We start from the raw sequence: 57,100 nt of genomic DNA, 5'->3' as shown, positions 1-57,100 counted from the left end.
TCGCCAAGTCGCAGACCGACTACGACTACTACCGCTCCGACTATGGCTCGCCGCTGCGTGACGGCGCGGCAATGCTGTCACTGGCGGCGGAATCGAAGCCGGTATCGACGATCGTGCCCGAATTGATCAAGCTGGTGACCAGGGAACGCGCCGAAGTCCGCTGGACCAGCACCCAGGACGATTCCTGGATGCTGCTGGCGGCCCGCGCGCTCAAGGAAGGCAATGACTCGATCACGCTGACCGTCAATGGCGCGCCGCATTCGGGCGGCTATTCCAACCAGGTCAACGGCTCCGAGCTGGTCGACAGCCCGCTCGAAATCGCCAACACCGGCAAGACCCCGCTGCAGGCCGTCGTCACCACCGTGGCGTCGCCGATCCAGCCCTTGCCGGCTGGCGGTGACGGCTTCACCATCGACCGCACCTACTACAAGCTCGATGGCACCGAAGCCAATGTGACGGAGGCAACCCAGAACGAACGCTATGTCGTCGTGCTCAAAGTCACCGAGCAGAACAGCTGGCCTTCGCGCCTGCTGGTCACCGACCTGTTGCCAGCCGGCTTCGAGATCGACAATCCGGGCCTAGTCTCCAGCGCCCAATTGACGAATTTCTCCTGGCTGGCACAGACCGATGCCGCGCATCTCGAATTCCGCGACGACCGTTTCGTCGCGGCATTCAACCCCGCCGACGGTGACCACGACCACAATCTGACGATGGCCTATGTCGTGCGCGCCGTGACGCCTGGTACCTATGCGCACCCGGCAGCTACGGTGGAAGACATGTACCGGCCGCAATACTCGGCCCGCACCGCCACCGGCGTGATGGAGATCAAGGCCCCGTAAGGTGCCGATGGTGGCGATCATGCAAATGGCGATTGCGCTCATGACAGCTCTCTTCTCCCCGTCCAAGGACGGGGAGAAGGTGCCGGCAGGCGGATGAGGGGCAGCGCCATGCTCTCCAGAAAATTCCTTCGCCGGGCAGCCATAACGCTAGCCTCCTGCGCCGGCATCCTCGCCGTTTCAGCGGCTTCCCTCTGGGAACTCGATCGTGCCTTCCCGCCCCCACTTCCGGCGGAACTCACGGTCTCCACCGAAGTCCAGGACCGCGATGGCCAGCTGCTGCGTGCCTTCGCCACGCCGGACGGCTACTGGCGGCTCGAAACCCATCTCGACCAGGTCGACAAGCAGTTCGTCGACATGCTGGTGACCTATGAGGACAAGCGTTTCTGGGATCATGAGGGTATCGACGTGCTGGCGCTTGGCCGCGCCGCCGCCCAGCTTATCACCAGCGGCCACATCGTCTCAGGCGGCTCGACCTTGTCGATGCAGCTCGCACGCCTGATCGAGCCGCGCGAAAGCCGCAGCCTCGGCTCCAAGATCAAGCAGATGCTGCGCGCCATCCAGATCGAGCGCCGGCTGTCCAAGCGCGAGATCCTCGAACGCTACCTGACGCTGGCGCCCTATGGCGGCAATCTCGAAGGGGTGCGGGCCGCCTCGCTCGCCTATTTCGGCAAGGAGCCGAAGCGGCTCACCGTCTCGGAAGCCGCCTTGCTCGTCGCCCTGCCCCAATTGCCGGAAAAGCGCCGCCCCGACCGCAACCTGGAGATCGCGCATGCCGCCCGCGACCGGGTGCTGACCCGCATGGTCTCATCAGGCCTGATCGGCGAACGCGAGGCGGCGCGCGCAGCACTTGACGACGTGTCGGGCCTGCGCCGCACCTTGCCGGCACTCGCCGCGCACGCCGCCTATGCGATGCTGCCCAGGGCCGTTCCCGGCCAGCCGCTCAAGCTGACGATCCGCAAAAGTGTCCAGCAAGGGCTGGAACAGGTGGCGCGCGACGCCGCCACCAAGCTTGGACCGCGTCTGTCCGTCGCCATGGTGCTGGCCGATTCCCGCACCGGCGACATTCTTGGCGAAGTCGGCTCCGCCAATTTCTTCGATGCCAGCCGTTCCGGCTGGATCGACATGACCAAGATCGTGCGCTCGCCCGGATCGACGCTGAAGCCGTTCATCTATGGCCTCGCCTTCGAACAGGGACTGGTGGCGCAGGAAACGCTGATCGAGGACAGTCCGGTCGATTTCGGCGGCTACAGGCCCAAGAATTTCGACATGGGTTACCAGGGTGATGTCAGCATCCGCCAGGCGCTGCAACTGTCGCTCAACGTGCCCGCGATCCGCGTGCTCGACGCGGTCGGTCCGGCGCGGCTGACGGCGCGCTTCCGCCAAGCCGGCGTCAACCCGATCCTGCCGGTTAACGAAGCGCCGGGCCTGGCCATCGGCCTCGGCGGCGTTGGCGTCACGCTGCGTGATCTGGTCCAGCTCTATACGGGGCTCGCCAATGGCGGCAAGACGCACACGCTGCATGATGGCACCGAGCCGACCAATGCCGAACGCACCACCGCTACCATCCTCAACGACCAGGCGAACTGGCAAATCATCGACATCCTCTCGGGGGTCAAACCGCCGGAAGGCGCCTTGCAGCGCGGCATCGCCTACAAGACCGGCACCTCCTACGGCTACCGCGACGCTTGGTCGGTCGGCTTCGACGGCCGTTATGTGCTGGGCGTCTGGGTCGGCCGCCCCGATGCCGGCGCGGTGCCGGGCCTTTCCGGCTATGTCTCGGCCGCTCCCATCCTGTTCGAAGGCTTTGTCCGCTCCGGCCTTGCCACCGTGCCGCTGCCGGGCAAGCCGCCCGGCGCCTTCACCCCCAAGCGCGAGGACCTGCCGGTGACGCTCGCCCGCTTCGGCGCCGGCGCCGACGGCCTGGTGCAGGCAACAGCGACCGAACCCGCCCCAACCATCATCTTCCCGCCGGACGGCGCCCGCGTCGACCTCGCCACGAATTCGGCCGATGCCTCGCCGCTGGTGCTCAAACTGCAAGGCGGACGTGCGCCGTTCCGCTGGCTGGCCAATGGCAAGCCGCTCGCTGGTATCGACCGCCGCCGCACCGCGACCTGGCTGCCCGATGGCGCCGGCTACTCGACGCTGACCGTGATCGACGCGGCGGGCCGGGCGGCGAGCGTGAACGTGTTTGTTGAATGAAGGCCTTCCTTGAGAATGAAGGCCTTCCTTGAATAGAATGCGCCAGGCGATTCAACGCATTGGCTTTTGCGCGCTGGCTGTTGCGGCTTTCGTTCTGCCCGCGCGTGCCAGCCCTCTCCCTGCCGGCTTTGTTCGGCTTGCCGATATCGACCCCTCGATCCGCCAGGACATCCGCTACGCCGGATCTGATGATTTCCTGCACCGCAAGGTGAGCGGCTATGACGCGCCGGTCTGCATTCTCACCTTGCAGGCGGCGCAAGCTCTCGCCGGTCTCCAGAAGGCGATCGTCGCCAAGGGTCTGACGCTGGTCGTGTTCGACTGCTATCGCCCTGCCCGTGCGGTGGCAGATATGGGCGAATGGACGCGTGAAGGTGGCCCGCCCGATCCGCAATGGTATCCGAAGGTCAAGCGCGGCGACCTCATTGCCAAAGGCTATGTCGGCGAACTGTCAACCCATTCACGCGGCTCGACAATCGATGTCGCCATAGCGCCTGTCGGCAGCACGGCTGCGCCGAAACCGGCCTGCGGCGCTGTCGATGCCAACACGCTCGATTTCGGCACCGGCTTCGACTGTTTCGACCCGATGAGCGAAACCGCCCACCGCCCGCTCGGCGACGAAGCAGCGGCAAACCGCAAGCTGCTCGTCGATGTCATGCGTGCCGGCGGTTTCAAGAACTATGCGCGCGAATGGTGGCACTTCACGCTGACAAACGAACCGTTCGCCCGGCAGCGCTTCGACTTTCCCATTACTGCGGAGTGATCCCCCCATCAGTCCCCTACGGCCTTGCCCCGACACCTCACATTTCTAGATAGGTCTGATAGCCGCGTGGATTCGCGTCGATCACGCGCAGGGGAAAATATTTCTCCTATATGCAAAATCTCATCGAAGATTTTCTTCAAGAGGGCAAAAAAGGCAACATTCGATGCATCTTATTTCTATCAATTCGGTAGATTTGGCGCGGGTTCAACGGAGGCAGAAATGACCAAACCTCATTTCAGGAAACTGCTCGGCGCACTGGTCGCCACATCTGTCCAGTTCGGGACGCTCGGTTTCGCGTTTGCCGACACCACCATTCTCAACGTGTCCTACGATCCGACACGTGAGCTCTACAAAGCCTATGACGAGGCGTTTGCCGCCCACTGGAAGGCCGAGACCGGCGAGACGGTGACCATCCAGCAGTCACATGGCGGATCGGGCGCCCAGGCCCGCGCCGTGATCGACGGCCTCGACGCCGACGTGGTGACTCTGGCGCTCGAGGGCGACATCAACGCCATCGTCTCCAAGTCGAAGAAAATCAACCCCGACTGGCGCAAGAAATTCGAAAACAATTCAGCGCCTTACACCTCGACCATCATCTTCCTGGTCCGCAAGGGCAACCCCAAGGGCATTCACGACTGGAGCGATCTGGTCAAGGACGGCGTCCAGGTGATCACGCCGAACCCGAAGACTTCGGGCGGCGCGCGCTGGAACTACCTCGCCGCCTGGGCCTACGCCAACGCCCATGATGGCGGCGACGAGACCAAGAACAAGGAATTCGTCGGCAAGCTCTACGCCAATGCTCCGGTGCTCGACACCGGCGCCCGCGGCTCGACCGTGACCTTCGCGCAAAAGGGCATTGGCGACGTGCTGATCGGCTGGGAAAACGATGCCTATCTGGCGCTCGACGAATTCGGCGCCGACAATTTCGAGATCGTCTATCCGCCGACCTCGATCCTGGCCGAGCCGCCGGTGGCGATTGTCGACGCCAATGTCGATGCCAAGGGCACGCGCAAAGTAGCCGAAGCCTATCTCGGCTGGCTCTATTCCAAGGAAGCGCAGACGATCATCGCCAAGAACCACTATCGTCCGGCCAAGCCCGAACTGGTGGCGCCGGCGGATATTCCGAAGACGCCTGATATCAAGCTGATCTCCATCGACGATCCGCTTTTCGGCGGCTGGAAGAAGGCACAGCCTTATCATTTCGGCGACGGTGGTATATTCGACCAGATCTACAAGCCGGCCCAGTGAGCTAAATCTAGATCAGGACGACATGACCACAGCACCCGCGCAGGCGGGGTGGCGTTTCAAGCAGCCGAGCGTCATTCCGGGTTTCGGATTGACGCTCGGCTTCTCGCTTGCCTACCTCACCCTCATCATTCTCATCCCGCTGTCCGGGCTGGTCTGGCGCTCGGCCTCACTCGGCTGGACCGAGTTCTGGGCCATCGCCACCGATCGCCGTACGCTGAATGCGCTTGAAATCAGCTTCGGCACCGCCTTCATCGCGGCGGCCGTCAATGTCGTTTTCGGCACGCTGGTCGCCTGGGTGCTGGTGCGCTACCGCTTCCCTGGCCGCCGCATCGTCGACGCCATGGTCGACCTGCCCTTCGCGCTGCCGACGGCGGTGGCCGGCATCGCGCTCACCACGCTCTACGCACCAAACGGCTGGATCGGCAAATTGCTGCTGCCGCTCGGCATCAAGGTCGCCTATACGCCGCTCGGCATCGTCATCGCGCTGATTTTCATCGGCCTGCCCTTTGTCGTGCGCACCGTGCAGCCTATCATGGAGGAAATCGACAAGGAGGTGGAGGAGGCAGCAGCCACGCTTGGCGCCAGCCGCTTCCAGATCATCACCCGCGTGCTGTTCCCGGGCCTGGCGCCGGCCATCATCACCGGCTTTTCGCTGGCCTTTGCCCGCGGCGTCGGCGAATATGGCTCGGTCATCTTCATCGCCGGCAATCTGCCCTACAAATCCGAGATCGCGCCGCTTCTGATCGTAATCCGGCTTGAGGAATACAATTACCCGGCGGCGACCGCGATCGCGGCGATCATGCTAGCTCTGTCGTTCGTCATGCTTCTGATTGTCAATCTCGTGCAGACATGGAGCCGCAAGCGCTATGGCTGACCCCGAGATCAAATCCTACGAACCCTACCATGAGAGCCGCTCGGCGGCGGTGACCGAAAGCCGTCCGGCGCAAGCCGTGCTGATGGCCATCGCATTTGCCTTCCTCGGCATCTTTCTGCTCTTGCCGCTGATCATCGTCTTCCATGAGGCGCTGGCGAAAGGCATCGGTGCCTATACGCAAGCGCTGGTCGAACCGGACGCACGCTCGGCCATCCACCTGACACTGCTTGTCGCTGCGATCTCGGTGCCGCTCAACGTCGTCTTCGGCATCTCCGCCGCCTGGGCCATCGCCAAATTCGAGTTCAAGGGCAAGGCCTTCCTGACGACGCTGATCGACCTGCCCTTCTCGGTCTCGCCGGTCATTTCAGGCCTGGTCTATGTGCTTTTGTTCGGCGCGCAGGGGCTGCTTGGCGGTTGGCTGAAAATGCACGGCATCCAGATTTTGTTCGCCGTGCCCGGCATCGTGCTCGCCACCGTCTTCGTCACCTTCCCCTTCGTCGCCCGCGAACTGATCCCGCTGATGCAGGAACAGGGCAATGGCGACGAGGAGGCAGCGCTTTCGCTTGGCGCCAATGGCTGGCAGACCTTCTGGTACGTGACGCTGCCCAACATCAAATGGGGGCTGCTCTACGGCGTGCTGTTGTGCAACGCCCGCGCCATGGGCGAGTTCGGCGCGGTGTCGGTGGTATCGGGCCATATCAGGGGCCTGACCAACACCATGCCCCTGCATGTCGAAATCCTCTACAACGAGTACAACGCGGTGGGCGCCTTCGCCGTCGCCTCATTGCTTGCCGGGCTGGCGCTGGTCACGCTGGTCTTGAAAACATTGCTCGAGATGCGCTACGGCGCCGAGCTTGCCGCGACGCGCGGACATTAGCAGAGGGATTTGTATGGAAGTTCGCGTTGCCAATGTGCGCAAGGAGTTCGAGCGGTTTCCGGCACTGCACGACGTGTCGCTCGACATCAAGTCGGGCGAGCTGATCGCGCTGCTGGGACCATCTGGCTCCGGCAAGACGACGCTGCTGCGGCTGATCGCCGGGCTCGAGCGGCCGACGCGCGGCAAGATTTTCTTCGGCGACGAGGATGCTTCGCAGAAGTCGATCCAGGAGCGCAATGTCGGCTTCGTGTTCCAGCATTATGCGCTGTTCCGGCACATGACCGTGGCCGACAATATCGGCTTTGGCCTGAAGGTCCGGCACGGGCCGTCACGGCCGCCGGCGCAGGAAATCCGCCGCCGCGCTTCCGAACTTCTCGACCTCGTCCAGCTTTCAGGGCTCGAAAAACGCTACCCCGCGCAGCTCTCAGGCGGCCAGCGCCAGCGTGTGGCACTTGCCCGCGCCATGGCGATCGAACCCAAGGTGCTGCTGCTCGACGAGCCGTTCGGTGCGCTCGATGCGCAGGTACGCCGGGAATTGCGCCGCTGGCTGCGCGAGATCCATGACCGCACCGGCCACACCACCGTCTTCGTCACCCACGATCAGGAAGAGGCGCTGGAGCTTGCCGACCGCGTCGTGGTGATGAGCCAGGGCCGCATCGAGCAGGTCGGCACCGCCGACGACATCTACGACACCCCGAACTCCCCTTTCGTCTACGGCTTCATCGGCGAATCGAACGCGCTTCCCGTTAAGGTCGAGAATGGCGAGATCTGGCTTGCCGACCGTCCGATCGGACTGGCGGCGCCACATGCGCCCGAGGGCGATGCGACGCTCTATTTCCGTCCGCACGACGTCGAACTGCTCGACGGCTGCAGCGGCTGCATCGCCGGCACGGTCGCCGCCAGCCGTCGCGTTGCCGGCACGCGGCGCGTCGAGCTCGAGATCGGCGGCCAGCGCCAGCGGGTCGAGATCGAACTGCCGGTCGGCCATCCCGCGGCGCAGAAGAGCCGGGTGGCGTTCCGTCCGGGACGTTGGAAGCTGTTTCCGGCCGCTTGATCCTCGGCCAACGGCTATTCCAGCCAGTTCTCGACCTTCAGCTTCTGTATCCGGGTGAACTCCCCCATGTTGGCCGTCACCAAAATGGCACCCAGCACGCAGGCGTGAGCGGCAATAAAAAGGTCATTATGGCCAATGGGTTGGCCAATGGCCTCCAGCTCGGCGCGAAGTGCGCCATACTCTGCATCCACCGGCACATCGAGCGGCAGAACAGGGATTTCGGCCAGCAATTCCTCGACCTTCCTGAGCAGCTTGGCCGAGCCTTTCCTGGCGCAGCCATATCGCAACTCAGAGGCGACGACGATGCTTGTGCAGACGGCTGCGTCTCCCTCGCGCACCATAGTGCCGGCAGCCTTGCCGGCCGGGTTTCGGATCATCTCGCTGATGATGTTCGTATCCAGCATGAACCGCATTAGAAAATATCCTCGGACTGGACCGGCGCATCGTTGATCTCGGGAAAGTCGTCTTCAGGACCAAGCGGCGCCTCTTTCGCCCATTGGGCGAGCAACGCGCTGAGGCCAGGTTTGCGAACCGGCTCGATGACAAGGCGATCACCTTCGCGGCTGATCAGCACCTTGTCACCCGGCAGCTCGAACTCCACAGGAATGCGCACCGCCTGGCTGCGGTTGTTGCGGAAGAGCTTTGCCTCCTTCGGTGGCGTCGTTGGATGACGGTGCTCGGACATGATGGCGCCTCGCTTTGTATATGCCATATGTATATGCCAAATACCGTAAGCATTCAAGGTGCAGAAAGAATCGGGCTCTGGGAGCCGCCCGCTGGAACAGAATTCCAAGCACTCGCTGTTTCGGCGACGTCTTTTCTCGCGACAAAGCGATGATGCTGCGCTGTGTACCTCGCTGCCTATCGTCCCGCACGGCTATGCTTAACCCATAAACGCATTGCATCGGAGCCCTATTTTCATGAAGCGATTTTTCCTTGGCGTTGCCACTGTCGCCGGCCTGTTCCTCGCATCCTCCCAAGCCTGGTCGGCCGACAAGCTGCTCAACGCCTCTTATGACGTCGGCCGCGAGCTGTTCGTCCAGGTCAACAAGGCCTTCATTGCCCAGCATCCGGGCGTGACCATCGACCAGTCGCATGCCGGCACATCCGCTCAGGCGCGTGCCATCGCCGAGGGCCTCGGCGCCGATGTCGTCACCTTCAACCAGGTCACCGACATCGACTTTCTGGTCAAGAAAGGCTTTGTCTCGGCCGATTGGCAGAAGGATTTCGCCAACAACGCCTCGCCCTTCTATTCGCTGCCTTCGTTCCTCGTGCGCGCCGGCAACCCCAAGCACATCAAGGACTGGAACGATCTGGTGCGCGACGACGTGCAGGTGATCTTCCCCAACCCGAAAACCTCCGGCAATGCGCGCTACACCTATCTGGCGGCCACGGCTTACGCCAAGGAAGCCTTCAAGGGCGATGATGCCAAGGTGAAGGAATTCATCACCAAGCTGTTCAACAACGTGCCGGTCTTCGACACGGGCGGGCGCGCCGCGACCACCACTTTCGTGCAGCGCGAGATCGGCGACGTGCTGATCACCTTCGAGTCCGAGACGCGCGGCATCCGCAAGGAGTATGGCGACGACAAGTTCGAGCAGGTCACGCCTTCGGTCAGCCTGCTTGCCGAATTCCCGGTGGCGATCGTCGACAAGGTCGCCGACGAGCACGGCACGCGCGATCTGGCCAAGACCTATCTCGATTTCCTCTACACGCCCGAAGGCCAGGACATCCTCGCCCAGAATGGCAACCGGGTGCGTGACGCAGCGGTCGCCGCCAAATACAAGGCCGACTTCCCGCAGGTGCGCCTGCTGACGGTTGAAGACGTCTTCGGCGGCTGGGACAAGATCCAGAAAGAGCATTTCGCCGCCGGCGGCCTTCTCGACCAGGCCTATGGCAGCCGCTGACGGTTTCAGCGTTTGAACTCACCGAGAAGGCCGGCGCTTTGCCGGCCTTCTTTCGTTTCAGGCCTGTTATCCCTGGATATCAGCGTCATTCCTGCAAAACGTTACAAAGAATCAACGCGTTTGTGCCTAATGTGCCAATCGGCCGGCTTGTTTTGGCGAAACATCATCGTGTGATCAAAACGTCATTATTTGCACACAAACAGTCGCCAGATGCGGTGTGGTTGGGGCTTTAACGGGTTGACTCGGGCATGCTGACGAAAAAAGGCAAATACGGCCTCAAGGCCCTCGTGCATCTCTCCAGTCTGCCGATTGGCCAACTGGCCTTCGTCAACGACATCGCGGTCGCCAACAACATCCCGAAGAAATTTCTCGATGCCATTCTGGGCGAATTGCGCAATGCCGGCTTCGTCCAGAGCCGCAAGGGCAAGGAAGGCGGCTATCGCCTCGCCCGCCCGGCCTCCGAGATCAAGATCGGCCATGTCGTGCGCGTGCTGGACGGGCCGCTGGCGCCGATACCTTGCGCCAGCCGCACGCAGTACCAGCGCTGCGAGGATTGCGACGAAGCCACCTGCCAGGTCCGGCACATGATGCTGGAAGTGCGCCAGGCGATCGCCGAGGTGCTTGATAACAGAAGCCTCGCCGCCATGCGCGATGCCGACAACGACGATTTCCCGGTCGAACTGTCTTCGCAGATCTAGATCGACCACTGGCACCCGGCGTTCATCATCGTAAGATGCGCTCAGGCGCATAAAGCGTTTTGCAACAGGAACGGATGGACGCCCGTCGGATGAGGCTGTCAAGGTTCGCGAAATCCCGCAGGCCGACCGCCACGGCAAGTTTCCGGACCGAAATCATCGCCGACGTCCCTGTACCGGAAAGGGCTGAGCACGTCCGCTTCTTCAGCCGCAAGGTCGTCCACCCCGGCAGGGTGCGCCGGTTCTCGAACCGGGACCTTCGCGAAAGCCTACTCGCCATCTTCTATCTCGCGGTCGCGGCTGCAGTGCCGGTGCGTTGGTGGGCGTCGATTTGCGATCGAATGTCCCAGCTTCGCCTGAAACGCCATGTGCGCAAGCAATTTCCAGCCTATGCCGACGCCACGCGCGCAGTGCTTGGCAGCAGCATCGACGCGCGCAAACTGTTCGAGGCCTTGCTCGCGGCGCGTCACCGCCGCCGGCTGCAGCTTGCCGCGCACGTCGCCGGCTTCCGATGGTCACCGACCATCCTGCTGGAGGGGCAGGAAGGGCTGCAAGCAGCCTTGCGGCGTGGCCACGGCGCCATCATCTGGTGCGATCAGTTCACCTCCCAGACCATCTTCGGCAAGCGCGCCCTGCACGAGGCTGATGTCGAGGCGCATCAGGTCAGCGTCAATTCCCACGGTGTCTCGGAATCGATGTTCGGCCTGCGTTTCCTGAACCCGCCGCTGGTCAAGGTCGAGAACCGCTATCTGAAGAGCCGCATCGTCTTCGAGCGCGACGACGCCTACCAGGTCACCATCCGCATCCAGAAGATCCTCAGAGGCAATGGCGTGGTGCTGATGACCAACACCATCCACGCAGGCTCGACCTTCACCGAGGTCGCGATCGGCGAAAGCGGCTGGACGCATCTTGCTTCGGCGCCGGCGAACTTCGCCGCCAGGGGCAAGGCGGCGCTGTTTTCGATGTCGACCTTCGAGACCATTCCCTTCCGCGAATATCGGGCCGTCATCAGCCCGGAGCTGTTGCCGGCTGCAGCCGGGATCGGACGGGACGGAGCCAAGGACATGATGCTGCAGGCACGCTATATCCTGCTCAAGCGTGACCGGCTGCTCGAAGCGCTGAAACTGTTTCCCGAACAGATGCTGATCTGGTCCGGAAGCCGTCGGATGACGGAAGCCTCGGACGAGGTCATGGCCGGTGACGATACCGGCTCATAATCTGGCCAGCAGCCGCATTGCGTCCGCAACGACATTGGCAACGGGACGCGTCGCATCGATTGTCACGGCCCGCTCATCCCTCCCTGGGGGTTCCAGAATGGCAAACTGACTGTCGACCAGGCTTGCCGGCATGAAATGCCCCTTGCGGCTGGCGACCCGCTGCCTTGCCGTCGCCTGATCGATCTCCAGATAGAGGAAGACGATGTCAGCGCAAAAACCGCGCAGGCGCGCGCGGTAGCAGCGCTTCAGCGCTGAGCAGGCCGCGACCACACCTTGCCCTTTGCCAGCCGAAGCCGCGATGCGCTCGCCGATCGCGTCGAGCCAGCCTTCGCGCAACTGGTCGGTAAGCGGCTCGCCGCTTGCCATGCGAGCGACATTCTCCGGTGGATGCAGTCTGTCGCCTTCGATGAAGGCAGCGCCGAGCGCGGCTGCCAGCGCGATGCCGACCGCCGATTTGCCGCAGCCTGCGACACCCATCACCACGATGGCCGGAGGCACTGAGCCGGGAGCGCTCGTTGGCGCCTGCGCTGCTTCTTCGTCCACGACTAGAGCATGATGCCGAAAAGTGTGAAGCGGTTTTCGGATGACATCATGCTCTATCTCCTTGAATTAGAGGCGGATTCAGATTTCTGGTCGATTCGACCTGAAATCATCCGGCTCTAGCGGCTTGCCGGCGCGCGGCCATAGAGCAACAGCATGGCGACGATGACGACGCCATAAATGATCTGCCGGCCCGCCTCCGGCATCTGCATGACCGAGAGAATGGATTGCAAGAGCGTGATCAGGATGACGCCGGCGACGGTGCCGAGGTAGGAACCGCGCCCACCGAGGATAGAGGTGCCGCCAAGCACCACGGCGGCGATCGACGGCAGCAGGTATGCATCGCCCATCGACTGCGCCGCCTTGGAGGCATAGCCGGCCAGAAGCACGCCCCCGAAAGCCGAGAGTCCGCCGGAGACGGCGAAGGCGATCATCACCACACGCCTTGTGTCGATGCCGGAGAGATAGGCCGCTCGCTCGCGGTTGCCGATGCCGTAGACGGTGCGGCCAAAGCCGGTGCGGGTCAGCACGAACACCATCGCGGCACCGATGACAGCCCAGATGATGACCGCGTTGGGCACGCCCGGAATTGTAAAACCCGTCGCTAGGTAGCGCATTGCGCGGGTTGCCGAATCCTGGGGCGAGAAGCCGCCGGTGTAGACCACCATCAGCCCTTGCGCGACAGCGTTGGTGGCCAGCGTGATGATCATCGAGGGAATGCGCAGATAGGCGACGCCGATGCCGTTGACGATACCGATCAGCACGCCGCAGAAGATGCCGAACGGAATGGCCAGCGCCACGCCGACCGGGCCGTAGGCTGCTGCAGCGCAAGCCATCATTGCGCCGGCCGCCACCGACCATGGCACCGACAGGTCGATCTGGCCGAGCAGCACGACCAGCATCATGCCGGTGGCGATGACGCCGAGGAACGAGGCGACCTTGAGCTGCTGCAGCAGATATTCGGGTGACAGGAAGCTTCTGGAATAGAGGCTGCCGAGGAACAGCAGCAGCACGATACAGGCGAATGCCGTCAGGACCGCCGGGTCGGCGCGGCGGATGAATTTGGGCATGCGGCCGGCAATGCCACCAAGCGTCGTTTCGCTCACAGGAACCACTCCAGCCGGTTACGGACCCGAAACAGGGCGAAGGCGCCGAGGCTGACGGCGATCAGCAGGATAACGCCCTGGAACAGCGGCTGCCAGAGCGGATCGAAATCGAACACGAACAACAAATCGCCGATGGTGCGGAAGGCGAGCGCACCGAAGATGGCGCCGATGGCGCTGCCCTTGCCGCCGAACAGCGAGACGCCGCCAAGCACCACGGCGGCGATCGAGAACAGCGTGTAGGCGTTGCCGCTGGCATAGGCCGCGTCGCCCGTATAGGTGAAGAAGGTCAGGAACAGCCCACCGATCGCGGCCAGCAGCCCGGCCAGCGTGTAGGCGGCGAACTTGCCGCGCCTTATCGGCACGCCGGACATGTAGGCCGCCGTCTCCGACGAACCCGCCGCGTAGGCAGCCCGGCCAAGCACCGAGCGGCTGAACGGCACCCAGATCACCAGCACGATGGCGAGCAGCACGACGAGGCTCGCCGGCACCACATCGAAGACGCGGCCGGTCAGCGCATCGGCCAGATCCTCATTGACCGAACCGCCCGGGAAGGGCCGCAGCAAAAGGCCGATGCCGTAATAGACGGCCCCGGTGGCGATGGTGGCGACGATCGGCTGCAGCCGTCCGTAGATGACGATGGCGCCGTTGATGGCGCCACAGAGAAGGCCAACCGCCAATACGGCTATGACGCCGAGCGTGGTCTGCATCGGCGTGCCCACCACCAGCCAGGAGGCCAGGCAGTTGGTGAGGAGGAAAATCATGCCGACGGACAGGTCGATGCCGGCGGTGATCACCACCAGTGTCTGCGCCATGGCGACGAAGGCGAGCAGCACGCCCTTGTTCGCCGCCGTCTGCACGACATTGGCGGTGAAGCCGGCCGGATGGTTCGATGTGTAGATGACGAACATGACGATGAAGATGCCGAGCGCCAGCAGCGTTCCGCGCTGCTCGGCCAGCCAATAGCGCCAATCTTTCACGCGCTTGCTCCCAGGCCCACCGGGCTCTCCTCGCCATGGATGTTGAGCGCGCTCGCTATCAGCGCCCGTTCGGTAATCTCGGCGCCGACCAGCTCGCGCTTGACGGCGCCGTCATAGAGCACCAGCACCCGGTCGCAGCAGCCGATCAGCTCGTCATAGTCAGTCGAATAGAACAGGATCGCCGCACCCGCGTCGGCAAGCTTGCGCATCAGCTGGTAGAGCTCCTGCTTGGTGCCGACATCGATGCCGCGTGTCGGATCGTTGAGCAGGATGATGCGCGGCTGGCGCATCAGCCATTTGGCGATGACCACCTTTTGCTGGTTGCCGCCCGACAGCGCGCCGACCGGAATGTCGAGGCCCGCTGTCTTGATCGCCAGAAGGCCGACCATGTCGTCGATCAGCCGCTGTTCGGCGGCGCGGTCGATGATGCCGCCCCTGGACAGCCGGTCGAGCGCGGCGAAGGACAGGTTTTCGCGCACTGTCATCGGCAACATCAGTCCTTCGGTCTTGCGGTCCTCCGGGATCAGCGCCATGCCGATACCATCCCGCCGCGCCTTCGCGGGGCTGCCGATCGTCACCGGCTTGCCGTCGATCAGCACCTCGCCGGAAAGACCGCGCAGCACGCCGAAGAAGGCAAGCAGCAATTCGCGCTGGCCCTGGCCGTCGAGACCGCCGAGACCGACCACCTCGCCTGCCCTGACCGTCAGCGAGATGTTGTCCAGCCGGTCGGTCCACGAGAGCTTGCGGGCTTCAAGCCTGGGTGCGGCTGTAGCTGGCACGGTCGCAGGCTTGGGCGGGAAGATGTGACTGTATTCGCGGCCGATCATCAGTTCGACCACCTCATTGTCGCTCTTGGAGCCGGCCTTGTAGCTGGCGACGTTGCGGCCGTTGCGGAACACCGTGCACTGATCGGCGAGTTCCGCGATCTCATTCATGCGGTGCGAGATGTAGAGCAGCGCCAGCCCTTCCCTACGCAATCGCTTCAGCACGCCAAAAATGTTCGAGACATCCGCCGCGGTGAGCGCGGACGTCGCCTCGTCGAGGATCAGGACGCGCGGTTTTCTGGCCAGCGCCTTGGCGATCTCGACCATCTGCCGGCGCGACAAGGGCAAGTCCTTGACCAGCGCCAACGGATGGATGTCGGCAGCACCCGCGCGCGCCAATGCCTCCTCGGCGATGCGGCGCTGCGCCTTGCGGTCGATCATGCCGAAGCGTTTGGGCGGATCCGATATGAGGATGTTGTCGGCGACGCTGAGTTCCGGAACCAGCGACAGTTCCTGGAAGATGCAGACGATGCCTGCCTTGTTGGCGGCAGCCGGCGAAGCGAAGGTCACCTCACGGCCATCCAGCATCATGCGGCCTTCGTCGGCCGCGACGACGCCCGCCATCACCTTGATCAGCGTCGATTTGCCGGCGCCGTTTTCGCCAAGGATGGCGTGGATGTTGCCGGACGTGACGACAAGCTCCGCCTTTTCCAGCGCTCGCACGCCGCCATAGCGTTTGGATATGCCTTCCATCTGGAAGAGCGGAACCGCACCGTCCATCGGCCCTCCCGAGGCACTTTGACGACCAAGGATATCGAGTGGTCGGCGCCGCAGGAGATCCCGCGGCGCCGGGTGTGCAGCCTACTGGTCAGCCTTGGTCTGACCCATGATTTCCTGCGCAGTGAAGTTGATCCCGCAGGTCGGGAAGGAATTACCGACGAAGAAATTGTCGGACTGGTCGGGGAAGAAATCCTGACCGGCCTTGAAGTTGGGATCCTCGACGATCGCCAGCGGCAGCTTGACCGACTGCGGGACGACATTGCCTTCAAGCGCTGCGATCGCGGTCTTGATGGCAACCGCCACCTGCGCCGGGCCGGTACCGGCTGACGAGCATTTCAACCCGTCGGCCGCGTGGGCCGCGCAGAACTTGCGGAAGCCGTTCTCGGTCTCGCCGCCGAACGGCACGAACGGATGCTTGGCATCGATCATCGCCTGCACGATGCCGGTGTCGCCGCCCTGTCCCGTGACGCCGTCGAAGGGGCCGTTGGTGGCGATTGCATCGGCCGAAGCCTTTTGCGCAACGCCGTCATCCCACTTGCCGACGACTTCGGTGACGTCCCACTTCTTGCCAGAGGCATCGAGAACCTCATGGATGCCGGTGTGGCGGTCGGTGTCGACCGATGTGCCGGCAACGCCGCGCACCTCGAGCACCTTGCCGCCGTTCGGCACATGCGAGACCAGCCATTTGCCCCACAGCTCGCCAAGACCCTTCTGGTCGACGTTGACGTTGATGGCATCCTTGGTGTCGAGAATGTTGTCGAAGGCAACCAGCACGACGCCGGCTTCCTTGGCGCGCTTGATCACCGGCCCGAAGGCGGTCGGGTTCTGTGCGTTGACGACGATGGCGTCATAGCCGGAATCGATGAAGTTGTTGATCGCCGAAATCTGCGCCGGCACGTCTTCGCCGGTCGAGACGACTTTGAATTCCTTCAGCTTCGCGGCGACGTCCTTCTGCGCCGCATAGGCCTTCGCGGTCTGCACCATCTGGATACGCCAGGTGTTGGCGATATAGCCGTTGGCGAGCGCAATGCGGTATGGGCCGGCCTTCTTGGGGAACTTGAAGAACAGCGTGTCCGCGGCCCAGGGTGAGAAGCAATCCGGCTCGGCCGCCGGACCCTTGACGATTTCAGGACCCGCGGCAATCGCCGACGAGCTCAACATGACGAATGCAGTGGCGGCAACGATGCCACCAACAAGTGACTTGATCATCGATAATCCTCCCGATTGCAGTTCTGATTTGTCTGTTCAGTTTTATGGAATTTTCGCGCTTCCGGCTGGCCCCTCCGCCTTGCCCAGTCACGCCTACCAAGGTGCCGAAGGCCTCCGCGATCCCTCCCCTTGCCGCCCCCTTCAGCGGGGTGAAATCTATCATATTATACATAATAAACAAGCATGAGCTGTTGCTTATGTATAATAAACAGGCTCAGCATCTAAGTGGTTATACCCGCTCAATAAAAATGGTAGCGCTACCATGACGTTGTGTAAAGCGCCATTTGCGGGCGGTCTCGAAAGCGTATTCAGCGTGCTGTGCTCTCGCGGCGTTTGAGCTCGAAGCCGAGGTCGACGATCCGCTCCTGCGGCCTGTCGCCAGAGATTGCCGCCAGTGCCATGGCGACGGCGCGCCTGCCGATTTCGTAGCGGTAGGTGCGGATGCTTGTGATCGAGGGAAAGGCCACCTGCATCATGTCGAGATCGTTGAAGCCGACGATGCCGATCGTCTTCGGCACGTCGATCGAGGCCCGATGGCACTCGAACAGCACGCCGAGCGCGATGTCGTCATTGTTGCAGAACACGCCATCGAGCGTCGGCATCTTGGCCAGCGCATCGCGGAAGAGTTCGCGGCCGAGTGGCACGCTGGACAGCACCGGCGTGGTGGTGACCAGGCGCGGGTCGAACAGGCCGGCTTTCTCCATCGCCGCGCGATAACCGGCCAACCGCCGCTGCGAACGCGGGTCCATGCGCGCGCCGATGAAGCCGATGCGCCGATATCCCGCCTCGATCAGATGCTCGGTCGCCGCCCTGCCGCCGTCGAGATGCGAGAAGCCGACCATCATGTCGACGGGTTCGGGTCCGGTCTCCATCACCTGCACAACCGGGCAGCCGGCATTTTCCAGCAGTTTTCGCGAGGTCGGCGTCTGGTCGATGCCGGCCACGATCAGCGCCGCCGGCCGCTGCGAGCCGAACACCTGCAAAAGCCGCTCTTCCTCAAGTCCCGAATAGTGCGTGTTGCCGAGTTGGATGCGGAACGGGCTGTCGGACAGGCTGTCATAGATGCCGCGCACCACTTCGGCGAAGACGTTGTTGGTGAGTGACGGCACCAGCACGCCGAACACTTCGGCGCGCGCCGAGGCCAGCGCCCGCGCATTGGGGTCCGGCACATAGCCAAGCTCGTCGACGGCGGCCTGGATCTGCCGGCGCAATTCCTCGGAGACACGCTCCGGCTCGCGCAGCGCACGCGACACGGTGATGGCGCCGACGCCGGCCTTGCGCGCGACATCCGATATGGTCGGGCGACCGCCGCCCCGGCGCGAGCGTGGCTTGATCAAGGCCACGGCCCGCAGCCGCCGAAGCGCGCCCGCAATACAATCATCCCAGCTGTCGCCATCTCACCGGCCCGTTGCCGCACCCCTTGGCCTCTGGCGTCGCGCAGTTGCGTGTCCATTGTCAAGCGGAGGGTGTCCAGGAGCCTTGCCCGCCCCTTGCTTCAGGCAGCCACGACGGCCCTGCTCCTTGCCTTCCACATGAACAGCCCGATGGCCAATATGTTCAGCAGATTCCAGGCGATGCCGTTGAGGAACGCCGCTGCATAGGAACCGGTCAGGTCGTAGATCCAGCCCGACATCCAGCCGCCGATCGCCATGCCGAAAATCGTTGCCATCATGACGATGCCGATACGCTGGCCGGCCTCCTTGGCGGGCAAATATTCGCGCACGATGATCGCGTAGCAAGGCACGATGCCGCCTTGCGACAGGCCGAACACCAGCGACACGACATAGAGCGAGGCGAGCCCGTCGAATGGGATGTAAAACAGCAGCGACAGGCATTGCAGCACGGAACCGATGATCAAGGTTTTCGCCCCGCCGATGCGGTCGGCGATAAACCCCGAAGCAAGCCGGCTGACGACACCTGCCGCCATCATGATCGACAGCATGTCGGCGCCATGCGCGATGCCGTAGCCTAGATCCATGCAATAGGCGACGATGTGCACCTGCGGCATCGACATCGCCACGCAGCAGCCGAGGCCGGCGACGACCAGCAGCCCCTGCAACGCCGCCGGCGACATGGGAATCGGCTGCACCGGCCGGCTTCCGGGCGAGCCGGCCGCCGCCGCATCCGGAGCCCCGCGCCGCAGCAGCAGCACCAGCGGCACCATGGTGACCAGGCAGAAGACGCCGATGGCAGCATAGGTGAAGCGCCAGCCTTCCGCCTTGATCAGGGTCGGCATGATGGTTGGCCAGAGCGCGCCGGCGAGGTAGTTGCCGGCCGCCGCCGCCGTGACCGCGACACCGCGCCGGCGGTTGAACCAGTGCGAAATGTCGGCGATCAGCGGCCCGAAGATCACCGACGTGCCGACACCGATCAGCACGCCTTGCGCAAGGGTGAATTGCAGGATCGAGGTCGACAACGCAGCGAGCAGCAGGCCGGCGGAGAGCGCCACTGAAGAGATCAGCGCCGGGATCCAATAGCCCATGCGATCGATGGCGCGGCCAACCAGCACATTGCCGGCGGCAAAGCCGACCATGGTCGCGGTGTAGGGCATGGATGCCGCGGCGCGGTCGACGCCGAATTCGGCCTGCACAGCGGGCAGCACCACGACGACGGCCCACATGCCGACAGCCCCGATTGTCGCCAGCACCATCGAGATGGCCAGCCGCGTCCAGGCGTAGGAGCTGTCAATGCCGGGGCTTGGCCGGCTCAGATCGGTTCGGGTCAAAGGCGTTTCCTTGCCGGCGGTCTCGAAAATCGGCTACCGTTTGCGCCACTATCAGCGCATTTTCAGCCGGCAGCAGCGCCACGGCGGGCAAATCCGTGGCTCCAGATTGAAAATGCGCATGCGCAATAGCCGTCCAGGCCCCGCGCGAATAGCCGGGGCTACCTTGGCGTGCTGCCGGCGGATCAGCTGTTCAGCGTGACTTGATCACGTGGTCGGTGTTGGCCAGCAATTTCCGCACTGCGGCGCGTGCCGCGTCCGGCCGCTGCAGGCGGATGTTCTTCTCGATCGCCTCATGCAGCTTCTGCGCATGGTTGAGGTCGTCAACCGCCCGCGTCGTATAAGCGAAGAGATGATCGAAGGCGGATTCGATCAGCACGCCAAGCGGCACCAAGAGGTCATTGCCGGAGGCCCGCAGGATGGCGAGGTGAAAGCGCGTGTCGGCGCGGGTGCGCTCCTGCAGGCTGGTCGCTGCCCCCATCTCGCGGCAGGCCTGGCTGATCTCGGCCATCTGCTCGCCGGTGCGCCGCATGGCGGCGAAGGCGGTCGCTTCCGGCTCGATAATGTGGCGGAACTCCTGCACCGTCTTCAGGAACACCTCGCGGTCGGGCGAGGTCGCGTACCAGGCGAGCACGTCGCGATCGAGCAGGTTCCAGCGCTCCTTCGGCTCAACCCAGCTGCCTATCTTGGGGCGTGACGCCAGCAGGCTCTTGGCCATCAGCATCTTGATCGCCTCGCGCACCGCCGAGCGGCTGACGCTGAAGGTCTCCGACCATTTCGCTTCATTGGGCAGGATGGTGCCGGGCGGATAGTCGCCGCGCACGATCCGCAGGCCAATTTCACTGGCCAGCGAGCCGTGCACGCTGGCGCCCGGAATGCGCGCCGCGTCGGGCCGGCGAACACCGGCCGGGCGCTCGGCGGCTGCCGGCTTTTTCGGCGATTTTTCCTTGTTCGGCTTCGCGTCCCGCATACGCTTCAGAAAGGCCGGTTTACGGAAGCTGTCAAGCACCACCGGGCGGTTGGGCCGCAAACCGCTCCGCTATGCACAGCCCATCCCCGTTTGCTCGCTCGCTCAGGTCGTTTTGACGTATTTGCGCCAGCTGTGCTCCGGGCAAAAACCGAGCATGTCGCGCGCCTTGCGGTTCGACAGCAGCGTCTCGTATTCGCCGAGTTCGGCCTTGACCGGCACGTTGGGATAAAACCGCTTCAGGAGTTCGGCCGTCGGCAGGTCGGACGAGGTGTCGTCATTGGCAGCGTTGAACACCTGGTAGCCGAGACCATCCTTTTCGATGGCGCGCAGCGTGATCTGGCCAAGGTCGCGCGCGTCGATGTAGCTCCAGGCGATGCGTTTGCGGAAGCCCGGATCGGCGAACCATTTCGGGAACAGCGAATACTCATGCGGCTCGATGACATTGCCGATACGCAAGGCGTAGATGTCGGTGCCATTGCGCAGCGCAAAGGCACGAGCCGTCTTCTCGTTGACGACCTTCGACAGCGCATAACTATCCATCGGATCGACGTCATACTCCTCGTCGAGCGGGAAATATTTGGGATCGCGTGGCTCGTTGGCGAACACTAGGCCATAGGTCGTCTCGCTGGAGGCGATGATCACCTTGCGGATGCCGAGCTTCACCGCCGCCTCGATAACATTGTAGGTCCCCATCGCGTTGATGCGGAACACCTCATTGTCGGGCGTGATCATGATGCGCGGGATGGCGGCGAAATGCACCACGGCATCCACCGGCTGCGGACGCAGCGACGGGTCGAATTCGTGCAGGCCCATATAGCTCGACAGCGCATTGAACACCTGCCCGCTGTCGGTGATGTCGGTGATCAGCGTGCGCACCTTTGGATTGTCGAGCGGCTTGGTGTCGATGTTGAGCACCTGATGGCCTTGTTCGACAAGGTATTGCACGACATGACGCCCAGCCTTGCCGCTGCCGCCGGTGAACATGATCCTCTTCGTCATTCTGGTCTCCATGACAGGCTCTGGAATTGACGTGTATTGTCAGACAATATTGCGTTCCGCAACCACATATGGCTAAAACGGCTGCATCATTATCGATAATCCGGGATAGGACCGACGACATGAGCACCACCACCGCGCGCGAAAATATCGGCTTCATCGGCCTAGGCCTGATGGGCCACGGCATCGCCAAGAACATTGTCGACAAGGGCTATCCCCTGACATTCCTTGGCCGCAAGAACCGCAAGCCGGCGGAGGACCTGTTGGGCCGTGGCGCCAAGGAAGCGGCGACCTCCCGCGATGTGGCGGCGGCATCCGACATCGTCTTCATTTGCGTCACTGGTTCGCGCGAGGTGGAAGCCATCATCCGCGGCCCCGGCGGCCTCAAGGAAGGCTTGAAGAAGGGCTCGGTTGTCGTCGACTGTTCGACCTCCGACCCGGTCTCGACCGTGGCCCTTGCAGCCGAGCTCAAGGCGTTGGGCATCGACTATGTCGATGCGCCGCTGAGCCGCACGCCGAAGGAGGCCTGGGAAGGCACGCTCGACGCCATGGTCGGCGCGCCCGACGCACTCTTTGCCAGGGTCAAGCCGGTGATCGAAACCTGGGCGGGGCGCATCGTCCATATCGGCGACACCGGCGACGGCCACCGCATGAAGCTGCTCAACAATTTCATCTCGCTGGGCTATGCCGCCCTCTATTCCGAAGCGCTGGCCCTGGCGGAAAAGGTCGGTATCTCACCGCCGCGTTTCGACAGCGTCATCCGCAACGGTCGCATGGATTGCGGCTTCTACCAGACCTTCATGCGCTGGACGCTGGAAGGCGACCGTGACGCCCATAAATTCACCATCGCCAATGCCTTCAAGGACCTGACCTATCTGGAGTCCATGGCCGGTGCCGCCGGCATCGCCAACCCGCTTGGCAATGCCACCAAGAATTCCTTCGCCGGCGCCCATGCCACTGGCCCGGCCGAACAGTTCGTGCCGATGCTGGCGACCCATATTGGCAAGGTAAACGGCGTCGACCTGATGCCGACGAAGGATGGCAAGAAGCAGACGATCTGAGGTGAGAAGTGGTCCGCGCAGCGGACGAAAAGCCAATTGCTTGGCTTTTCGAACTTCGAACGCCCTGAGCCTGCGAAGGGCCGGCGCAAGCCAGCGTCACCGCCGCCTGCTTCCGATCCCCTCATCCGTGTCGGCGAGCAGCTTGTGCACGGCGTTGCGCGCTGCCGCGGGACGCTGGAGGCGAATGGCCTTCTCGATCGCCTCGTGCAGCATCTGCGCCCGCCGCTGATCGCCGACCTGGCGCGTCGTGAAGACGAAGAGATGGTCGAGTGCGGACTCGATCAGCACACCGAGCGGCACCAGAAGGTCGTTGCCGGAGGCCCGCAGGATGGCGAGGTGAAAGCGCGTGTCGGCGCGGATGCGTTCCGGCAGGTTTGCCGCCTCGCCCATCTCGCGGCAGGCCAGGCTGATCTCGGCCATTTGCTCGTCGCTGCGCCGCATGGCGGCAAAGGCGGACGCTTCCGGTTCGATGATATGGCGGAACTCCTGCACGGTGCGCAGAAACGCTTCGCGGTCGGGTGCGGTCGCGTACCAGGCGAGCACGTCGCGGTCGAGCAGGTTCCAGCGCTCCCTCGGTTCGACCCAGCTTCCGATCTTGGGACGTGATGCCAAAAGGCTCTTGGCCATCAACATCTTGATCGCTTCGCGCACCGCCGAGCGGCTGACATTGAAGGTTTCGGCCCATTTGGCCTCGTTGGGCAAGATGCTGCCGGGCGGATAGTCGCCGCGCACGATCCGCAGACCAATCTCGCTGGCGAGCGAGGCGTGAACGCTCGATCCAGGAAAGTGCGCCGCATCCGCCCTGCGCACGACCACCGGATCGCGGTTGGCTTGCGCCTTGGCCCGGTTGGCTTTTTTCTTTGACGTCTCGTCCGGCATCCACGTTCCAATGCGTCGGCCGTCTGTCGTCCGGAAGGATCCGAACCCGCTCGGCGCGCCGATCCTGTTGCCGAAATCCAAACCATGGACGCGTCAAAGCCGGAGCCTCTGGCCCCCGCCACAGCGTCTCATTGAGGAATCGACGGGGCGCCCGGCTGCCGGGCGCCCCGTCATCGCAAAACTACTTCTGGATGCAGGTGTCGACCGTGTCCTTGGTGCATTCATCAAGGCCGGTGAACACCGGATCGGCGACCTTGGTGCCCTTGATGAGATCGATCATCACCGAAGGCGCCTTGTAGCCCATTTCGAACGGCCGCTGGCCGACGAGAGCGGTCACAAGCCCATCCCGGGCGATCGCCACTTCGTCGCCGATCGTGTCGGCGGCGCCAATGACGAAGTCGTTCTTGGCCAGACGGTCCTTCAGCGGTCCGACCAAGTCGCGATAGGGCTGCGGCGCGCCGAACAGCGGCCAGCCGCCCATGATGCCGAAGGCATCGAGCTTGGGGTTGGCGGCGAGGATGTCGGTCATCGCCTGCACGCCCTTGGCGCCATCATCATTGGTGAACACCGGGCAGCCGGCGACTTCGGTCCAGCCGCCTTCGCCGGCAAGTGCCGCGAGGCCTTCCTTGCCCGACAGCGCGTCACGCATGCCTTGCGCGCGGCGCAGGATGTTGTCAGCCGCAGGATTGCCTTCGATGGTGCAGATCGTACCGCCGTTCGGCTTGCCCTTCTTGATGTACTCGCCGATCTTCTTGCCCATCAGATAGTTGTCGGTGCCGAGATAGGTCTTGCGAAGGGCTGCATCCTCCTTGGCGAGGTCGGCGTCGATGGTCATGATCGGGATCGTCGGATTGGCGGTCTTGATCGTCTGCGCGATCAGCGGCGCATTGGACGGCGAAATCGCCATCGCTACCGTGTCGGCCTTGCTCAGCATATCCTGGACGATCTGCGCCTCGCCGGCCTCGTCGGAAGTCGATGCCGGTCCGGTGTAGAAGCATTCATATTCCGAGCTGGCGTTTTCCTTGTTCCACTTCTCACAACCCTGGTGGATGGCTTCGAAGAATGGATTGTCGAGACCTTTCACCACGATGACGAGTTGCTTCTTGGCCAAAGCCGGCCCGGCGCCCAGCGCCATGGCGGCGACGGCGGCAAGCAAAACTGTTTTCCTCATATCAGTCCTCCCTTGGAAACAGACGGACACGGCGTGCCCGCCACACAGACCAACCCGGAAGCGATGACAGAGGATCGTTATGCGAGCGCTCGTGTCACCAAGCCAGGTCGATAAGCATTTTTCAGTTCGGTCAGCCAGATCCAGAGTGGGCTGGCAAGGACCGACAATTTCCACCACACCTCGCGCGGCAAACCGGCAAACAGGATCGGTGGAGTACTCCTCCAGCACTCAGCTAATAACGGCGCGAAGCCAACGTCAATGCCATTTGTCCTACAAAACGGATTTTTCGAAATGACAGAACCCGTATCGCGGAAGGCGTCGACCTTATTTCTCCGACAATTGCCGGTTCTTATTCGTCTGACAATTGACGCCCGCGCGGGCATTTGCGTAGATGCACGTCAGCGCTGCTTCCGGGAGGAGCTGGGAGGGCGCCGCGAAAGCCGCGCCCGGTCGACCGGGAAAGCAGGCAGGCATAGGGAGGCAACAGGCTGGTGGCGGTTCTCGAACTCACCAATATTTCGAAGCATTTCGGCGCCATCCAGGCGGTCAACGACGTGTCGCTGTCGATCGAGCCCGGCCAGGTCGTCGGCCTGATGGGCGACAACGGCGCCGGCAAGTCGACGCTGGTCAAGATGATCGCCGGCAATTTCCGGCCGAGCCACGGCTCAATGCGCATGGACGACAAGGAACTGATCCTGCACAAGCCGGTCGAGGCGCGCCAGCACGGCATCGAGATCGTCCACCAGGACCTCGCGCTCTGCAACAATCTGACCGCGGCGGCGAACGTCTATCTCGGCCGCGAGTTGCGGCGCGGCATCGGTCCGTTCCGCATTCTCGACTATGCCGCGATGTACAAGCGCGCCGGCCAGATCTTCGCCGAGCTGAAGTCCGAGACCAGGCCGCGCGACCTCGTCAAGCAGATGTCCGGCGGCCAGCGCCAGGCGGTGGCGATCGCCCGCACCAGGCTGTCGCAGGCCAAGATCGTGCTGATGGACGAGCCGACCGCGGCAATTTCCGTCAGGCAGGTGGCCGAGGTCCTGAACCTGATCCGCCGGCTGCGCGACCAGGGTATATCAGTCGTGCTGATCAGCCACCGCATGCCCGACGTCTTCGACGTCGCCGACCGCGTCATCGTCATGCGGCGCGGTCGCAAGGTTGCCGACAAGACGATCGCGTCGAGCTCGCCCGAGGAAGTCACCGGGCTGATCACCGGCGCCATCGAACAGGTTTGATTTTCAAGCGTTTTCTCTATGGGGTAAAGGTCGACGATGGCACTGACAATTGACCAGCCGATCGTGCAAAAGCAGCAATCCTTGCTGACAAGGATGTTCGCCAGCCAGACCTTCTGGGTGGTGATAGCCGTGATCCTCGCCTGCCTGTTCCTGTCGTTTGCCACCGACGCCTTCGCCACCTCGAAGAACCTCTACAACATCACCCGTAATGTCACCTTCGTCGCTATCATCGCGCTCGGCATGACGTTCGTCATCATCACCGGCGGCATCGACCTGTCGGTTGGTTCGGTGCTGTGCCTGTCGTCAATGGTGCTGGCCGTCACCATGCATGCCGGCTACTCGATCGAAATCGGCATCCTCGCCTCAATCGCCACCGCGCTCGCCATCGGCGCCTTCAACGGCATTCTAATAGCCTATATCGGATTTCCACCCTTCGTGGTCACACTTGGCATGCTGTCCATCGCCCGCAGCCTGGCCATGGTTGCCTCCAACAACACCGTCGTCTTCCAGTTCGGGCCCGACCATGCCAAGCTTCTGGCACTCGGCGGTGGGGCTTGGGTGTTCGGCATTGCCAATCCGGTGCTCTACACCATCGTTCTGGCGCTCATCACCGGCTTCGTGCTGCGCTGGACAAAATTTGGCCGCCACATCTTCGCCATTGGCGGCAATGAGCACGCAGCAACGCTGACCGGCGTCCCGGTGAAGCCGATCAAGGTCGCGGTCTACATGATTTCGGCGCTGGCGGCCGGCATTGCCGGCATCATCCAGACCGGTTGGCTGGGTGCGGTCACCACCAATCTCGGCACCGGCATGGAGCTGCAGGTCATCGCCGCCACCGTCATCGGCGGCGCCAACCTCGCCGGCGGCGTCGGCACCGCCTTTGGCGCCATTGTCGGTGCTGCGCTCATCGAGGTGATCCGCAACAGCCTTGGCCTGCTCGGCATCAATGCCTTCTGGCAAGGCGTCTTCATCGGCGGCGCCATCCTGCTGGCAGTGCTGTTCGACCGCATCCGCAACTTCAGGCGCAGCGACTGATGCGGCTTCCCTTCTCCTCTTGTGGGAGAAGGTGGCCTCGCGAAGCGAGGTCGGATGAGGAGTGCTCCAGCTTGGTAACAACGGCACTCCGTCACCCACCCCTCAACCGTCTCGGCGCTGCGCGCCGATCCACCTTCTCCCACAAGGGGAGAAGGAAAAGGCACCAAGGGTTATTCGTTCCGGTTCCGATCTCTCAGTCTGAAAATCGGCTGAAACGGCCCGCATGGCTACCGGCCTACAGCCCATGCCTTGACGGAGACCGAAAACCGGCCGCACAATCCGCGATGCAGGCGAAGGGAGGCCAGTCGTCTGCGGGAGGATATGCCCATGACGGACGCGATCAGGCTCTACTGGGGCCGGTTCGGACATGTTTCTGTCCTGAATGTCGCAAGCGACTTCGTCACCCATGCCCATGTCGAGGCACATCTGATCATCTGGCTCGAAGGCACCGCCGGCGAGATGACCATCGGCCGCGAAACGGTTAAGCTTGGACCACGCACCGCCGCCGGCATCAATTCCTTCCAGCCGCACAGCCACGTCCTGTCGCAGAACGGCAGGCCTGGCCTGTTCCTCGCCTTCTATGTCGACCCGGACTGGGCGCGGCGGCGCCGAGACCTGCCCTCTTCCGCACCGCTGTTTTCGCAGGCGGCGATCACGCTGGAGCCCTGGCTGCACCAGGCCGCCGCCAGCCTGCTCGACCATCTGACCGACAATGAAAGCGTCGACGACGTCGCCAATTACGAGATCGAACGCTTCATCGACTCAGTGCTTGACGCCGCCGACGCGTCGGCGCCGCCGGAGCGCATCCGCATCAACACCATGCAGGATTTTCGCGTCCGCAAGGCGATCCAGCTGATGCGGGCCAATGTCTGCGAGCGCATCTCGTTCGACGACGTCGCGCGCAGCGTCGGCCTATCGCGGCCGCATTTCTTCGCTTTGTTCAAGGAACAGACCAATCTGACGCCCAACGTCTACTGGAACACGCTGCGCATGGAAGAAGCGGTGCGGCAGCTGCAGTGGTCCGAGGCACCGCTGATCTCGGTCGCCTGCAATCTCGGCTTCACCACGCAAGGCAATTTCTCGCGCTTCTTCCGCGACCATGTCGGCGTGCCGCCGACGCTTTACCGTGAGGCGGCGCGGGCAACAGCCTGAACCGCAGCCGCCAGTTTTTCATACTGATTGATAGGCGCGCAAGACGCTTTGATAAACGGCGCCGCGAACATCGCCCTACCCTTGCCCCAGACGAAAATTCGCAAGGGAACGTCTTATGGCAAAAGTCACCATCTCCAGCGTCATCGACGCGCCGGTCGAAAAGGTCTGGGCGCGCATACGCGACTTCAACGGGCTGCCGGGCTGGCACCCGCGCATGGTCGAAAGCCATATAGAGGACGGCAAGGACGCCTCGGCGATCGGCTGCGTGCGCAATTTCGAGCTCGCCAGCGGCGCCCGCATCCGTGAAAAGCTGCTCGACTTCTCCGATGAGAACTTCCTAGTCAGCTATTCCATCCTGGAAACGCCGCAGCCGCTCACCAACCACAAGGCAACGCTGGAACTCAGGCGCGTCACCGATGGCGATCGTACCTATGCCGAATGGACCGCCAGCTTCGATGCAGCGCCCGAAGAAGCCGACAAGATCGCCGCGGGCATGGGCGCCAACGTCTTTCAGGGCGGGTTCAATGCGCTGAAAACCCATTTTGCCGGCCAGAGCTGAATTGGGCTGAGAACAGGAGCGTTCCATGGCGCTTGCACTCCAGACATTCCCGACCGTGAAGGATGCCAACGCGGCGCTGAAGGCGGCTGGCACCCGCTATCTCGGCGGTGGCACGCTGGTTGTCCGCGCGGCCAATGAAGGCGATGTTTCGGTGTCCGGCCTTGTCAGGTCGACCGAACCGGTCCTGTCGGCCATCGCGGTCTCCGGCGGCATGGCCCGCATCGGTGCCTCGGTGACGATGGCGGCCATCGCCCGCCATCCGGAGCTCGGCGCGCTCGCCAAGGCTGTACGCGCCGTCGGTGGCCCGGCGATCCGCAACATGGCGACGATCGGCGGCAATCTGTTCGCGCCGGCGCCCTATGGCGATTTTGCCGTGGCCTTGCTGGCGCTCGACGCCACGGTCAGCACCGACAATGGCGAATTGCCCATTGAGACCTTTCTGGCTGGCCGGAACGACAGCCGTGCCATCGTCACGTCAGTCAGCTTCACACTGCCGAAGGCTGGCACCTTCCGCTTCCTGAAAGTGTCGCGGGTCAAGCCCAAGGGCGTCTCGGTGCTCAGCATCGCGGCCGTTCTGGAACAGGCTGCCGACGGCACCATCTCCTCGGCGCGGATCGCGCTCGGCTGCATGGCTGACCGGCCGATGCGCGCCAGGGCGGCGGAAAAGGCCCTGCTCGGAAAGACGCTTGACCGGGACGGCATCGCACCGGCGCTGGCCGCCGCCACCGAAGGCACCGCGCCGATCACCGATCCGATCGCCAGCGCCTGGTATCGCGCTGAAGTCCTGCCGGTCCATCTCGGCAGGCTGCTGCTGACCTGAAAACACCCCGTTGGGGGGCGCGCGTCTGTCCGATCCGTCGGGCAGGCGCGCAAGGAGGAAACATGGCGAAGGTCCCGGTCCAGTTCACGCTCAACGGCTCCGAAGAAGCCGAATTCATCGACAGCGGCACGACGCTGCTCAACGCCTTGCGCGACAAAATCGGCGACACCTCGCCGAAAGGCGGCTGCCATCAGGGCACCTGCGGCGCCTGCTCCGTCATCATAGATGGCGAGCTTCGATTGTCCTGCCTGACGCTGGCTGAAACCTGTAGTGGCGCGGCCATCACCACGCTATCGGGGTTGTCGGAAAGTGGCGTCCTGCATCCGCTGCAGCGCGCTTTCCTCGATACTTTCGCCACGCAATGCGGCTTCTGCACGCCGGGCATGATCATCGCCGCCAAGGTGCTGCTCGACCACACCCCGAACCCGAGCCGCGATGAGGTGGTCGAGGCGCTGTCGGGCAACATCTGCCGCTGCACCGGCTACGAGCCGATCATCCAGGCCGTGCTCACCGCTGCCCGCGCCAATTCGCAGAACGCGGCCTGAGGGAGCAAAAGAATGGAACTGCGGAAAAACTATTTCGCCGATGTGCGCAAGGACGATCTGCACGAGATCGGCCAGCCCCGTCCGCGTTCGGACTCACCCGGCCATGTCACCGGCAAAACCGCGTTTTTCGCCGACCGCAACTTTCCCGGCATGCTGCACCTGAAGATGGTGCGCAGCCCGCATCACCATGCGCGCATCCGCTCGATCGACACGTCCGAGGCTGAAAAACATCCGGGCGTGGTCAAGGTGCTGACCGCCAAGGATGTGCCGCACAATGTCTACACCATCCTGATCCTGATCCAGATCGGCCCGGAGGACGAGACGGTGCTCGCCGACGGCAAGGTGCGTTGGAAAGGCGAGGCCGTGGTGGCGGTACTGGCCGAAACCGAACGCGCCGCGCAAGAGGCCGCGGCGAAGGTCAAGGTCGACTACGAAGTGCTGCCGGCCGTGTTCGACATGGAGGAGGCGCTGAAGCCCGGCGCGCCGCTGGTCAACGAATATCACGGCCAGAACTATTATCTCTATGACAGCGGCGCGTGCCGCAAGGTGCGCTTCGGCGATGTCGAGGCGGGTTTTGCCGGGGCCGACCACATATTGGAGCAGAGCTACCAGTCCTCGCCGATCGAGCATGCGCCGACCGAGACCACCGGTTGCGTGGTGATGCCCGAAGGGAATGACCGCTTCACCTGCTACACCAACACGCAGGCGATGTTCTTCACCCTCGACAACACCTCGATCATCCTGCAGATGCCGGGCTCGAAGCTGCATTTCGTCGGCGGCACCGTCGGCGGCGGCTTTGGCGGCAAGGTCGACGTCATCGTCGAGCCGATCGCCATTCTCGGCGCCAAGCTCACCGGCCGTCCGGTGTCCTTCATCTACAGCCGCGAGGAGGAGATGCAGATCTCGTCACCCCGAGCGGCCGAAAAGGTCGTCATCAAGGATGGCGTCATGAAGGACGGCCGCATCATCGCCCGAAAAGTCACCGGCTATACCGACGCCGGCGCCTATTCCCGCCATTCGCCCTACGGCGCGCAGAAGGGCGCCGGACACTATCCTGGGCCGTACACCATCCCCAATGTCTGGATCGACACCTACTGCGTCTACACCAACCGCACGCCCTCCTCCGCCATGCGCGGCTTCGGCGTCACCATCGGCGATTTCGCGCTGGAGGTGCAGATGGACAAGCTGGCGCGGCTGATCGGCATGGATCCGCTCGAATTCCGCTTCATCAACGCCTATCGCGACGGCGACATGAAGGCGCATCGCCAGCCGACCGAAGGGGCAGCACTGATCGAGTGCATGCAGGAAGCCTCGCGCGCCGCCAACTGGCCGGTGGCGGAAAAATACATGGCAATGTCCTCCTACAAGAACGGAGCTTGAGATGGCGATCAGGCGTGGACGCGGCGTTGCCGCCATCAACTATCCCACCGGCATGAACCTCGGCGGCGACCCGACCCAGGCGCTCGTCCATTCGACACCAACCGGTAATTTCATGGTGACGCTGTCCTCGGTCGATCTCGGCCAGGGCATGAAACAGATCATGGCGCAGATCTGCGCCGAGACGATCGGCGTGCCGACCGACCGCGTCGTCGTCGACACTGCCGACACCGATACCGGCCCGCATTGCATGGGCACCTTCGCCTCGCGCGGCACCCACCGCGCCGGCAATGCCGTCATCCAGGCGGCCAAGGAAGCGCGACAGGTGATGCTGGAAGTGGCGGCGGAAGAACTGGAGGTCAACGCCTCCGACCTCGAGACCGACGGCCAGGGCAACATACTGGTCAAGGGGGCACCGCAAAAATCGATCTCGATCTTCGATGTCGCGCTTTCCGCCCATTTCAAGCGCGGCCGCTCGATTTCGGGACGCGGCATGTTCCTCATCCCGCGCTCCTATCCGGAGAAGGAAACCGGCGCGATGAAGCCGTCGACCTGCTACGCGCATGCCTGCACGGTGGCCGAGGTCGAGGTCGATGACGAGACCGGCGAGGTCACCGTGCTGACGGTGAAGAACGTCTTCGAGATCGGCCGCGCCCTGAACCCGAAAATGGTCGAGCAGCAACTGGTCGGCGGCTCGTGGATGGGCATCAGCCACGCGCTCTACGAAACGACCGAGCCCTATTATCCCAACCGCGATAATGGCGGCACCGATTTCAACCAGTATCTGATGCCCGGGCCCGGCGACCTTGCCGAGACCGAGATCATCGTGTTGGAGCGACCCTCGGCGGATGGTCCTTACGGCGCCAAGGGGCCGGGCGAAATGTGCGCCAACCCGCAAATCCCTGCGGTTGCCAACGCCGTCTTCGACGCGGTCGGCGTGCGCATCGACACGCTGCCGATCACGCCGGAACGCATCCTGCGCGCGCTCAAGGCGCAAGCGGCGAGCTGAGGACCGAAATGAGCGGGACAAGCGCCGAGACCGTCGCGACCTCGCCGGAGGCGGTGGCGCAGCATCTCGCCGCCTCGCGCTATCTGGCCGATGACAGCCTGGCCACCGCCATCTTCCTGGCGATCCGGCTGGGCAAGCCGCTGCTGCTCGAAGGCGCGCCCGGCGTCGGCAAGACGGAAGCGGCGAAGGCAATCGCCGAGCTGCTTGGCCGCGATCTGGTGCGTCTGCAATGCTACGAAGGCATCGATGCAGCACACGCGCTCTACGAATGGAACTACCAGCGCCAGCTGCTTGCCATCCGCCATGCCGGCGAGCACGAAATCGACATCTATGACGACCGCTTTCTCATCGCCCGGCCGCTGCTCCAGGTGTTGCGGGCGCCTGAACAGCGCGTGCTGCTGGTCGACGAGATCGATCGTTCCGACCATGAATTCGAGGCCCTGCTGCTCGAATTCCTGTCAGATTTCCAGATCAGCATTCCCGAGCGCGGCACCATCCGCGCCGCCGCCCAGCCGATCGTCATCCTGACCTCGAACCGCACCCGCGAACTCGCCGAAGCGCTGCGGAGGCGCTGCGTCTACCACTGGATCGGCTATCCCGACGCCGAGCGCGAGGCCGCCATCATCATGCTGCGCGCCGGCGATGTGGCTGAGGCCACCGCGCGCGCGGTGGCCGCAGCGGTGCAGACCATCCGCGCCCGCCCGCTGGCCAAGCCGCCCGGCATCGCCGAAGCGGTCGAATGGGCGAATGCCGCGACCATCCTCGAAAAAGGCGGCAGCCCCTGGCCGGAGGCTTTTCGCCGCGCCATCGGCGTGTTGATCAAGGATGAGGAAGACCTGTCCTATATCGCGCCTGAGCTTGGACGGATCGTCGAGGAGGCGCTGGCATGATCCGCGACTTCATTCCTCCACGCCGGCGGGACAGCGCCCCCCTCTGTCCTGCCGGACATCTCCCCCTCAAGGGGAGAGATCAGCTGTCATTTCGGCTTTCGCCAATCTCCGTCGTCGCAGAACTGAGCGAAGCGTCAGAGCTGCCAATCTCCCCCCTTGAGGGGGAGATGTCCGGCAGGACAGAGGGGGGCGCCACAGAATGATGCCGGAAACATGCTTGCCCCGCGCTGCCGCTCCATTCCTGGGTTTTGCCCGGCTGCTGCGCAGCCACGCCTTCGCCATTGCCCCAGAGCAAATCTCCAACTTCATGCAAGCGGTGACCCTGCTCGGACCGCGCTCCATGGCAGGCATTAGAGAAGCCGCCCTTGCCACGCTCGCACCGCCCCCCGACCGCCGCGACGAATTCGAAGCGCATTTCCAGAGCCATTTCTACGGCAACACTTCAGCCGTGGCCGAAGGTGACGCCGACGAGGAAACCCATATCAAGGACGATGGCGGACCCAACGAGGAGCGGATCGAGGCGGAGCAGAGCCAGGAGGGCGGCGAGCTAACCTCCGCTCTGGAGCAATTGAGCACCCGCGATTTCCAGCGTGATGACGACAGGCTGACCGCCTTCCGCCGTAAACTCTCCGCCGCCCTGCCCGCCCGCCGCTCCTTCCGCACCGTGCGCACCCCTTCGCGCGGCAAACTCGACCTGCGCCGCTCGCTGCGCGAAATCGTCAGCGCCGACGGCGATGTGCCCTCGCCGCTGCTGCGCCGCCGCCAGAGCGTGCCGCGCAAGCTGCTGCTGCTGATCGATGTCTCCGGCTCGATGAAGCTGCACACGGCGGACTATCTCGAGCTGGCGCATGCCGCCGTGCAAGGCGCCGACCGCGCCGAAATCTTCACCTTCGGCACGCGGCTGACCCGCATCACCTCGGCATTGCGCCTCCGCGACCGCGACCAGGCGCTGGCGCGCGCGGCCGCCCAGGTCGACGACTGGGACGGCGGCACCCGCATGGGGCCAACGCTCCTTGCCTTCCTCTCGGTGCCCCGCTTCTCGTCTTTTGCGCGCGGCGCCGCTGTCGTCATCCTGTCGGACGCCTTGGAGCGTGGCGGCCATGCCGAACTGGAAACAGCGATACGACGGCTGAGCGCCCGCGCCTTCCGGCTGTCACTGGCCACACCCTTGGCCGGCGACCCGCGCTTCCGCCCGGCCACGGCAGCGCTTCGCGCCATCCTGCCCGACCTCGACGATCTCATCGACGGCTCGTCGGTGAAAAGCCTCACCGATTTCATCCTGTCGCTTGCCCTCCCTGCCCCGGCGGCATCGACAATCTGGAAAAGGGTATCGTGATGCAGAAAGCCATCGACGCGCATTTCCACATCTGGCGCCAAAAGGATCAGCCCTGGCTGGTCGGCCCGATGGTGCCGCGCATCTTTGGGCCTTACGAACCGATCCGACGCGACTACCCGATTGGCGAATTCCTCGAAGACCAGAAAAGTTCGGGCGTCGAGAAGGCCGTCTATGTCCAGACCAACTGGGCCAAGGAGGATTTCGAGAAGGAAGTCGACTTCCTGCAGAAGACATCCGACGAAACCGGCTGGCCGCACGCTATCGTCGGCTATGCCGACATGACTGTGGATGACGTCAGGCCGCAGATCGACCGGCTGATGAAACACAGGCTGCTGCGCGGCGTGCGCATGCAATTGCATTGGCACGAGACGCCGGCCTTCCGCTTTGCCGCCTCTGCCGACCAGGTCATCGACCCCAAGGTGCGCGCCAACGTGGCGAGGCTGAAGGATTACGGCCTGTCATTCGACCTGCAGCTCTTCCCGGCCCAGATGAAGGACGGGCTGACGCTGGTCGGCGAAAACCCGCAAACCAATTTCATTCTCACTCATGCCGGCATGCTGACCGGCATCGAACCGGAAACCACCGAAGCCTGGAAAGCCGGACTGCGCACGCTGTCGGCGGCACCCAATTTCTACGCAAAGCTGTCCGGTCTCGGCACCTTCGTCCACCGCAACGACCCGGCCCTGATCGCCTATATCGTCGATAACGCGATCGACATTCTGGGCTCGGATCACCTGATGTTCGGCTCCAACTTCCCGATCGAGAAGCTGTGGACCAGCCATGCCGAACTGATCAAGGCGCACCGCGATGCGGTGGCGAGGCACGGTGCAGCCGCCGAGGCCGATATCTTCTGGAACACGGCCGAGCGGGTCTACAGGCCGGTGTAGCGCAGCTTCTTCCTTCTCCCCTTGTGGGAGAAGGTGGATCGGCACGTAGCGCCGAGACGGACAAGGGGTGTTCCAGCGGAGTGAGACGCTGGCGTTCCCTGGAACACCCCTCATCCGTCGCCTTCGCGACACCTTCTCCCGCAAGGGGAGAAGGGAAGACCGCCGCTATGAGACGCTCTCACTGCGTCGGCAGCATGCCTTCGACGTCGCTGGCCGCGTCGGTGAGCGCTTCCTTGGGCGTGGCCGACTGGTCGACGATGCGCGACAGATTGTCGACGATCGTCTGCGTCACCTTCACGCCATTGGTGCCCGGGAAGGCATACCACGGAACCATCAGCGGCATCTGGCTGAGCCCGGCCTGGAACAGCGGGTTCTTCTTGTAGAAATCGCCAAGATAGTCAGGAGATTTCGCCGCCAGCTCATTGTTGGGGACATAGCCCGTGCCCGGCACGACGACGGAAGCGCCATAGGGGCCGGCGGCGAATTTCGCGAACTTCCAGGCGGCTTCCTGCTTGGCCGCGTCCTTGGTCAGGATAACCACGGCATTGCCGCCGGTCGGCAGATGGCCGTTGACCGGATCGATCAGCGGAATCTTGGCGGTGCGCAGCGTGAACTTGTCACCGACATTCTTGATCGTGTTGACCAAGGCACCCGTGGTCTGGAATTCGAAGCCGACCTTGCCGGCCGCGAAGGCCTGCTCGCCCGCCGGCTTGGTGAAGACCGGCATGCCGCCCTCCTTCACCATCCGCTCGAGAATCTCCATCGCCTTCTCGCCTTCCGGCCCGTTGAAGGCGACCTTGCTTTCATCCTCGTTCAGCATCTTGCCACCGGCGCCGAACAGCAGCGCCGAGAACATCCAGTCGTCGCCCTGCCAGCGGAAGTCGATGCCGTCGACACCGTTGCCGAGAGCCTTGATCTTGCCGCCAAGCGCGATCACCTCGTCCCAGGTCTTGGCCGGATTGTCGGGATCGCCGCCGGCTGCCTTCACCAGGTCGGCATTGTAGTACATGATCGGGTTGGACGTCGCGAAGGCAAGGCCAACCTGCTTGCCGTTGACCTGCGCCAGCTTCAGGATCGTGTCGGAAAAGCCGAGCTCCGCCATATTGCCTTCCTTCTTGACCAGCGGGCCGAGATCGACGGCAACGTCGCGCTCGTTGAGCATGCGCAGGCGGTTGAGGCCGATGAAGGTGATGTCGGGCATTTCGTCGGTGCCGGCCTGGCGAAGAATGGTCTGGATGCCTTCTTCATAAGTCGCCGACGGGCTGGCGAACTGAATCTTGATGTCGGGGTTTTCTTCCATGAACTTCTTCGAGATCGTGTCCATCACGTTCTTGAAGAAGCCGGGCATCGGGTAGTGAACCGTCAGCGTCGTTTCGGCATGGGCCGGAAGGGCTGCCGCCAGCGACACCACTGCCGCGGCAAAAATCCTGGAGATATGCTTCATTGCTCGTGCTCCTCGTTGGTCCGGTTAGCCTTTGAGACCGGTCATGGTGATGCCCTCGACGAAGCGCTTCTGCGCGAGCAGGAACGCGGCGACGAGAGGAAGGGTGATGATCAGAGTGGCGGCCATCAGCGCGCCGTAGTCGTCGCCGGCCTCGGCGGCCCGGAAATACATCAGGCCGAGCGGCGGCGTGGCGTAGGCCTGCTTGCTGACGACGATCAGCGGCCAGTAGAGATCGTTCCAGTGCGCGACGACGGAAAAGATCGCGAAGGCGGTGACGGCCGGCCACGCATTGGGCACGATGACGCGGGCGATGATGCCGAGTTCCGACATGCCGTCGAGCCGTGCCGCGTGCAGCAGGTCGTCGGGCATGGCGCGGAAGAACTGCAGGAACATGAAGATCGCGAACACCGATATGGTGAAGGGCGCGACCAGCGACGTGTAGCTGTTGAGCAGCGACATCTTGTCGAAGGCGACATAGAGAGGCAGCGCCGTCGCATGGATCGGCACCAGCAGGCCGAGCATGACCAGCACCATCATCAGCCGCGCGGCGCGGAACTTCAGCTTGGCCATCGCATAGGCGCACGGGATCGCGACCACGACCTGGAAGAAGAAGATCAGGCCGCACACGATGACGCCGTTCCACAGCAGCGTCGTCATCGGCACCTTGGCAAACGCCTTGGCGAAATTCTCGGCGAAGTAGAAATGCTGCGGGATGAGCGTCAGCGACGAGGTGAAGATGTCGCTCTGCGTCTTGCCCGCCGTCGAGATCATAAAGATGTAGGGCGCAAGGATTATCAGCGCACCGAGCGAGAGCAGCGCGAAGCGGACGATGCGGCCGAAGGGAAAGGCGGGGCTCGTCATGTGTAGTGCACCCGCCGGTCGAGCACGCGGTATTGCACAAGCATCAGCACGACCAGGATCGCCAGAAAGACAACCGTCATCGCCGAGGCGTAGCCGACGCGCAGATAGACGAAGCCTTCCTGGTAGATGGTGAAAAGCAGCACTTCGGAGGCCTTGTTGGGGCCGCCATCGGTCAGCATCTTCACCGTTTCAAAAACCTTCACCGCATTGGTGATGCTGATGGTGACGACGAACAGCGTCGTCGGCCCGAGCATCGGCCAGGTGACCAGGAAAAACCGGTCGAGCGCCGATTTCGCGCCGTCGACGTGGGCGGCGGCATAGAGCTCGCGCGGGATCGCCGTCAGGCCCGCCAGGAACAGCACCATGTTGAAACCGACCGACTGCCAGATGCCGATGATCGACAGGCTGTAGAGCACGGTGTTCGACGCGCCGAGCCAATTCGGGCCGGGAATGCCGGCCAGCGAAAGCAGCGCGTTGAGCGGCCCGATCGTCGGATGGAAGATGTATTGCCAGACGGTCGCCATGGCGACGATCAGCGAGGCGACCGGCAGGAAGTAGACGGTGCGGAAAAAGCCGCGCGCCCGCCCCTCGCCTTCGATCAGGATGGCAACGCCGAGGCCAAGCACGATCGAGACCGGCGCGACGATCGCCGTGTAGACGGACGTGTTCCATAGCGATCTGCGGAAGGTGCGGTCGTTCAGGAGATGCGCATAATTCTCGAAGCCGACGAACCGGAACTTGCCGTAGCCGAGCTCGAAATCGGTGAAACCGAGGAAGATCACGGCGGCCACCGGCAACAGCACGAATAGCAGCAACAGCACGATGGCCGGCGCCGCCAGCAGCCAGGCGGTCCGGTTCTCGCTACGCTGACGCAGTGCTGCGGCGCTCGGGATGTGACCCGCCAGCGCGACGCTAGACATAGGCCGGCTCCTGCCGCGCGCCTGCCGCGATGCGCAGCCGCTTTCCCTCCGGCCCGAAGACCATCGCGTGTTCCGGCGGCAACAGGATTCCCACTGGCATTCCGGCGATCAGGTCTCTCGCCTCATGCGGCGCCAGCTTGGCGATGACGCTGTCGCCGGACGCGTCGAGCCGGCAATGGACAATGACTTCCGAGCCGAGGAATTCGAGGCGCTCGATCCGCCCGGCCAGGCCGCTGCGCCCGCTGGGAGACAGTTTGACGAATTCAGGCCGGATGCCGAGGCTGACCGGGCCGTTCGCCACCTTCTCCAGCAGCGCTAGCCGGATGCCTTCAAAGCCGACACGGCCGTTTTCGGCCTGCGCCTGGATGATGTTGATCCTCGGCTGGCCGACGAAACGCGCGACCTCGATATGGGCGGGATCGTTGTAGATCAACTCGGGCGCGGCGAACTGCAGCAGATTGCCGCCGATCATCACCGCGACGCGGTCGGCCATCGAAAGCGCCTCGGCCTGATCATGCGTCACATAGAGCGTCGGCACGCCGGCGCGGCGGTGTAGTTCGACGATCTCGCCGCGCGCATGGACGCGCAGATTGGCATCGAGATTGGAGAGCGGCTCGTCCATCAGGAAGATGCTGGGCTGCCGCACCATCGCACGCGCCAAGGCCACGCGTTGCCTCTGGCCGCCCGACATCTGTCCCGGCTTGCGATCGAGCAGATGGTCGATCTTGAGCAAAGCCGCCATCTCGCGGACATCGCGCGCGATGCCGGTGCGGATATCTCTCTGGCCGGGCAGCAGCGAGCCGATCAGCGGCAGGCGCTGCGACCCGCTCAGCCGCTTCATGGCAAGCGGCACGGCGATGTTCTGGCCCGCCGTCAAATGCGGATAGAGCGCGTAGGACTGGAACACCATGGCGATGTTGCGGTCGGCCGCGGCAACCGGCGACATGTCTCGGCCATCGACGAAGATGTCGCCACTGTCGGCATGGTCGAGCCCCGCAAGAATGCGCAGCAAGGTGCTCTTGCCGCACCCGGAGGGACCGACAAGGGCAATGAATTCGCCGGCTTCGGCATCGAGGCTCACGCCATTCAAAATGGCATTGCCGCCGAAGGATTTCTTCAGGCCGCGAAGCGACAGCGCGCTCATGACGCAACCCGCTGTCGAACCTTGTGCGCCTCGTGCGGATAGACCTCGGCGACCACGTCATCGAGGACGTAAGTCGTCATGCCGGGAATGGCGACGATCTCGCTGGCGAGCGTGTCGCCGAATTGATGGATCACGGCGCCAAGCAGCCGCTCGCCCGGCATTTCGCGCTCCATGTCGCCGACGACGAAGGCGGCCGACGGTCCCCATATCAGCGACGTGTTTTCATAGTTGCCTTGCCAGGCCCGGTGCAGATGGCCGCTTGCAAACAGCGCGACATCATGAGCCGCGATCAGATCGTAGAGGCGCTGGCGCTGCGCCGGCCTGACGCTCCAGTAGCCGGTATCGCCCTCACCGGGCTGATCAACAAACAGCGGCTTGTGGGCGAACATCGCGACACGCCGGCCGCCGCGACTTTCCAATGCAGTCCGCAGCCATTCGAACTGCGCCTCTTCCTCGGCATCATCAAACCCCATCAGCAGGCTGTCGAGCCCGATGAGGCGCCAGCTTCCAGCGTCCTCCATCCAGTAATCCGGACCAACCAGCCGGCGCCAGCACTCGAGGCGTCCGGCATTGACCGGCTGCAGCGAGCCGGGGAGATGGCCGACATCGTGATTGCCGGGCACCAGCAGCATCGGCTTGGAGATTTCCCGCATCAGATCCATGCAGAAGGCGATATCGTCGTCCTTGTCGGCGCCGTCGACGCTGAGGTCGCCGGTGTGGATGACAAGGTCCGCGCCGCTCTGCTCGATCCAGGCGGCGAGCGGCTGCCAATTGCCGTTGAAGTGCGGCTTGGTCGGGCTGAAATGGGTGTCTGTGATCTGAACGATTTTCATGCCGGCTCCACCATGCGAGCCGTGCCCCCAGGCGAGCGGCATCGCATGGGGCTTCCTTAGTGCCGTTCCATGTCACTTCCTTAACAGCGGCTGGGATAAATTGTGCAATTGCGAACAGCTGCCGACGAAGAGGCTCAGCGAAGATCGCCGCAGCGCGGGAAACCGAATAGATTTCAGGCGTTTGCCGCAGTTCGATTGCACGTCGGCCGCACTCGCAATCTTGTCACGGCGCAGGGCAGGTCACGCTCACTTCACCTCGAATTGCGGATCGACCGGGATCTGCATAGCTGTCACCAGATGGTTGGTCTGGCCGGCGAGCCCGATGATCGACACCAGCTCGCCATGCTGCGCATCAGTCATACCTTTCGCGCGTGCCGCCGCCGTGTGCGAATGGACGCAGTAGGAGCAGCCATTGGCCGTCGACACGGCGATGTAGATCATCTCCTTGGTCAGCGGATCGATAGCGCTGTCCGCCACCATCACCACTTTCAGCTGTTCCCAGATCCGCTTCAGAGAGGCCGGATCATTGGCCAGTCCGCGCCAGAAATTGTTGACGAAATCGGATTTCCGCGTCGCACGGATATCGTCGAACACCGCCTTCACGGCCGGGATAGCATCGACCTCGGCATCGCTGAGGAGTTTTGTGGTGGCCATGATCTGGTCCTTTCGTGTGGATCTTCGTGTGAATTGAATCAAGTCTTGAGCAATCGCGGCCAATCCACTCGCCCGATTCACTTTTCCAGCGCTGGCGTGGAGATTCAGGTCAGGCCGAGTCGAAAATGGTGGGTTCCGAGAACCGGAGCGGAGCGTACTTTTCGTACGTGAGCATCGGAAGCGCAGGAACACGCCATTTGCAGGCCGGCCTCACCTGAATCTAATGCACCGCCGCGTACATGATCTTTTCCTCCGTCGCCTCCGCCGGCGAAAACTCCTCGACGATGCGGCCCTGCCGGCACACCAGAATCCGATCCGACAGGTTCATGATCTCCGGCAGGTAGGACGAGATGACGACGACGGCGAGCCCCTCCTCGGCCAGTCGGTTGATGATCTGGTGGATCTCGGCGATGGCGCCGACATCCACACCGCGCGTCGGCTCGTCGAAGATGACGATGCGCGGCTGCTGCACCAGGCCCTTGCCGATCACCACCTTCTGCTGGTTGCCGCCGGACAGCTCGACGACGCGGGCATTGTCGTTGATCGCCTTGATGTTCAGCGTCTTCGTCCATTCCGCCGAGAGCGTTCGCATCTCCTGCTGGTTGATTACCCAGGCCTTTTCGCGGCCTGCCGCCAACAGCCCGCCGAACAGGTTTTCGGCGATGCCCATCGTCTCGAAAATACCCTCACTCTTGCGGTCCTCGGTGACATAGACGATGCCGTCCGCCACTGCTTCACTGGGCACGAGATAGCGCACGGGCTTGTCATCCAGCTCGATCGCCCCACCGCGCAGGAAATCGCGCTTGTAGATGCCCGACACGATCTTGAAGGTCTCGGTGCGGCCGGAGCCGATCAGCCCGAATACGCCGGTGATCTGGCCCTCGAAGATCGAGAAGGAGGTGTTGCGCACGACATTGCTCATCGAGATGTCCTGCACCGACAGAACCTTCTTGCCGGCCTTGCGCAGCTTGGCCTCGTCGCGCTGGCGGTAGATCTGACCCGACAGTGTGCGCCCAACCATGGCGGCGACGATTTTGTCGCGGTCGAAGGCTGACGTGTCGTCGGTGACGACCAGCTCGCCATCGCGCAGGATGGTGATGCGGTCGGCAATGGCAAGCGCCTCTTCCAGCGCATGGCTGATGAAGACAATGGAGACGCCGCTTGCCTTCAGCCGCCGGATCAGCGCGAAGAAGTGGCGCTTTTCCTCCGGCGTCAGCGTCGCCGTCGGCTCGTCGAAGATGATGATCTCGGCATTGTGGTGCACGGCGCGCGCGATCTCGACCATCTGCCGCTTGGCCGCCCCCAGCGTCGCCACCATCGCGTTGGGGTCGACCGGAAAGTTCAGTGACTGCAGGAATTGTTGCGCGGAGATGTAAGTGCCGCGCAGCCGGTTCAGAAACTTTTCCGTGCCGAGATAGAGGTTCTGCGCCACTGTCATCGACGGCACCAGGCTGGTCTCCTGGAACACCATGGCGATGCCGGCTTCGAGTGCCGCATGCGGCGATGCGTAAGCGATCTCCCGGCCCTTGTGGAACATCTTGCCGGACGTGGCATCGACAACGCCGGCGATGATCTTGGTCAGCGTCGATTTTCCCGCGCCATTCTCGCCGAGCAGCGCGTGGATCTCGCCCTTGCGCAGATCGAAGCTGACATTTTTCACGGCAGGCACGCCACGATAATTCTTGGTGACGTTCTCCAGGCGGACGATCGGTTCCATCAGAAACCTCCCGTATCGACGGCAAGCACACAGTTGCCGCCCCTGGAGGCGATGAACAACCGGCCGTCCTTTTCCGCCACGCTGCAGATGCCGTGGCGCGTGCCGTTGGCGCGGCTGTGCAGGCTGAATTGCGGCTGTATGTTCTGATCCAGCTTGACCACCAACCCGTAGGAGCGGCTTGGCGACCATGGCTTGTGAATGCCCATGGTGCGGATGCCGCCGCATTGCAACGGCTCGAGGAAGCTGCGGCTTGAGGCCAGAGACGGCGCGATCCAATAGGCTGGCGGCACCTGGTCGATCATGTCGCGCCGATAATGCGTTTCCTGCAGCACGAATTCGATCAGGCGGTTGCGCGGCGCAAACAGAGCCAGCCACGCGCCACCATCGGCGGATGGCGATAGTCGAGCGGGATAGCCGGGCAGATGCGTCAGCACGGTCGAACGGTTGCCCGTCGCCCCATCGAAGCGGACAAGCTGGTGGCGCCAACTCTCGCTGACCAGCACATCACCGCCTATGGGGTGGAGCCCATAGGGAAAAGCGATGTCGCCGGCCACCTTCCGGAAATCGCCGCTTGCCGCGTCCCGCCTCCAAAGCGAACCGGACGCGCCCTTTTTCATCAAATCGGCAGCCCATTGCGACGGCGCATGCTGAGCCGAACCATTGGCCAGCCACAACGTGCCATCCTCGGCATAGGCAAGTGCGGTGATGCAGCTGACATCAGCCGGCAGCGAAACCTCCTTGCCTGATATCAGGAGCTTGCCGCTTTCGATGCTCACCGTCAGTTCACCAGATGGCGACAGCGCCAGTGCGGTAATCGGAGATGGAAAGGTCTCGACAACCTTGGGCTCTGCTCCGGCAGCAATCGAATAGACAGCGTTGCCGCTGGAGGCGAGCAGCCGGCCATCGGCAACCAGCAAATTGTCAGGCTCGGTCAACCCTACCAAGGCCGGCGCATCATCCAGCCGCGTGTTCGGACGAAAGGCGCCATCGAGCGGCGGGATGGTGACGGCCTTGCCGCGAAACATGTCCAGGATCGGATCGAGGATCATGGCTTTGCTCCCCAATAGGAGGCCGGGCTGGTCCAGTTCGGGTCAGCGCCCTCAATCTTGTAGCGGCCGATGCGGTTGTTGAGGATGCCGCCGACGAACAGAAAACCTTTGTGCTCGCGCATCGAGGTGACCATCGGATGCGCGCCGCCCGAAAGGTCGCCCATCGCCTCGACGATGCCGCCCTTCTCCGTGAATTTCACCACGCCGCCGGTGTTGATGTTGGGAAACAGCCATTCGTCCTGCGGCAGCCGGCGCGTCATGCGCTTGCGCATGTCGGGATGACGCAGCGACAGGTCCAAGCTCGGCGTGCGCATGCCGAGCCACGCCATCCAGTAATTGCCGTCCGACGCCCGGTTGATGTTGTCGGGATAGCCCGGCATGTCGCGGATGACGCATTCGGCGGTGCCGGCCTTCGGCCCTTCCAGCCAGTAGCGATGCACGCGGCAGGCCCAGCTCTCGGCGAAGAACAGCGACTTGCCGTCATGCGCCATGCAGACGCCATTGGTGTAACGATAGCCGTCGAGCAGCGTCTTGGTCGAACCGTCCCGGGGGTCGTAGACCAGCAGCCGTCCGGTGGCGCGGTTCTCGATCGAGTCCAGTGCCCAGTCGTGAGCATCGTAGCGCTTGGTGGAGTCGGTAAAATAGATGCGGCCGTCCGGCGCGATGTCGCAATCATTGGGATCGCGCAGCCGCGCATCGTCGACGATTGAGGTCCAGGAGCGCGACGTCTCCGCCGACAGGCGCTTCACTTCCCGGTCGGGCGAGACGGAATAGAGGCCCATGGCGCCGACGCAGCTGATCAGATTGCCTGCCTTGTCGAAGGCCAGCCCCAGCGGAAAACCGCCAATGTGGGCAAACACTTCCGACTTCACATAATCCGGCGCGAAGAAGCGGACGATCTCGCCATGGCGCGTGCCGCAATAGAGATGGTCGTCGCGGTCGAGGATGACGTCTTCCGGTCCTTCGAGCTCGCCGAGCCCGATATGGTCGGCAGCAGACAACCTGTTGTCGAGCGCGTAAGGCGTGCCGGAGCCCGGCACCGCCGACTGCGTCTCGCCCATCTTGAGATAGACCGGCGCGACATAGACTTCGTTCAGCACCTTGTGGCGGTTCTTCAGCCAGCGGATGTCGATGGTCACCGCCACCGCCAGCATGATGCCGAGCACCATCTGGTTGGTGCCGGTGCCATAGCCCAGCCGGATCAGTCCGTTGGTCATGGTCAAGACGATGATGGCGCCCATCAGCCCCTTGATCACCGAGCCACGCCCGCCGCCAAGGCTGACGCCGCCGACCACCGCCGCCGTCAGCGCCATGATTTCGAGGTTAAGGCCGGTGCCCGGCCCTGCCCCGCTCAGGCGGCAAGCGATCAGGAACCCGCCGATCGAGGCGCAGAAGCCGGAGAAGACATAGGTCATGAACACGGTGCGGCGCACGCGGATGCCGGCATTGTGCGCCGAACGCCTGGAGCCGCCGACCGCCAGCACATGCCAGCCGGGCCGCGATCGTGTCAGTGCGATGTGGGTGACGATGGCGAGGATGATCGCCAGCCAGACCGAAACCGAGAGCCCCCAGAATGTGCTGTCGCCGATGAAATCGAGCACGTCCGACGTGGCTTGGGAAAGCTGCACGTCGGCGGCATAGGTGGTGACCAGGATGTCGAACAGCGCCCGCCCGAAGATGAAGGTCACCAGCGTGGTGAGGAAGGCCCGCAGCCGCAGATACCCGACGAGGTAGCCGTTGACGGCGCCGAAGACGAGGCCGGTGGCGAGCGAGGCGGCCAGCGCCAGCCAGATCGACTGTTCGAGGATGAAGAAGACGTAGACGGCGGAGAAGCAGGACAGCGCGAAGATCGAGCCGACGGAGAGATCGATGCCGCCGCCCAGCATGACCACCGTCATGCCGGTGACGACCATCGAGAACTCGCCAAGCTGGCGCGTCGATTCCTGCAGCGCCGTCAGCTTGAAGAAGCCCGGAATGATCGAGCCGAAGGTCGCCAGTGTCGCCACCAGCGCCAGGAACGGAATGGCGTTGTCGGTCCAGCGTTTGGTCAGGATCTCGCCGACCAGATGGTCGGGCACGAGATTGTAGCGCCAGGACTGGAGGCGTTCGCGAAAGGACATCGGCTGCTGCTATTCCATGAGAAAAAGGGCCGGGTTGTTCCCGAGGCAATCGCTTCGGGGGTATTTCGATCTCGGCGCAGCCCCTCATCCGCCTGCCGGCACCTTCTCCCCGTATAGTGACGGGGAGAAGGGAAGCGCACCAACGTCGGCGTCCCCCTCTCCCCGTTCTTCACGGGGAGAGGGTAAGGGTGAGGGGCAGCGCAAACCTTTGGCGATTAGAGATGACCCGGCCACCTCATTTATATCAACCGCGCAGATCCTATTTCGCCGCCGCTTCGGCCTGTAGCGCTTTCAGGTCCCAGCAGCTGTCCGGCTTGAGATCGGCCTTCGTCGTCGCCTTCTCCAGCGTGTAGATGTAGGTGTGCGAGGTGCCGGCTGGCTGGCCGCTCTGCAGCAGGAACTTGATGATGGCGTTCATGTCGCCTGACTGGCGGGCAAGATCGGTCATCACCACGGCGCCGTAGGTGCCGTCGGCCAACTTGTCGCAATCGGCCGCCTTCTCGCCGCCGCCGGTGGTGACCAGAAACACCTTGCCATCGAGCTTGGCGTCGCGGATCGCGGCGGATGCGCCGGTAGCGTCACCATCCCAGAAATCGATGATCGAGCAGATTTCCGGGTTCTGCTGCAGCATCGTCGTCGTCACATTGCGCGAGGTCGTCGCGTCCCAGTTGGAGTCGGGTTTGGCCACCACCTTGAAATCGGGATTCTTGTCCAGCACCTTCATGATGCCGGCATACTGGTAGAGGCTCGACGAATTGGCCTGGTCGCCCTGCACCAGACCGATCTTCTTCGACGAGTTCGGGCCGCAGCCCTTGATCGCCGCTTCGGCCTCAAGCTGGCCAAGCCGGTCCCAGTCGCTGCCGACAAAGGCGTCGGCCGGGAAGTTGGCCGGATTGTCGACGAGAATGACATAGGTGCCGGCGGCCTGCGCCTTCTTCATCAGCTTGGAATAGGAATTGAGGTCCGGCGCATGGATGATCAGGACGTCAGGCCTGGTGTCCGACGAGATGGCGTCGGTGATTGCCTGCGCGCCGGCATCGACGACCCAATTCGGATCGCGCGTCTCGAACGTACCGCCCCAGGCGTCGACTTCCTTCTTCAGATAGTGGGCCCAGCCCTGCGCGAGGTCGAAGCCCATCGCCAGCGGAACCAGCATGACGCGCTTGCCCTTCAGCGCCTGCGCATAGGCGGCCGGGCCCGGATCGTCGGCGGCGAAGGTCGGCGCCACGAAGGCTGTAACGGCCAGCGCCGTGACCGCGGCCATCAGTGTCTTGATCAGTTTCATGTCACATCCTCTGTTTTCACTTATTGCCGGCCGGTCGGCATGACCCGGTCGGGTACCCCTAAATGTCGCCCTGCTGCGCGGTCTGCTCGTCGCGCGGATTGATGATGCCGTCGACGATGATGGCGCCGAGCAGGATCGCCGCCTTGATCAGGTTTTGGTAAAGCAGCGGAATGTCGATGATGGTCATGGCATTGAGCAGGATGCCGATCAGCGCCGCCCCCACCAGCACATTGCGCACCCCGCCCCTGCCGCCCGACAGGCCGATGCCGCCGATCACCGCCACCAGCACGATGTCGTAGAGCAGCGTCGAATTGACGACGCGCGTGTTGATCGAATGCAGGCTGGCCGCAGTCAACAGGCCGGCGATCAGTGCCACGAACGCGGAGAGCACATAGCGCAGCACCAGCATCGGCCGCACCGGAATGCCGATGTTGCGGGCCGCTGCCGGATTGTCGCCGGCGAAATAGATGTAGCGGCCCCATTTGGTGTAGCGCAGGAACAGGAAGAACAGGAAAGCGAGCCCCGCGAAGACGAACACCTCGATCGGGATATCGAGGAAGCGCAGCCCGCCGAGCAGCTCTACCCAATGGCCCTGCGGCACCGGCACCGCATCCTGCGTGATCAATTGCGAGCGCACATAGCCGAAGACGAAGGAACCGGTGGCCAGCGTCACGAAGATCGCCGGCACATCCGCATAGGCAACGAGAAAACCATTGAGCAGGCCGATGGCGAGCACGCCTGATAGTACATAGGCGAAGGCCAGCCCGTCAGGGGTTCCGGTGTTGAGCAGTTGCAGGTACCAGGCGACCGACATCGCCATGATCGCCACCGCCGACAGATCGATGCCGCGACCGATGATGACGACGGCCATGCCGAGCGCCAATATACCCAGCACCGACACCGAGCGGACAATGGCGACGAGGTTGTTGGGATCGATGAAGCCCGGCAGGCCTATGGCAGCGGCAACGAACAGGACCACCGCAATGGCAAAGACAATGCCTTCCTGATTCAGGCTCCTGAGATTTAGCCAGCCAATCGCGTTCATGTCTGCATTCGCCCCGATGGCAGCGCTGCCATACCGAAAGCAGAGCTAATCGCCTCGGCGCCGGTTCGTCAAATGAATCCGCGTTCAGAACGGCGCTTCTTGCCGAGATTCGTCGAGTGGACGCATCGATTGCCGAAGCTGGCGCAATGCGCGGAAACTGCTGCATTTTTGGCAATCGATTGCGCCATCACCGCACTTCGCGAAAGCATTGCATCAAGGCGAAAGGAGGAGGCGGAATTTATCTCCGCCAAGGCCGAAAAATTCGATTTCAGTTCCCCGGCGTATGGCCGGAAACCTCGGCACCAGCGGCGGGCGGCAGCACCAGAAAACGCAGCGCCGCCACCAGCCCGATGGCACCGATCACCAGGAAGGCGATTCGAAAATCGACGAGGTCGAGCGCCGGCTGCGCCCTGGCGATCTGCGACAGGTTGAGGATCGCCGCCGCCACCGCGACGCCAAACAGCATCGCCACCTGCTGCAGCATCGAGGACAGCGTCGCCGCAGAACTGCGCTGTGCCGCATCGATATCGGCGAAGGCCAGCGTGTTGAGCGCCGTGAACTGCATTGAACGCGACAGGCCGGCGATCAACATCAGCGCCACCACCAGCGCTTGCGGCGTCTGCGGCGAGATCGCCCCGCAAGCCATGATCGAGGCCGAGGCGATGATGCCGTTGACGACCATCACCGTGCGGAAACCGAAGCGCCGCAGCGTCGGCGTGGTCACCGTCTTCATGCCGAGATTGCCGAGGAAATAAGCCAGGATCATCAGGCCAGCATCGACGGGCGAGAGGCCGAAGCCAACCTGGAACAAAAGCGGCAGCAGGAACGGCGTGGCGTTGATCGCCACCCGGAAGATGGTGCCGGCAGCGAGCGTCGAGATGGCGAAGGTCAGCGCCTTGAACGAGGAGAGATCGAGCAGCGGATGCGGCACGCGCCTGAGATGCCGCACCGCCAGCCAGGAGACGATGATACCGGCAACGATCAACAGCACGGTCGGCAACGCACCGTCCTCCGGATGCGCGATACGCTCGAGCCCGTAGAGCAGCAGGGCCAACCCCGCCGATGTCAGGAAGAAACCCGGCCGGTCCAGCGGTTTGGGATCGGCCTCACGATCGCCCGGGATGAAGCGCGCGACAAGCGCCAGCCCGATCAGCCCAAGCGGGATGTTGATGAAGAAATTCCAGTGCCAGGACAGATAGGTAGTGATGAAGCCGCCAAGCACCGGCCCGATCACGGGCGCGAACAACGCCGGCCAGGTGATCAGCGCGGTGGCGTTGAGCAACTCGGATTTCGACGCGTTGCGCAAAACCAGAATGCGGCCGACCGGCGTCATCAGCGCACTGCCCAGCCCCTGCACGGCGCGCGCCACGACGAATTCGGTCAAATTCTCAGAGAAGCCGCAGGCGAGCGAGGCCAGCGTGAACAGCGCGATCGCCAGCAGGAAGATGTTGCGCGCGCCAAAATGGTCGGCTAGCCAACCAGACAGCGGCACGAACACCGCCATGGTCAGCATGTAGACGGTGATGCCGATGCTCATCGCCACCGCAGGCACGCCGAAGGAGGCGCCCATCTGCGGCAGCGAGGTCGAGATGATCGTCGAATCCAGCAGCTGCATGAAGAAGGCGATGGCAACGATCAGCGCCACGCGCCGCGCATTGGTGGCCGTTTCGGCTAAGGCTTCAGTCTCGGGAATGGCAGTCATGACGGGTTCGGTTTGAACAGCATTTGGCCGGTTGCGTCCAGACACAGCGCAACAAACTTTCGTGTCGCGTCGTGGCCTGCTATGGGATGGACGGGGCGACCGAGGAAAGTGCGCGCGTAAAATGAAGCCCATCTATATCGACTATCTCAATGCCCTCGACATCGAAGCGCTCGATATGACCGATGGCGAAATCATTGCCGCTGTCGAGGCGGGCCTTGTCGCCCAGGGCAAGGGCCAGACGGTGATCGAGCCGCGTGTCCATCTCGAGCCGGATCCATCCTTCCACGGCCATTTCAACGTCTTACGCGGCTACGTCGCGCCATTAGACACCGCGGGCGTGAAAATCGTCGGCGACTATGTCGACAATTATCTGCACGGCCTGCCCTCCGAATTCGGTATCCTCAATTTGTTTGACCCGCGCACCGGCACGCCGCGCGCCATTCTCGACGCCACCGTCATCACCGACATGCGCACCGGGGCGGTCACCGCTATCGGCGCCAAACATCTGGCGCGCAAGAATTCCAAGGTGCTGGCCCATATCGGCGCGCGCGGCACCGCCTACTGGAATGTGCGCCTGCTCGACCATCTCTTCGATTTCGACGAGATCCGCGTCCATTCGCGCCGCGCGGAAAGCCGCGACGGTTTTGCCGCGAAACTGACGGCCGACCTCGGCAAGAAAGTCACGGCGGTCGCCGATTGGGAGAGCTGCGTCAAGGGCGCCGACATCGTCGTCGAGGCATCTCGTCTGCCGGAGCCGCAACCATTGTTGAAGACCGAATGGATCAAGCCCGGTGCGCTGGTCGTGCCCTATGGCACGATGAGCGCGGTGGAGCTGTCGCTGACCGACATCATGCGGAAGATGGTCGTCGACGATTGGGGCCAGTGCAAGGGCGGCAAGTTCGGCTCGCTGCGCGCCCATGTCGAAACCGGAAGGCTCAGCGAGAAAACGCTGCATGCCGAGCTCGGCCAGATCGCCGCCGGTCTCAAATCCGGGCGTGAAAGCGACGACGAAACCATCCTGTTCTGGCATCGCGGCCTGTCGCTCTCCGATATCGCGCTTGGCAAGGCCATGTTGGCCAAGGCGCAGGCGCAAGGCATCGGCCAGAGGCTGCGTTTCGCATGAGCGCGCTCGTCCTCACCGGAGCCGGTGTCAGTGCCGGCGATGTCGCCAGCGTCGCTCGCGAAGCACGCAAAGTGGAAATCGGACCCGATGTCGTCGGCAAGCTGGAAAAGGCGCGAAAAGTGCTCGACCAGGCCGCCGCCTCCGGCCAGCAGATTTATGGCCTGAACACCGGGCTTGGCGCCAACCTCGGCGCTTCGGTAGAGGGCGACGCCAGCGCTTTCCAGCGCCAGTTGCTGGAGGGGCGCAGCGGCGCGGTTGGCGAAGCGCTCCCGGTCGAAATCGTCCGCGCCACCATGGTCGCTCGCGCATCGATGCTGTCGGCCGGCGGCTCCGGCCTGTCGCCCGCCGTGTTTGTCGCTCTGGTCGACGCGCTCAATGCTGGCGTCCATCCGGTCATGCCGTCGCTCGGCTCGATCGGTGCCGGCGATTTGGTGCTGATGACCGCGCTTGCCCGTGTGCTGATCGGCGAAGGCGAAGCCGATTATCAGGGAAGGCGCATGCCGGCGGCCAAGGCGCTGATGATGGCGCGCCTTGCGCCCATCAGCCTGGCGCCGAAAGACGGGCTGTCGCTGATCAACGCCTCGGCGGTCTCTTCCGGCAGCGGCGCGCTGGCAATCGTGGACGCGCTGTCGGCTCTGGCCCAACAGCAGCAGGCCGGCGCGCTGACCATGGAAGGCTTTGGTGCCAACCGCACCATCCTCGATCCGCGCCTGCATATGGCGCGCCCGGCAGCCGGACAAGCTGAAGCCGCCAAGGCCCTGCACGATCTCTTGGCCCGTGACGAGCCGCCGGCGCCGACCACCATTCAGGACCCGCTGTCTATCCGCTGCATGCCGTCGATCCATGGCGCGCTGATCGAGGCGATAGGCCAGGCTAAACGTGCCGTGGAGATCGAGCTCAACGCCGCCGCCGACAACCCGCTGGTACTGGGCGACGACGAACTGGTGCTGTCGACCGGCAATTTCCACACGGCGTCGCTCTCGCTCGCCTTCGAGACACTTGGTCTTGCGGTCGCCCAGGCAGCGGCCGCAAGCGTCGCCCGCTTCATCCAGCTCACCGGCTCGGGCCGCAACGGTCTGCCGAAATATCTGTCGCCCATCGGCGGCGCGTCGGCCGGTTTCGTGCCGCTGCAGAAGACGGCGACATCGATCCTGGCCGCCATCCGCCACAAGGCCAATCCGGTCATGCTCGACTTCTTGCCTGTTTCGGAAGGTGTCGAGGATCACGCCACCCAGTCCCCCCTCGCCGTTTCGAAATGCGCCGGGATGATCGCGCTGTGGCGGCGGCTGATCGCCTTCGAGCTGATGGCGGCGGCCCAGGCCGTTGACCTGCGCGAAGGGCTGACGCTGGCGCCGCGCACATCAACGGTTCACGCAGCGATCCGTGCGCTTGTGCCGGCGCTGAAGGAGGACCGGCCGCTCGGCATCGACGCCGAAGCGCTCCATGCCGCGCTTGCCGGCGGCAATTGGCAGCCGGGTTTACTTCCGGCCGACCTTGTCCAGGAACAGGCTTAGCTCGGCCGGGTCCATGTGCACGACGTGCCTGTCCTCGGGATAGGCGCCGCTGTTGACGTCGGCGACATATTCGGAGAAGGCCGCCACGCGCTCCGCCTGCAGCCGGTCATACTCGGCGGCGAAATTGCGATAGACCTTGGAGTGGCGGGGCATGTGGCCACGGTTCTGGCCGAGGATGTCGTCGGCGAACAAATATTGCGCGTCGCAGCCCGTGCCCGCCCCCATCGACAGCATGATCAGCGAGGTCCGCTCCGAGATCGCCTTGGCCACCTCGACCGGCACCACTTCGATCTCGGCGCCGACAGCGCCCGCGGCCTCCAGTTGCTTCACCGCCTCGAAGATCTGCATGGCGGTGTCGGCGGTCTTGCCGACCGCCTTGAAGCCGCCGGTCCAGGTGGCGCGGGACGGAATGAGGCCGACATGGCCGATGACGGGGATCGCGTCGTCGGCCATCCGCTTGATCGTGGCGTAGCCGGCGCTGCAATAGACCGCGTCGGCGCTTGCCTTGTAGAGCCGGAAGGCCCAGCGGATGAAATCGTCCGCGGTGCCGACCTCGAAGAAGTTTTCGCCAGGCATTGTGAAAAGGCTTGGTGCCGCGTCGCGGTATTGCGGGTTGAGCACCAGCTCGGGCGGCACCGAGACGATATCGACCCCTGCCCGTTCGGCCGCCTCCGCCTCGTCCAGGTTGAGCACACGCAGCATGGTCAGCTGCCGCTTACCCTTCATCGCACGCAAATCGGCGACGGTCGGTCTCTTTCGGCGCATCGGATATCCTTGTTTGGTAGCAGGCATTCAGTTGATTTCATCACCTTACCGGCCGAGAGGCTAACCGGATAGCTGAGAGGACGGCTACTCGGCGGCCCTCGACATATCGACCTCATGCAACTCGCCGCGATAGGGCCTGGCCGTCGGCGGTAGCTCACGCTTGAGGTAATAGTCCTCGTATTTCAGCTGCCTGAGCAGGACCGGCCAGACCTCGCGATAGGCATGCCACATTGACGGGTTCGGCTCGGGCAGATCGTGCTTGATCAGCGCGTGCAGCCTGGGCAACGCGTGATACGGCACCATCGGGAACATGTGGTGCTCCACATGATAGTTCATGTTCCAGTAGATGAACCGGCTGATCGGGTTCATGTAGACGGTGCGGGTGTTGAGCCGGTGGTCGATGACATTGTCGGCGAGGCCGATATGCTGCAGCAGGCCGGTCGTCACCATGTGCCAGGTGCCGTAGAGGCGCGGCAGGCCGATCAGCACCAGCGGCACCCATGAGCCCAGCACGATCGCAAGAGCGATCGTCGCGACATAGATGGCAACGTGCCAGCGGGCGGCGACCACCGCCTTGTGCTGCTCCATCTCGGGGATATAGCTCTTCTCGTCGTCCGACAGCGTGCCGAAGGCCTGGCGCACCAGCGTCGGCAGGGAATAGCGGAAGTCGAGAATGCCGGTGAAGGCCAGTCCCGCCTTCAACAGGTCCGGCGGCCGCATGACGGCGATCTCGGCGTCGCGGCCGACGATGATGGTGTCGGTGTGATGACGGGCATGGCTCCAGCGCCATTGCACGGGATTGCGCATCAGCATGAAGGAGGCGATGTGGTAGACGACATCATTCATCCAGCGCGTGCGGAAGGCCGTGCCGTGGCCGCATTCATGCCAGCGCGAGTCGCTCGACGAGCCATAGAGCACGCCATAGACGAACAGGAACGGCACCACCCACCACGAACCCCAGAACCAGACGATGCCGGCGGCCGAGCCCACGATGACAGCGAGCCAGATGATGGTGTCGCGGATCGCCGGGCCGTCGGAGCGTTGCATCAATTCCTTCATCGCCTTGCGCGGCACGTCGGTGTGGTACCACTCGGCCGACGCCAGGCCGGTCTCGATCGCGGCCCGCGTGCTTTCGCCGACCAGGCTGTAGTCGCGCTTGTTGCCCATCACACCGACCTCCGGTTTCCGGCCCGCCAGCCGGAGCATTCCTGTCGCATCATGCCCCCAATCCCGGAAAATTCCCCGACGGCCTAGGATAATCCTGCTGCGGCTGCCTGACGATCGAAGCGATCCTTTCTTCCGCCACTGCAATCTCACCGGCGCCATCGAGGATGCGAAACACCGCATCGTAGGCCCGGCTTTCGCCATGCTCCAGCCAGATCATCTCGCCGCGTTCGCGCGCGGCGAGATCGCCGAGCACATGATGGGTCGAAGGCTCGATGCCCAGCGCATACTGCCCGGCCTGGAAATTCTGCCATTGATAGGCGCAAGGCAGTTGGTCCTTGCGCGTCACCACTTCGAAGCCGAGGCCGAGCCGGTCGTTGACGACCGCCACCGGCACTTGCCCCTTTGCGTCGGCACCCATCTCATGCTGCCAGACCTGCTCGCTGAACCCCATCTGCGGCGCTAGCGCCGTGCGGTAGCCGACCTTCTGCGCCTCATAGCGCTCGCCGGCATGGCCTGCCCACACCACGTCGCGGATCGGCGCCAGATAGCGCGAGCCCTGGTCGAGCAAGGGATGGCTGACATTGATGTGGTAGAAATACATATGCGGCGTGCGGTTGAAGCCGTGATTGATGACACGGTCGGACAGCCGGATCTGGTTGCCGCCGACATCGGCCTCGATGCGACGGATGAGATGCAGATCCTCTCCAAACACCGCCGACTGCTGGACGATGCCTTCCGCCCACAGCACGCAGCGGTCGCCATCCCAGCTCTCGCCATAGCCGGTCAGCCGCGCGGGGATCGTGCCGACACGGCCGTGCAGCGAATGGATCACGGTCTTCTTGCCGGGATAATTGTAGCTCTCGGCCGGCACTTCTTCCCGGCCCAATATGTGGTCGAGGCCGCAAGTGACCAGCAGGCCGGAAAAGGAGCGCGCCCAGGCGAGCCCGCTCTCCCCCTCATAGTCGTGCAGGCCCGGATGGCGAAAGCCGCTCGGCGAATGCCAACCGATCGCCTGGCCCTTGAAGTCGCAATCGGCGATGTCGAGCGCGCGGTCGACCAGCGCGGTGAAACGCAGGCCGGAGCCGGTGCGAAACTCCAGCATGCGGATGCCGCGCTCGACGCCATCGCCAAGCGTCATCAGCCGCACGCCGGCGAATTGCGACAGCATGCCGGACCGCTCGGCCACTTGCCTCCGCGACAGCGTCTTGCCGTAAAGCTCTACCATGCGACGACGGCGTCCTTCATTTTGCTGTCGTTCCTCGCTGCGCCGCGTGCGTCTCAAAGCCCGTTGGCGCGGAACTTCCCGTCGAGAAATGTCTTGGCGCGCGGCACGTCGTCTTCCGACAGATGCTCGATGATGACCGGGATGTTCGGATGCTTTTCCGCCAACCGCTTGAGGTAGAGATCGTAGTTCAGCGAGCCGAGACCCGGCGCTGGCAGTTCGATCTCGCCAACGCCGCGGAAAGTATGGCTTTCCATCGCATCGGCGTCACCGATATCGGCATGCTTCTCCGACTTGTCGTCGCCCGAACGCTTGACGTCCTTGGCGTGGGCTATCCTGATCTTGTCGGTCAGCGTGTCGAACACTTGGTTCAGGATCTGGTCCATGCGGTCGATGTTGTGGGTCTCGAAATAGTTGGTCGGATCCATCAACAGGCCAAGGCCGGGATGGTCGACCTGCGCGAACATCCTCACCGTCTCCTCGACCGAGCCGACGACATTGTTGACATAGGTTTCGAGCAGGAAGACCGCGCCATGGTCATAGGCAGTCTGGGCAAGGTCGGCGATCACCTTGCGGCATTCCTCGAACCCTTCCTCGGTCTTGTTCTTGGGGTGATGCACCCAGTCGGATTCGGTGTTGTAGGTGCCGGTTTCCGAGATCACGTAAGGCGAGCCGAAATGGCGGGCGTTGCGGATGATCTCCTTGAGGTAGCCGACGCGCTTGTCGCGCTCCGCTTTGTCGGGATGGATGATGTTCGTGTAGCCCGACACGCAGCAGACCGGCAGATTGTGGTCGCGGAAGACATCGCGCACCTTCTTCGCCTTGTCCTTGGTGATCTGCCCGGCTGA

General features: G+C 63.4%; 53 protein-coding genes (2 of these 53 only partly in view). 24 read left to right on the top strand and 29 right to left on the bottom strand.

The features are described 5' to 3' along the window. The 7 genes from A3A9_RS0105405 to A3A9_RS0105370 all read left to right on the top strand — a co-directional run. Positions 1 to 839, top strand: partial view of an alpha-2-macroglobulin family protein gene (locus A3A9_RS0105405; RefSeq protein WP_027057856.1) — the 3' portion only. It extends 4,660 nt beyond the left edge of the window; 839 of the gene's 5,499 nt are visible here — the last part of the coding sequence; the start codon falls outside the window, past its left edge; its stop codon occupies positions 837 to 839. A gap of 108 nt (positions 840 to 947) precedes the next feature. Further along, the gene (pbpC, locus tag A3A9_RS0105395; RefSeq protein WP_152536067.1) at positions 948 to 3,038 is read left to right on the top strand and encodes a penicillin-binding protein 1C; all 2,091 of its coding nucleotides are present in this window, start codon (positions 948 to 950) and stop codon (positions 3,036 to 3,038) included. A gap of 37 nt (positions 3,039 to 3,075) precedes the next feature. After that, positions 3,076 to 3,798, top strand: coding sequence for a M15 family metallopeptidase (locus tag A3A9_RS0105390; protein WP_051370767.1), 723 nt, complete (start codon positions 3,076 to 3,078; stop codon positions 3,796 to 3,798). A gap of 219 nt (positions 3,799 to 4,017) precedes the next feature. Beyond that, the gene (locus tag A3A9_RS0105385; RefSeq protein WP_027057853.1) at positions 4,018 to 5,046 is read left to right on the top strand and encodes a sulfate ABC transporter substrate-binding protein; all 1,029 of its coding nucleotides are present in this window, start codon (positions 4,018 to 4,020) and stop codon (positions 5,044 to 5,046) included. Between the two features lie 22 nt (positions 5,047 to 5,068). Beyond that, positions 5,069 to 5,920 (top strand): sulfate ABC transporter permease subunit CysT, encoded by an 852-nt coding sequence (cysT, locus tag A3A9_RS0105380; protein WP_027057852.1) that lies wholly within the window; start codon positions 5,069 to 5,071, stop codon positions 5,918 to 5,920. Next, entirely contained in the window at positions 5,913 to 6,797 is an 885-nt protein-coding gene (gene cysW / locus A3A9_RS0105375; protein ID WP_033838357.1) for a sulfate ABC transporter permease subunit CysW, read from the top strand. The genes cysT and cysW overlap by 8 nt, the downstream gene beginning before the upstream one ends. 13 nt (positions 6,798 to 6,810) lie before the next feature. Continuing rightward, positions 6,811 to 7,851, top strand: a complete 1,041-nt coding sequence (locus A3A9_RS0105370; RefSeq protein ID WP_027057850.1) for a sulfate/molybdate ABC transporter ATP-binding protein — start codon at positions 6,811 to 6,813, stop codon at positions 7,849 to 7,851. A 14-nt stretch (positions 7,852 to 7,865) separates the two neighbouring features. Here the strand turns inward: A3A9_RS0105370 and A3A9_RS0105365 are convergent, their stop codons facing one another. Then, entirely contained in the window at positions 7,866 to 8,264 is a 399-nt protein-coding gene (locus tag A3A9_RS0105365; RefSeq protein WP_027057849.1) for a type II toxin-antitoxin system VapC family toxin, read from the bottom strand. Next, on the bottom strand, positions 8,264 to 8,536 hold the full coding sequence (locus A3A9_RS0105360) for an AbrB/MazE/SpoVT family DNA-binding domain-containing protein (RefSeq protein ID WP_027057848.1): 273 nt from the start codon (positions 8,534 to 8,536) through the stop codon (positions 8,264 to 8,266). Before A3A9_RS0105360 ends, A3A9_RS0105365 begins: the two co-directional genes overlap by 1 nt. 235 nt (positions 8,537 to 8,771) lie before the next feature. Between A3A9_RS0105360 and A3A9_RS0105355 the strand changes: the two genes are divergently transcribed. From A3A9_RS0105355 to A3A9_RS0105345, 3 genes are all read left to right on the top strand, one after another. Then, positions 8,772 to 9,758 (top strand): sulfate ABC transporter substrate-binding protein, encoded by a 987-nt coding sequence (locus A3A9_RS0105355; protein ID WP_027057847.1) that lies wholly within the window; start codon positions 8,772 to 8,774, stop codon positions 9,756 to 9,758. 248 nt (positions 9,759 to 10,006) lie between these two features. Continuing rightward, positions 10,007 to 10,456: an RrF2 family transcriptional regulator gene (locus A3A9_RS0105350; RefSeq protein WP_027029809.1), complete on the top strand. Its 450-nt coding sequence runs from the start codon at positions 10,007 to 10,009 to the stop codon at positions 10,454 to 10,456. Between the two features lie 89 nt (positions 10,457 to 10,545). Further along, positions 10,546 to 11,670, top strand: a complete 1,125-nt coding sequence (locus A3A9_RS0105345; RefSeq protein WP_027057846.1) for a hypothetical protein — start codon at positions 10,546 to 10,548, stop codon at positions 11,668 to 11,670. Here the strand turns inward: A3A9_RS0105345 and A3A9_RS0105340 are convergent. From A3A9_RS0105340 to A3A9_RS0105295, 9 genes are all read right to left on the bottom strand, one after another. Further along, positions 11,665 to 12,213, bottom strand: a complete 549-nt coding sequence (locus tag A3A9_RS0105340) for a gluconokinase (protein ID WP_027057845.1) — start codon at positions 12,211 to 12,213, stop codon at positions 11,665 to 11,667. The two genes, A3A9_RS0105345 and A3A9_RS0105340, sit on opposite strands and share 6 nt — an antisense overlap. Before the next feature lie 116 nt (positions 12,214 to 12,329). Beyond that, positions 12,330 to 13,316: an ABC transporter permease gene (locus A3A9_RS0105330; protein ID WP_027057844.1), complete on the bottom strand. Its 987-nt coding sequence runs from the start codon at positions 13,314 to 13,316 to the stop codon at positions 12,330 to 12,332. Next, complete coding sequence (locus A3A9_RS0105325; protein WP_027057843.1) at positions 13,313 to 14,293, bottom strand: ABC transporter permease; 981 nt, start codon at positions 14,291 to 14,293, stop codon at positions 13,313 to 13,315. Before A3A9_RS0105325 ends, A3A9_RS0105330 begins: the two co-directional genes overlap by 4 nt. Continuing rightward, positions 14,290 to 15,837, bottom strand: a complete 1,548-nt coding sequence (locus tag A3A9_RS0105320) for a sugar ABC transporter ATP-binding protein (RefSeq protein WP_027057842.1) — start codon at positions 15,835 to 15,837, stop codon at positions 14,290 to 14,292. Before A3A9_RS0105320 ends, A3A9_RS0105325 begins: the two co-directional genes overlap by 4 nt. Before the next feature lie 81 nt (positions 15,838 to 15,918). Beyond that, entirely contained in the window at positions 15,919 to 17,046 is a 1,128-nt protein-coding gene (locus A3A9_RS0105315; protein ID WP_027057841.1) for a sugar ABC transporter substrate-binding protein, read from the bottom strand. A 308-nt stretch (positions 17,047 to 17,354) separates the two neighbouring features. Continuing rightward, positions 17,355 to 18,383, bottom strand: a complete 1,029-nt coding sequence (locus tag A3A9_RS0105310) for a LacI family DNA-binding transcriptional regulator (RefSeq protein ID WP_027057840.1) — start codon at positions 18,381 to 18,383, stop codon at positions 17,355 to 17,357. A gap of 158 nt (positions 18,384 to 18,541) precedes the next feature. Continuing rightward, entirely contained in the window at positions 18,542 to 19,771 is a 1,230-nt protein-coding gene (locus A3A9_RS0105305; protein WP_027057839.1) for an MFS transporter, read from the bottom strand. A gap of 190 nt (positions 19,772 to 19,961) precedes the next feature. Further along, positions 19,962 to 20,738: a FadR/GntR family transcriptional regulator gene (locus tag A3A9_RS0105300; protein WP_027057838.1), complete on the bottom strand. Its 777-nt coding sequence runs from the start codon at positions 20,736 to 20,738 to the stop codon at positions 19,962 to 19,964. Between the two features lie 102 nt (positions 20,739 to 20,840). Then, positions 20,841 to 21,737, bottom strand: coding sequence for an NAD-dependent epimerase/dehydratase family protein (locus A3A9_RS0105295; RefSeq protein WP_027057837.1), 897 nt, complete (start codon positions 21,735 to 21,737; stop codon positions 20,841 to 20,843). 68 nt (positions 21,738 to 21,805) lie between these two features. Between A3A9_RS0105295 and A3A9_RS0105290 the strand changes: the two genes are divergently transcribed. Continuing rightward, positions 21,806 to 22,795, top strand: a complete 990-nt coding sequence (locus tag A3A9_RS0105290; RefSeq protein ID WP_275451160.1) for an NAD(P)-dependent oxidoreductase — start codon at positions 21,806 to 21,808, stop codon at positions 22,793 to 22,795. A gap of 96 nt (positions 22,796 to 22,891) precedes the next feature. Here the strand turns inward: A3A9_RS0105290 and A3A9_RS0105285 are convergent, their stop codons facing one another. Further along, positions 22,892 to 23,674 (bottom strand): FadR/GntR family transcriptional regulator, encoded by a 783-nt coding sequence (locus tag A3A9_RS0105285; RefSeq protein WP_027057835.1) that lies wholly within the window; start codon positions 23,672 to 23,674, stop codon positions 22,892 to 22,894. 181 nt (positions 23,675 to 23,855) lie between these two features. Then, positions 23,856 to 24,845, bottom strand: a complete 990-nt coding sequence (locus A3A9_RS0105280) for a sugar-binding protein (protein ID WP_027057834.1) — start codon at positions 24,843 to 24,845, stop codon at positions 23,856 to 23,858. Between the two features lie 491 nt (positions 24,846 to 25,336). Between A3A9_RS0105280 and A3A9_RS0105275 the strand changes: the two genes are divergently transcribed. The 11 genes from A3A9_RS0105275 to A3A9_RS0105225 all read left to right on the top strand — a co-directional run bounded on the left by A3A9_RS0105275 (position 25,337) and on the right by A3A9_RS0105225 (position 35,687). After that, entirely contained in the window at positions 25,337 to 26,077 is a 741-nt protein-coding gene (locus A3A9_RS0105275) for an ATP-binding cassette domain-containing protein (protein WP_027029823.1), read from the top strand. Positions 26,078 to 26,113: 36 nt separating this feature from the next. Beyond that, the gene (locus A3A9_RS0105270; protein ID WP_027029824.1) at positions 26,114 to 27,112 is read left to right on the top strand and encodes an ABC transporter permease; all 999 of its coding nucleotides are present in this window, start codon (positions 26,114 to 26,116) and stop codon (positions 27,110 to 27,112) included. A 327-nt stretch (positions 27,113 to 27,439) separates the two neighbouring features. Beyond that, positions 27,440 to 28,264: a helix-turn-helix domain-containing protein gene (locus A3A9_RS0105265; RefSeq protein ID WP_027057833.1), complete on the top strand. Its 825-nt coding sequence runs from the start codon at positions 27,440 to 27,442 to the stop codon at positions 28,262 to 28,264. A 115-nt stretch (positions 28,265 to 28,379) separates the two neighbouring features. Then, a complete protein-coding gene (locus tag A3A9_RS0105260) occupies positions 28,380 to 28,823 on the top strand; it encodes an SRPBCC family protein (RefSeq protein ID WP_027057832.1) in 444 nt (147 codons plus the stop codon). 25 nt (positions 28,824 to 28,848) lie between these two features. Further along, complete coding sequence (locus A3A9_RS0105255; protein ID WP_027057831.1) at positions 28,849 to 29,643, top strand: FAD binding domain-containing protein; 795 nt, start codon at positions 28,849 to 28,851, stop codon at positions 29,641 to 29,643. Positions 29,644 to 29,705: 62 nt separating this feature from the next. Then, positions 29,706 to 30,188: a (2Fe-2S)-binding protein gene (locus A3A9_RS0105250; RefSeq protein WP_027057830.1), complete on the top strand. Its 483-nt coding sequence runs from the start codon at positions 29,706 to 29,708 to the stop codon at positions 30,186 to 30,188. A gap of 12 nt (positions 30,189 to 30,200) precedes the next feature. Next, positions 30,201 to 31,568, top strand: coding sequence for a xanthine dehydrogenase family protein molybdopterin-binding subunit (locus tag A3A9_RS46270; protein WP_027057829.1), 1,368 nt, complete (start codon positions 30,201 to 30,203; stop codon positions 31,566 to 31,568). A gap of 1 nt (position 31,569) precedes the next feature. Continuing rightward, the gene (locus tag A3A9_RS46265) at positions 31,570 to 32,574 is read left to right on the top strand and encodes a xanthine dehydrogenase family protein molybdopterin-binding subunit (protein ID WP_027057828.1); all 1,005 of its coding nucleotides are present in this window, start codon (positions 31,570 to 31,572) and stop codon (positions 32,572 to 32,574) included. An 8-nt stretch (positions 32,575 to 32,582) separates the two neighbouring features. Beyond that, a complete protein-coding gene (locus A3A9_RS0105235; protein WP_027057827.1) occupies positions 32,583 to 33,464 on the top strand; it encodes an AAA family ATPase in 882 nt (293 codons plus the stop codon). A gap of 199 nt (positions 33,465 to 33,663) precedes the next feature. After that, entirely contained in the window at positions 33,664 to 34,800 is a 1,137-nt protein-coding gene (locus A3A9_RS0105230; RefSeq protein ID WP_027057826.1) for a vWA domain-containing protein, read from the top strand. Next, a complete protein-coding gene (locus A3A9_RS0105225; protein WP_027057825.1) occupies positions 34,800 to 35,687 on the top strand; it encodes an amidohydrolase family protein in 888 nt (295 codons plus the stop codon). The genes A3A9_RS0105230 and A3A9_RS0105225 overlap by 1 nt, the downstream gene beginning before the upstream one ends. Before the next feature lie 178 nt (positions 35,688 to 35,865). Here A3A9_RS0105225 and A3A9_RS0105220 read toward each other — a convergent pair whose 3' ends face one another. The 12 genes from A3A9_RS0105220 to A3A9_RS0105160 all read right to left on the bottom strand — a co-directional run bounded on the left by A3A9_RS0105220 (position 35,866) and on the right by A3A9_RS0105160 (position 50,461). After that, complete coding sequence (locus tag A3A9_RS0105220) at positions 35,866 to 37,131, bottom strand: ABC transporter substrate-binding protein (protein ID WP_027057824.1); 1,266 nt, start codon at positions 37,129 to 37,131, stop codon at positions 35,866 to 35,868. Positions 37,132 to 37,155: 24 nt separating this feature from the next. Then, positions 37,156 to 37,992 carry a carbohydrate ABC transporter permease gene (locus A3A9_RS0105215; protein WP_027057823.1) on the bottom strand — a complete coding sequence of 279 codons (837 nt, stop codon included), beginning with the start codon at positions 37,990 to 37,992 and terminating at the stop codon, positions 37,156 to 37,158. Further along, a complete protein-coding gene (locus A3A9_RS0105210; protein ID WP_027057822.1) occupies positions 37,989 to 38,912 on the bottom strand; it encodes a carbohydrate ABC transporter permease in 924 nt (307 codons plus the stop codon). The genes A3A9_RS0105215 and A3A9_RS0105210 overlap by 4 nt, the downstream gene beginning before the upstream one ends. After that, the gene (locus A3A9_RS0105205; RefSeq protein WP_027057821.1) at positions 38,905 to 40,056 is read right to left on the bottom strand and encodes an ABC transporter ATP-binding protein; all 1,152 of its coding nucleotides are present in this window, start codon (positions 40,054 to 40,056) and stop codon (positions 38,905 to 38,907) included. The genes A3A9_RS0105210 and A3A9_RS0105205 overlap by 8 nt, the downstream gene beginning before the upstream one ends. Continuing rightward, on the bottom strand, positions 40,053 to 40,889 hold the full coding sequence (locus A3A9_RS0105200; protein ID WP_027057820.1) for a metallophosphoesterase family protein: 837 nt from the start codon (positions 40,887 to 40,889) through the stop codon (positions 40,053 to 40,055). Before A3A9_RS0105200 ends, A3A9_RS0105205 begins: the two co-directional genes overlap by 4 nt. Positions 40,890 to 41,135: 246 nt before the next feature. Next, on the bottom strand, positions 41,136 to 41,543 hold the full coding sequence (locus A3A9_RS0105195) for a carboxymuconolactone decarboxylase family protein (RefSeq protein WP_027057819.1): 408 nt from the start codon (positions 41,541 to 41,543) through the stop codon (positions 41,136 to 41,138). A 220-nt stretch (positions 41,544 to 41,763) separates the two neighbouring features. After that, the gene (locus A3A9_RS0105190) at positions 41,764 to 43,260 is read right to left on the bottom strand and encodes a sugar ABC transporter ATP-binding protein (protein WP_027057818.1); all 1,497 of its coding nucleotides are present in this window, start codon (positions 43,258 to 43,260) and stop codon (positions 41,764 to 41,766) included. Continuing rightward, positions 43,260 to 44,309 carry a hypothetical protein gene (locus A3A9_RS0105185; protein ID WP_027057817.1) on the bottom strand — a complete coding sequence of 350 codons (1,050 nt, stop codon included), beginning with the start codon at positions 44,307 to 44,309 and terminating at the stop codon, positions 43,260 to 43,262. Before A3A9_RS0105185 ends, A3A9_RS0105190 begins: the two co-directional genes overlap by 1 nt. Beyond that, a complete protein-coding gene (locus A3A9_RS0105180) occupies positions 44,306 to 46,429 on the bottom strand; it encodes an ABC transporter permease (protein ID WP_027057816.1) in 2,124 nt (707 codons plus the stop codon). The genes A3A9_RS0105185 and A3A9_RS0105180 overlap by 4 nt, the downstream gene beginning before the upstream one ends. Before the next feature lie 259 nt (positions 46,430 to 46,688). Then, positions 46,689 to 47,714: a sugar ABC transporter substrate-binding protein gene (locus A3A9_RS0105175; protein ID WP_027057815.1), complete on the bottom strand. Its 1,026-nt coding sequence runs from the start codon at positions 47,712 to 47,714 to the stop codon at positions 46,689 to 46,691. A gap of 58 nt (positions 47,715 to 47,772) precedes the next feature. After that, entirely contained in the window at positions 47,773 to 48,759 is a 987-nt protein-coding gene (locus A3A9_RS0105170) for an ABC transporter permease (RefSeq protein WP_027057814.1), read from the bottom strand. 268 nt (positions 48,760 to 49,027) lie between these two features. After that, complete coding sequence (locus A3A9_RS0105160) at positions 49,028 to 50,461, bottom strand: DHA2 family efflux MFS transporter permease subunit (RefSeq protein ID WP_027057813.1); 1,434 nt, start codon at positions 50,459 to 50,461, stop codon at positions 49,028 to 49,030. Positions 50,462 to 50,582: 121 nt separating this feature from the next. On the opposite strand from A3A9_RS0105160, the gene A3A9_RS0105155 reads away from it, so the two are divergent. After that, entirely contained in the window at positions 50,583 to 51,584 is a 1,002-nt protein-coding gene (locus tag A3A9_RS0105155; protein ID WP_027057812.1) for an ornithine cyclodeaminase family protein, read from the top strand. Then, positions 51,581 to 53,098 (top strand): HAL/PAL/TAL family ammonia-lyase, encoded by a 1,518-nt coding sequence (locus tag A3A9_RS0105150; protein ID WP_027057811.1) that lies wholly within the window; start codon positions 51,581 to 51,583, stop codon positions 53,096 to 53,098. The genes A3A9_RS0105155 and A3A9_RS0105150 overlap by 4 nt, the downstream gene beginning before the upstream one ends. On the opposite strand, the gene A3A9_RS0105145 is transcribed toward A3A9_RS0105150, so the two are convergent. The 4 genes from A3A9_RS0105145 to A3A9_RS0105130 form a co-directional block, all read right to left on the bottom strand. Further along, complete coding sequence (locus A3A9_RS0105145) at positions 53,063 to 53,863, bottom strand: 3-methyl-2-oxobutanoate hydroxymethyltransferase (protein ID WP_027057810.1); 801 nt, start codon at positions 53,861 to 53,863, stop codon at positions 53,063 to 53,065. The genes A3A9_RS0105150 and A3A9_RS0105145 overlap by 36 nt on opposite strands. Before the next feature lie 84 nt (positions 53,864 to 53,947). After that, positions 53,948 to 55,030, bottom strand: coding sequence for a fatty acid desaturase family protein (locus A3A9_RS0105140; RefSeq protein ID WP_027057809.1), 1,083 nt, complete (start codon positions 55,028 to 55,030; stop codon positions 53,948 to 53,950). A 49-nt stretch (positions 55,031 to 55,079) separates the two neighbouring features. Continuing rightward, positions 55,080 to 56,255 (bottom strand): aldose 1-epimerase family protein, encoded by a 1,176-nt coding sequence (locus A3A9_RS0105135; protein WP_027057808.1) that lies wholly within the window; start codon positions 56,253 to 56,255, stop codon positions 55,080 to 55,082. Positions 56,256 to 56,308: 53 nt separating this feature from the next. After that, positions 56,309 to 57,100: the 3' portion of a sugar phosphate isomerase/epimerase family protein gene (locus A3A9_RS0105130; RefSeq protein ID WP_027057807.1), read on the bottom strand. Its footprint extends 123 nt past the window's final position; 792 of the gene's 915 nt are visible here — the last part of the coding sequence; its start codon lies off the right edge, out of view; it ends in the stop codon at positions 56,309 to 56,311.

Origin of the sequence: Mesorhizobium loti CJ3sym, assembly GCF_000472785.1 — a bacterium.
Classification (GTDB): domain Bacteria; phylum Pseudomonadota; class Alphaproteobacteria; order Rhizobiales; family Rhizobiaceae; genus Mesorhizobium; species Mesorhizobium loti_E.
Note: the sequence above shows the minus strand (reverse complement) of the source record. Positions and strands in the feature narration are given on the sequence as shown.

Excerpts from the sequence above, each read along its gene's own strand:
- A3A9_RS0105280 (WP_027057834.1), bottom strand. The coding sequence starts at position 24,845 with ATGAGGAAAACAGTTTTGCTTGCCGCCGTCGCCGCCATGGCGCTGGGC.
- A3A9_RS0105285 (WP_027057835.1), bottom strand. The coding sequence starts at position 23,674 with ATGCCGGACGAGACGTCAAAGAAAAAAGCCAACCGGGCCAAGGCGCAA.
- A3A9_RS0105290 (WP_275451160.1), top strand. The coding sequence starts at position 21,806 with ATGGCTAAAACGGCTGCATCATTATCGATAATCCGGGATAGGACCGAC.
- A3A9_RS0105390 (WP_051370767.1), top strand. The coding sequence starts at position 3,076 with ATGCGCCAGGCGATTCAACGCATTGGCTTTTGCGCGCTGGCTGTTGCG.
- A3A9_RS0105385 (WP_027057853.1), top strand. The coding sequence starts at position 4,018 with ATGACCAAACCTCATTTCAGGAAACTGCTCGGCGCACTGGTCGCCACA.
- cysT (WP_027057852.1), top strand. The coding sequence starts at position 5,069 with ATGACCACAGCACCCGCGCAGGCGGGGTGGCGTTTCAAGCAGCCGAGC.
- A3A9_RS0105355 (WP_027057847.1), top strand. The coding sequence starts at position 8,772 with ATGAAGCGATTTTTCCTTGGCGTTGCCACTGTCGCCGGCCTGTTCCTC.
- A3A9_RS0105200 (WP_027057820.1), bottom strand. The coding sequence starts at position 40,889 with ATGAAAATCGTTCAGATCACAGACACCCATTTCAGCCCGACCAAGCCG.
- A3A9_RS0105180 (WP_027057816.1), bottom strand. The coding sequence starts at position 46,429 with ATGTCCTTTCGCGAACGCCTCCAGTCCTGGCGCTACAATCTCGTGCCC.
- A3A9_RS0105315 (WP_027057841.1), bottom strand. The coding sequence starts at position 17,046 with ATGATCAAGTCACTTGTTGGTGGCATCGTTGCCGCCACTGCATTCGTC.
- A3A9_RS46270 (WP_027057829.1), top strand. The coding sequence starts at position 30,201 with ATGGAACTGCGGAAAAACTATTTCGCCGATGTGCGCAAGGACGATCTG.
- A3A9_RS0105195 (WP_027057819.1), bottom strand. The coding sequence starts at position 41,543 with ATGGCCACCACAAAACTCCTCAGCGATGCCGAGGTCGATGCTATCCCG.
- A3A9_RS0105320 (WP_027057842.1), bottom strand. The coding sequence starts at position 15,837 with ATGGACGGTGCGGTTCCGCTCTTCCAGATGGAAGGCATATCCAAACGC.
- A3A9_RS0105140 (WP_027057809.1), bottom strand. The coding sequence starts at position 55,030 with ATGGGCAACAAGCGCGACTACAGCCTGGTCGGCGAAAGCACGCGGGCC.
- A3A9_RS46265 (WP_027057828.1), top strand. The coding sequence starts at position 31,570 with ATGGCGATCAGGCGTGGACGCGGCGTTGCCGCCATCAACTATCCCACC.
- A3A9_RS0105365 (WP_027057849.1), bottom strand. The coding sequence starts at position 8,264 with ATGCGGTTCATGCTGGATACGAACATCATCAGCGAGATGATCCGAAAC.
- pbpC (WP_152536067.1), top strand. The coding sequence starts at position 948 with ATGCTCTCCAGAAAATTCCTTCGCCGGGCAGCCATAACGCTAGCCTCC.
- A3A9_RS0105235 (WP_027057827.1), top strand. The coding sequence starts at position 32,583 with ATGAGCGGGACAAGCGCCGAGACCGTCGCGACCTCGCCGGAGGCGGTG.
- A3A9_RS0105255 (WP_027057831.1), top strand. The coding sequence starts at position 28,849 with ATGGCGCTTGCACTCCAGACATTCCCGACCGTGAAGGATGCCAACGCG.
- A3A9_RS0105220 (WP_027057824.1), bottom strand. The coding sequence starts at position 37,131 with ATGAAGCATATCTCCAGGATTTTTGCCGCGGCAGTGGTGTCGCTGGCG.
- A3A9_RS0105265 (WP_027057833.1), top strand. The coding sequence starts at position 27,440 with ATGACGGACGCGATCAGGCTCTACTGGGGCCGGTTCGGACATGTTTCT.
- A3A9_RS0105300 (WP_027057838.1), bottom strand. The coding sequence starts at position 20,738 with ATGCGGGACGCGAAGCCGAACAAGGAAAAATCGCCGAAAAAGCCGGCA.
- A3A9_RS0105135 (WP_027057808.1), bottom strand. The coding sequence starts at position 56,255 with ATGGTAGAGCTTTACGGCAAGACGCTGTCGCGGAGGCAAGTGGCCGAG.
- A3A9_RS0105210 (WP_027057822.1), bottom strand. The coding sequence starts at position 38,912 with ATGTCTAGCGTCGCGCTGGCGGGTCACATCCCGAGCGCCGCAGCACTG.
- A3A9_RS0105205 (WP_027057821.1), bottom strand. The coding sequence starts at position 40,056 with ATGAGCGCGCTGTCGCTTCGCGGCCTGAAGAAATCCTTCGGCGGCAAT.
- A3A9_RS0105360 (WP_027057848.1), bottom strand. The coding sequence starts at position 8,536 with ATGTCCGAGCACCGTCATCCAACGACGCCACCGAAGGAGGCAAAGCTC.
- A3A9_RS0105260 (WP_027057832.1), top strand. The coding sequence starts at position 28,380 with ATGGCAAAAGTCACCATCTCCAGCGTCATCGACGCGCCGGTCGAAAAG.
- A3A9_RS0105295 (WP_027057837.1), bottom strand. The coding sequence starts at position 21,737 with ATGACGAAGAGGATCATGTTCACCGGCGGCAGCGGCAAGGCTGGGCGT.
- A3A9_RS0105145 (WP_027057810.1), bottom strand. The coding sequence starts at position 53,863 with ATGCGCCGAAAGAGACCGACCGTCGCCGATTTGCGTGCGATGAAGGGT.
- A3A9_RS0105250 (WP_027057830.1), top strand. The coding sequence starts at position 29,706 with ATGGCGAAGGTCCCGGTCCAGTTCACGCTCAACGGCTCCGAAGAAGCC.
- A3A9_RS0105190 (WP_027057818.1), bottom strand. The coding sequence starts at position 43,260 with ATGGAACCGATCGTCCGCCTGGAGAACGTCACCAAGAATTATCGTGGC.
- A3A9_RS0105160 (WP_027057813.1), bottom strand. The coding sequence starts at position 50,461 with ATGACTGCCATTCCCGAGACTGAAGCCTTAGCCGAAACGGCCACCAAT.
- A3A9_RS0105155 (WP_027057812.1), top strand. The coding sequence starts at position 50,583 with ATGAAGCCCATCTATATCGACTATCTCAATGCCCTCGACATCGAAGCG.
- A3A9_RS0105350 (WP_027029809.1), top strand. The coding sequence starts at position 10,007 with ATGCTGACGAAAAAAGGCAAATACGGCCTCAAGGCCCTCGTGCATCTC.
- A3A9_RS0105150 (WP_027057811.1), top strand. The coding sequence starts at position 51,581 with ATGAGCGCGCTCGTCCTCACCGGAGCCGGTGTCAGTGCCGGCGATGTC.
- A3A9_RS0105370 (WP_027057850.1), top strand. The coding sequence starts at position 6,811 with ATGGAAGTTCGCGTTGCCAATGTGCGCAAGGAGTTCGAGCGGTTTCCG.
- A3A9_RS0105270 (WP_027029824.1), top strand. The coding sequence starts at position 26,114 with ATGGCACTGACAATTGACCAGCCGATCGTGCAAAAGCAGCAATCCTTG.
- A3A9_RS0105230 (WP_027057826.1), top strand. The coding sequence starts at position 33,664 with ATGATGCCGGAAACATGCTTGCCCCGCGCTGCCGCTCCATTCCTGGGT.
- A3A9_RS0105185 (WP_027057817.1), bottom strand. The coding sequence starts at position 44,309 with ATGATCCTCGATCCGATCCTGGACATGTTTCGCGGCAAGGCCGTCACC.
- A3A9_RS0105170 (WP_027057814.1), bottom strand. The coding sequence starts at position 48,759 with ATGAACGCGATTGGCTGGCTAAATCTCAGGAGCCTGAATCAGGAAGGC.
- A3A9_RS0105175 (WP_027057815.1), bottom strand. The coding sequence starts at position 47,714 with ATGAAACTGATCAAGACACTGATGGCCGCGGTCACGGCGCTGGCCGTT.
- A3A9_RS0105225 (WP_027057825.1), top strand. The coding sequence starts at position 34,800 with ATGCAGAAAGCCATCGACGCGCATTTCCACATCTGGCGCCAAAAGGAT.
- A3A9_RS0105215 (WP_027057823.1), bottom strand. The coding sequence starts at position 37,992 with ATGACGAGCCCCGCCTTTCCCTTCGGCCGCATCGTCCGCTTCGCGCTG.
- A3A9_RS0105345 (WP_027057846.1), top strand. The coding sequence starts at position 10,546 with ATGAGGCTGTCAAGGTTCGCGAAATCCCGCAGGCCGACCGCCACGGCA.
- cysW (WP_033838357.1), top strand. The coding sequence starts at position 5,913 with ATGGCTGACCCCGAGATCAAATCCTACGAACCCTACCATGAGAGCCGC.